The 57,671-nt window shown below is 48.7% G+C and carries 39 protein-coding genes, 2 tRNA genes and 2 rRNA genes (1 of these 43 running past the window's edge); 18 read left to right on the top strand and 25 right to left on the bottom strand.

What is annotated here, in order from left to right; translation table 11 throughout:
- Positions 1–460, top strand: partial view of a DUF4870 domain-containing protein gene (locus tag F1593_RS01875; RefSeq protein WP_149399777.1) — the 3' portion only. 176 nt of this gene lie to the left of the window's left edge; 460 of the gene's 636 nt are visible here — the last part of the coding sequence; the start codon falls outside the window, past its left edge; it ends in the stop codon at positions 458–460.
- 207 nt (positions 461–667) lie between these two features.
- Here F1593_RS01875 and F1593_RS01870 read toward each other — a convergent pair whose 3' ends face one another.
- Complete coding sequence (locus tag F1593_RS01870; RefSeq protein ID WP_149399775.1) at positions 668–1,654, bottom strand: alpha/beta hydrolase; 987 nt, start codon at positions 1,652–1,654, stop codon at positions 668–670.
- Positions 1,655–1,938: 284 nt separating this feature from the next.
- Between F1593_RS01870 and F1593_RS01865 the strand changes: the two genes are divergently transcribed.
- Positions 1,939–2,637, top strand: coding sequence for a TetR/AcrR family transcriptional regulator (locus F1593_RS01865; protein ID WP_149399773.1), 699 nt, complete (start codon positions 1,939–1,941; stop codon positions 2,635–2,637).
- Between the two features lie 287 nt (positions 2,638–2,924).
- Here F1593_RS01865 and rrf (F1593_RS01860) read toward each other — a convergent pair.
- The 6 genes from rrf (F1593_RS01860) to F1593_RS01835 all read right to left on the bottom strand — a co-directional run bounded on the left by rrf (F1593_RS01860) (position 2,925) and on the right by F1593_RS01835 (position 6,365).
- Positions 2,925–3,041: ribosomal RNA gene (gene rrf / locus F1593_RS01860) — 5S ribosomal RNA — on the bottom strand.
- A 212-nt stretch (positions 3,042–3,253) separates the two neighbouring features.
- Positions 3,254–3,799, bottom strand: a complete 546-nt coding sequence (locus tag F1593_RS01855) for a DUF1326 domain-containing protein (RefSeq protein WP_149399771.1) — start codon at positions 3,797–3,799, stop codon at positions 3,254–3,256.
- A 359-nt stretch (positions 3,800–4,158) separates the two neighbouring features.
- Complete coding sequence (gene larC, locus F1593_RS01850) at positions 4,159–4,962, bottom strand: nickel pincer cofactor biosynthesis protein LarC (RefSeq protein ID WP_149399769.1); 804 nt, start codon at positions 4,960–4,962, stop codon at positions 4,159–4,161.
- 200 nt (positions 4,963–5,162) lie between these two features.
- Entirely contained in the window at positions 5,163–5,417 is a 255-nt protein-coding gene (locus F1593_RS01845) for a YtxH domain-containing protein (RefSeq protein ID WP_149399766.1), read from the bottom strand.
- 120 nt (positions 5,418–5,537) lie between these two features.
- On the bottom strand, positions 5,538–5,933 hold the full coding sequence (locus F1593_RS01840) for a response regulator (protein WP_268906995.1): 396 nt from the start codon (positions 5,931–5,933) through the stop codon (positions 5,538–5,540).
- A gap of 357 nt (positions 5,934–6,290) precedes the next feature.
- Positions 6,291–6,365 (bottom strand) — tRNA-Lys (locus F1593_RS01835).
- Between the two features lie 543 nt (positions 6,366–6,908).
- Here F1593_RS01835 and rrf (F1593_RS01830) point away from each other — a divergent pair.
- The 3 genes from rrf (F1593_RS01830) to F1593_RS01820 all read left to right on the top strand — a co-directional run bounded on the left by rrf (F1593_RS01830) (position 6,909) and on the right by F1593_RS01820 (position 12,300).
- Positions 6,909–7,025: ribosomal RNA gene (rrf, locus tag F1593_RS01830) — 5S ribosomal RNA — on the top strand.
- A 25-nt stretch (positions 7,026–7,050) separates the two neighbouring features.
- Positions 7,051–7,125 (top strand) — tRNA-Gly (locus F1593_RS01825).
- Positions 7,126–7,728: 603 nt separating this feature from the next.
- Positions 7,729–12,300 (top strand): GAP1-N2 domain-containing protein, encoded by a 4,572-nt coding sequence (locus tag F1593_RS01820; RefSeq protein WP_149399761.1) that lies wholly within the window; start codon positions 7,729–7,731, stop codon positions 12,298–12,300.
- Between the two features lie 343 nt (positions 12,301–12,643).
- On the opposite strand, the gene F1593_RS01815 is transcribed toward F1593_RS01820, so the two are convergent.
- The 10 genes from F1593_RS01815 to F1593_RS01770 all read right to left on the bottom strand — a co-directional run bounded on the left by F1593_RS01815 (position 12,644) and on the right by F1593_RS01770 (position 27,187).
- Entirely contained in the window at positions 12,644–13,618 is a 975-nt protein-coding gene (locus F1593_RS01815; RefSeq protein WP_149399759.1) for a hypothetical protein, read from the bottom strand.
- Complete coding sequence (locus F1593_RS01810) at positions 13,619–16,273, bottom strand: VirB4 family type IV secretion system protein (protein WP_149399757.1); 2,655 nt, start codon at positions 16,271–16,273, stop codon at positions 13,619–13,621.
- 18 nt (positions 16,274–16,291) lie between these two features.
- Entirely contained in the window at positions 16,292–16,684 is a 393-nt protein-coding gene (locus F1593_RS01805) for a DUF3487 family protein (protein ID WP_149399755.1), read from the bottom strand.
- Positions 16,685–16,789: 105 nt separating this feature from the next.
- Entirely contained in the window at positions 16,790–17,143 is a 354-nt protein-coding gene (locus tag F1593_RS01800) for a hypothetical protein (RefSeq protein ID WP_149399752.1), read from the bottom strand.
- Between the two features lie 74 nt (positions 17,144–17,217).
- Positions 17,218–18,105, bottom strand: coding sequence for a CHAP domain-containing protein (locus F1593_RS01795; protein ID WP_149399750.1), 888 nt, complete (start codon positions 18,103–18,105; stop codon positions 17,218–17,220).
- A gap of 43 nt (positions 18,106–18,148) precedes the next feature.
- On the bottom strand, positions 18,149–19,642 hold the full coding sequence (locus F1593_RS01790; protein WP_149399748.1) for a hypothetical protein: 1,494 nt from the start codon (positions 19,640–19,642) through the stop codon (positions 18,149–18,151).
- A gap of 205 nt (positions 19,643–19,847) precedes the next feature.
- Complete coding sequence (locus F1593_RS01785) at positions 19,848–21,629, bottom strand: hypothetical protein (RefSeq protein WP_149399746.1); 1,782 nt, start codon at positions 21,627–21,629, stop codon at positions 19,848–19,850.
- Positions 21,630–23,435 carry a hypothetical protein gene (locus F1593_RS01780; RefSeq protein WP_149399744.1) on the bottom strand — a complete coding sequence of 602 codons (1,806 nt, stop codon included), beginning with the start codon at positions 23,433–23,435 and terminating at the stop codon, positions 21,630–21,632.
- A gap of 200 nt (positions 23,436–23,635) precedes the next feature.
- Complete coding sequence (locus tag F1593_RS01775) at positions 23,636–25,414, bottom strand: hypothetical protein (protein ID WP_149399741.1); 1,779 nt, start codon at positions 25,412–25,414, stop codon at positions 23,636–23,638.
- A gap of 207 nt (positions 25,415–25,621) precedes the next feature.
- Complete coding sequence (locus tag F1593_RS01770; protein WP_149399739.1) at positions 25,622–27,187, bottom strand: hypothetical protein; 1,566 nt, start codon at positions 27,185–27,187, stop codon at positions 25,622–25,624.
- A gap of 329 nt (positions 27,188–27,516) precedes the next feature.
- Between F1593_RS01770 and F1593_RS01765 the strand changes: the two genes are divergently transcribed.
- Entirely contained in the window at positions 27,517–30,747 is a 3,231-nt protein-coding gene (locus F1593_RS01765) for an ATP-binding protein (protein WP_149399737.1), read from the top strand.
- A gap of 269 nt (positions 30,748–31,016) precedes the next feature.
- Here the strand turns inward: F1593_RS01765 and F1593_RS01760 are convergent, their stop codons facing one another.
- From F1593_RS01760 to F1593_RS01750, 3 genes are read right to left on the bottom strand one after another with little or no spacing between them, the layout of a single operon-like run.
- Positions 31,017–31,451, bottom strand: coding sequence for a hypothetical protein (locus tag F1593_RS01760; RefSeq protein ID WP_149399735.1), 435 nt, complete (start codon positions 31,449–31,451; stop codon positions 31,017–31,019).
- A complete protein-coding gene (locus F1593_RS01755; protein ID WP_149399733.1) occupies positions 31,448–31,663 on the bottom strand; it encodes a hypothetical protein in 216 nt (71 codons plus the stop codon). Before F1593_RS01755 ends, F1593_RS01760 begins: the two co-directional genes overlap by 4 nt.
- A 7-nt stretch (positions 31,664–31,670) precedes the next feature.
- Complete coding sequence (locus F1593_RS01750; RefSeq protein WP_149399731.1) at positions 31,671–32,093, bottom strand: hypothetical protein; 423 nt, start codon at positions 32,091–32,093, stop codon at positions 31,671–31,673.
- A gap of 581 nt (positions 32,094–32,674) precedes the next feature.
- Between F1593_RS01750 and F1593_RS01745 the strand changes: the two genes are divergently transcribed.
- The 3 genes from F1593_RS01745 to F1593_RS01735 all read left to right on the top strand — a co-directional run bounded on the left by F1593_RS01745 (position 32,675) and on the right by F1593_RS01735 (position 37,337).
- Positions 32,675–35,065: a hypothetical protein gene (locus F1593_RS01745; RefSeq protein WP_149399729.1), complete on the top strand. Its 2,391-nt coding sequence runs from the start codon at positions 32,675–32,677 to the stop codon at positions 35,063–35,065.
- Positions 35,066–35,120: 55 nt separating this feature from the next.
- Complete coding sequence (locus F1593_RS01740; protein WP_149399727.1) at positions 35,121–36,203, top strand: hypothetical protein; 1,083 nt, start codon at positions 35,121–35,123, stop codon at positions 36,201–36,203.
- 69 nt (positions 36,204–36,272) lie between these two features.
- Positions 36,273–37,337: a zinc ribbon domain-containing protein gene (locus F1593_RS01735; protein ID WP_149399725.1), complete on the top strand. Its 1,065-nt coding sequence runs from the start codon at positions 36,273–36,275 to the stop codon at positions 37,335–37,337.
- Positions 37,338–37,389: 52 nt separating this feature from the next.
- On the opposite strand, the gene F1593_RS01730 is transcribed toward F1593_RS01735, so the two are convergent.
- Entirely contained in the window at positions 37,390–37,725 is a 336-nt protein-coding gene (locus F1593_RS01730; RefSeq protein WP_149399722.1) for a winged helix-turn-helix domain-containing protein, read from the bottom strand.
- Between the two features lie 701 nt (positions 37,726–38,426).
- On the opposite strand from F1593_RS01730, the gene F1593_RS01725 reads away from it, so the two are divergent.
- Genes F1593_RS01725 through F1593_RS01715 form a run of 3 tightly spaced genes read left to right on the top strand, consistent with a single transcriptional unit; the run spans position 38,427 to position 42,126 of the window.
- The gene (locus F1593_RS01725) at positions 38,427–40,190 is read left to right on the top strand and encodes a serine/threonine protein kinase (RefSeq protein WP_149399720.1); all 1,764 of its coding nucleotides are present in this window, start codon (positions 38,427–38,429) and stop codon (positions 40,188–40,190) included.
- A 13-nt stretch (positions 40,191–40,203) separates the two neighbouring features.
- Positions 40,204–41,373 carry a methyl-accepting chemotaxis protein gene (locus F1593_RS01720; protein ID WP_149399718.1) on the top strand — a complete coding sequence of 390 codons (1,170 nt, stop codon included), beginning with the start codon at positions 40,204–40,206 and terminating at the stop codon, positions 41,371–41,373.
- An 18-nt stretch (positions 41,374–41,391) separates the two neighbouring features.
- Positions 41,392–42,126 carry a hypothetical protein gene (locus F1593_RS01715; RefSeq protein ID WP_149399716.1) on the top strand — a complete coding sequence of 245 codons (735 nt, stop codon included), beginning with the start codon at positions 41,392–41,394 and terminating at the stop codon, positions 42,124–42,126.
- Positions 42,127–42,236: 110 nt separating this feature from the next.
- Here F1593_RS01715 and F1593_RS01710 read toward each other — a convergent pair whose 3' ends face one another.
- The gene (locus F1593_RS01710; protein WP_149399714.1) at positions 42,237–43,880 is read right to left on the bottom strand and encodes a hypothetical protein; all 1,644 of its coding nucleotides are present in this window, start codon (positions 43,878–43,880) and stop codon (positions 42,237–42,239) included.
- 514 nt (positions 43,881–44,394) lie between these two features.
- On the opposite strand from F1593_RS01710, the gene F1593_RS01705 reads away from it, so the two are divergent.
- From F1593_RS01705 to F1593_RS01690, 4 genes are all read left to right on the top strand, one after another.
- On the top strand, positions 44,395–46,269 hold the full coding sequence (locus F1593_RS01705) for a pilus assembly protein (protein WP_149399711.1): 1,875 nt from the start codon (positions 44,395–44,397) through the stop codon (positions 46,267–46,269).
- 552 nt (positions 46,270–46,821) lie between these two features.
- Positions 46,822–48,807, top strand: a complete 1,986-nt coding sequence (locus F1593_RS01700) for a tetratricopeptide repeat protein (RefSeq protein ID WP_149399709.1) — start codon at positions 46,822–46,824, stop codon at positions 48,805–48,807.
- Positions 48,808–49,276: 469 nt separating this feature from the next.
- Positions 49,277–50,953 (top strand): APC family permease, encoded by a 1,677-nt coding sequence (locus tag F1593_RS01695; RefSeq protein WP_149399707.1) that lies wholly within the window; start codon positions 49,277–49,279, stop codon positions 50,951–50,953.
- Between the two features lie 22 nt (positions 50,954–50,975).
- Entirely contained in the window at positions 50,976–52,928 is a 1,953-nt protein-coding gene (locus tag F1593_RS01690) for a primary-amine oxidase (protein WP_149399705.1), read from the top strand.
- An 80-nt stretch (positions 52,929–53,008) separates the two neighbouring features.
- Here F1593_RS01690 and F1593_RS01685 read toward each other — a convergent pair whose 3' ends face one another.
- Positions 53,009–53,920: a DUF2785 domain-containing protein gene (locus F1593_RS01685; protein ID WP_172631786.1), complete on the bottom strand. Its 912-nt coding sequence runs from the start codon at positions 53,918–53,920 to the stop codon at positions 53,009–53,011.
- Positions 53,921–54,171: 251 nt separating this feature from the next.
- Here F1593_RS01685 and F1593_RS01680 point away from each other — a divergent pair, with 251 nt between their 5' ends.
- Together F1593_RS01680 and F1593_RS01675 are read left to right on the top strand one after the other, a co-directional pair.
- Entirely contained in the window at positions 54,172–55,098 is a 927-nt protein-coding gene (locus F1593_RS01680) for a serine hydrolase (RefSeq protein ID WP_149399701.1), read from the top strand.
- Positions 55,099–55,283: 185 nt separating this feature from the next.
- Positions 55,284–55,904, top strand: a complete 621-nt coding sequence (locus tag F1593_RS01675) for a Chromate resistance protein ChrB (protein ID WP_149399699.1) — start codon at positions 55,284–55,286, stop codon at positions 55,902–55,904.
- Between the two features lie 363 nt (positions 55,905–56,267).
- On the opposite strand, the gene F1593_RS01670 is transcribed toward F1593_RS01675, so the two are convergent.
- Positions 56,268–56,480 carry a hypothetical protein gene (locus F1593_RS01670; protein ID WP_149399697.1) on the bottom strand — a complete coding sequence of 71 codons (213 nt, stop codon included), beginning with the start codon at positions 56,478–56,480 and terminating at the stop codon, positions 56,268–56,270.
- A 38-nt stretch (positions 56,481–56,518) separates the two neighbouring features.
- Positions 56,519–57,307 carry a COG4280 domain-containing protein gene (locus F1593_RS01665; protein ID WP_149399695.1) on the bottom strand — a complete coding sequence of 263 codons (789 nt, stop codon included), beginning with the start codon at positions 57,305–57,307 and terminating at the stop codon, positions 56,519–56,521.
- Between the last annotated feature and the right edge of the window lie 364 nt (positions 57,308–57,671).

The raw sequence follows: 57,671 nt of genomic DNA, 5'->3' as shown, positions 1-57,671 counted from the left end.
ACCAGGCTATCAGCAACCCAACTACAATCAGGGCCCTTATAGTCAGCAGCAGGCTCCTTATGGTCAACAGAATCCTTTTAACCAGTTCGGAAGCAATCAGGAGACCTCAATTGGTATGAGCTCCAATGTTGCCAGCGGCCTCAGTTATCTCTTCAGTTGGATTTCAGGGCTCATCATTTTCTTGATGGAAAAGAAAAATCGTATGGTGCGCTTCCACGCTATGCAATCAATCTTATATGCTGTAGCGGTGATCGTAATAGACGGCCTATTGCGTATTCTGAGCGGCATGCCAGGGTTTCTCGGAACGACATTCGGCTGCTTGCTTGGACTGGTGGGCCTGGCTTCCTTTATCGTCTGGATCGTATTGGTCGTGAATGGTTTCCAGGGCAAGTACTTCAAGCTCCCCTTTATCGGTAATCTGGCAGAGAAATATGCCAACCAGGGGCCCACAACGTTATAGTTCTGGCCGCTAAATTCCATCGGTAGAGATACACTATCGCATATAAAACAAGTAGACAGGCGCTAATATGCCTGTCTACTTGTTTTATATGCGATAGTGTTGCGGGAAACTCAACGAGCGCTAGCAAGCAGTGAATCCTGCCCTTGCGTCTGGGCCAGGGCTGTCTGGATAAACAACTTCGCACTTCGTGACGCCAATTTTTGGGTTTCAGGAATGAGAGGTCTGAGGGTGCTCGTTTGAGCGGAAGGATAGATCAAACGCGCGTTTTAAAGCAGCCAACAGATCTCGCTCGGCAACCTGTGTCACCTGGGCGTCGGCAACCATACGGAAGCCGTGGTAGGCACCAGGATAGACGTGCAACTCCGTTGGCACGCCTGCTCGCATCAGGCAGCGAGCATACTCCAGATCTTCCTCCAGAAATAGATCGAGAGCACCCACATAGAGAAAGGTGGCAGGTAAGCCCTCCAGATGCTCAGCACGTGCCGCCGCAGCATAGGGCGAAACATCGGGCCCCCCGGGTTCCTGGCCCAACAAAGAGGTCCAACCAAAACGGTTGGCCTCTGGCGTCCAGATGAATTCCCCCGTGTATGGATGCGGTTTCGCCAGCGCACACGTGCGGTCATCGAGCATGGGAGCGAGCAGGAATTGGAACGCCAGGGAGACTTCCCCACAATCGCGCGTCAAGAGCGCTAATGCAGCAGCCAGCCCCCCTCCGGCGCTGCTACCCCCAACCGCGATCCGCTTCGGATCAATGCCCAGCTCGTCGGCATGAGTAGAGAGCCATTTCAAGGCCGCGTAACAATCCTCGATCGGACCAGGATAGGGCGTCTCAGGGGCCAGACGGTAGTCCACCGAAACGGCAGCACACCCGAGAGCTGACACGATACTTTTGACTGTGAGATCTTCTGCGTCAGCCGAACCCATAATATACCCGCCCCCGTGAATCCAGAGCAGGGCTGGGACCGCTCCCTGCACCGAGGTCGGCAGGTAGACCAGCACCCGTACATCGGGTGCCCCTTCTGGGCCGGGGATGAAGCTCTCGCTCACGGAAAGAACAGAAAACTGGGGCAAGTCCGCAGATGCCCGGGAACTCATGGCGCGTATCTGCCTCAGAGTTTCTGCGGTTAATACTGGGGCAGGAATCTGGTCAAGGATAGCAGCAAGCTCAGGATCAACAAGATGTCTGGTCGTCAATGTATCTTCCTTCCTTCATTCGTATTCCTCGTGCTTAATGACGGAAAGACGGAAAACAGGGCATGTGGCAGCCGTCTTCAGTATGAGCACGAGCGTGCTATACCGTGTCCCGGACCTTCAAGACAAATACATGCGCTGTTTTGCACCATGCATCAAACTTCATCTGCGCTTGACGAGGGTCGCGGGAGGTCTTATACTCCATAGAAGGACAACTGTCCTCAATAGGTAGATTGTAAAGGACAACTGTCCCCTTGTCAAGAGGAGATCATATAAAGAGGGGTGCTATGGAAACAGGGAGACGACAGGAACGAGTCGTCAAAAAAGAAGCAGGGATGCGCAGGAGGCCAGAACGGCGTCAGGCAGCCGATTTTGACCAGCGAATCTTGCGGGTGGCTCGGCAGTTGTTTGCCGAGCGAGGCATTGAGGATGTCAGTATGCATCAGATTGCCCGGGAAGCAGGCGTTGGTCAGGGAACGCTCTATCGCCGCTACGCCCATAAGGGTGAATTGATTCTGGATCTGCTTAATGAGAGCGCCCAGCGATTCGTAGAGGAGATCCAGGCTTATGCCCAGGATGGAGAAGTATGGTCAGCATTACAGCGCTTGGACAGCGTCCTCCACAAATGCATTGCCTTCATCGAGGAGGAAGGATTATTTTTGGTGGCAATCATGGATACATCGTCTGCTGAGAAGCGAGAGATGAAGTTTAGCACGCAGTACTATCGTGCCTCCCATAGCCTCATCGCGCATTTGCTTGAGGAAGCCATTACCCAGCAGGAACTTGCGCCGCTGGACACCATCTACACCGCCGATGCGCTCATTGCAACCTCCGATCCTGCCCTCTATCTCTTTCAACGGCAGAAGCGAGGGTATACGCCAGAACAGATCTTAGAAGGAATACGAGGTATCTATATCAAGGGCGTGTCTGTTCGCTCTCCCCGCAACCAGGCTCACGACGATCAGCCGGAGCCTCCTCTGGCTTGAAGGCTCTTGCGCAACTGGTAAATACCCTGAAGAGTAAACAACTCAACTCGTGCTTGTAGCAGCATGGTTCTACAAGCATGTTCACACATTGGGATATGGCAAGGATTCTTAGTTCATTCTTTCGCTCTTTATAACGACCATTTTCTGACGCTCTTGGCTCTGCTTTTCCTGCGAGAGAACGCACCACCTCGGCGAGCGTGATGCAGAAAGACGATCAATTCAAAGTAGAAACACCAGAGGAAATAGGGAGATATTTGAGCTACAAAAAACACCCGTGTGGGCGGGTGAAACGGCGATGTCCTATTTTCCCACGCAGTTGCCCACGTAGTATCATCGGGGCGGAAGAGCTTAACTACCGTGTTCGGGATGGGAACGGGTGTACCCTCTTCGCTAAAATCACCGGCTCACCTGCACAAACAGGTGTTTGTCTTGACGACATAAATAATAATACCTGAAGTAGAGCCAAAAGTCAAGCTTTTTTGAGACCAATATTTCCAATAGCAAAAAATCATTCTCTCCAATAATCATTTCTTGCGTAGAGGAAGGAAACGCTATAAGCAGGATCGTGCTGCTCCACATTCATTGTATGCCGAAGCGGAGCAGCGTATGGCCTCGGTTAACGTTGGGTATCGAATTGACCACGAATGGCCATTGGCCCTGTATATGTCCAGGGCTGCCAGGAGATAATGCCGTCACCGGCACGCACCATTTTCGCATTACGAAAGGTAAAATCTACCTGGAGCGTGGCTGCATCCCCATGCGATGTATATACCAGATGGGTTTGATACACTGTACGATGCGCTGACGGCGGCGCGACTACTTCGGCTGGCATACTATGCAGCACACGCTCAAAGGCAGCGAGTATGGTGTTGATTTGCTGTGGGGTGGCAGTATCAGATATCAGGATAATCTCCTGCCAGGTGGCGTGTTGATTGGGATTTACAGGTCGTGAAAGACCAAGAATCACGAGCTGCGAGACATCAACGGTATCGATGACACCATTGGAGATAACAAAACCACTGACACGCCAGTCTGGATAGCTGGGTAGCTGGCTGGAACCACACTGGCAGGGATTACAATCACAGGGACTACAGCTACAGGAGGAACAACCACGCGCGCCAAAGGCCTCACCACTGATAGGATACTGAACGATTGTCTTCATGGTCCCCGGTCTCCTTGTTTACAAGCTGAACACAAATGTGAACTGGCTCTGACCTCCCTGGACACACAACAAAGACGAACTAAGATTCTCTTTAAGCAGGTTATCAGCTTGCTTTCTTGAGACTTATGCAGGATGCTTTAGAGCATTTTACTATTACATTCATGCATTACAAGCATACCCTAACAGCTGGGGGATTGTCAAATCCCCGTAGCAACCACACGTGAAGGGCAATATCGCTCAAATAAAAGGAATAATGAACAAAGACGTAGGTGTGTGCCAGGGCCGCAGCCGAGGTACGGCCCTGGCACACACCTACGTCTTCCATCCTCTCTCTCAATCACAGGGAAATAAATTCGGGGCTAATGTGTATGCGGATGCTCATGATGCTCATGTTCGTGCTCGGCGTCGTGGCTGTGCTCAAAATGATGCGTTGAGAGGCCATAAGCGGTGCCCAGACAGGCCCTCAGGCAGTTAGGCCAGATCATATGTTTGCGTCCATAACCATAGCCGACCTGCTCAATGGAGATAGCAGGCATATCAAAATGGGCGAGTGTGGCGAGGATAGCGGCCCCTGTAGGCGTAACCAGTTCACCTTCGATGGGTGTTGGTACCCAGGGGGCTTTGACGGCGCTGAGAATCTCTAATGTGGCCGGTGCGGGCACGGGCATCAGTCCATGGGCCATACGCAAATGACCGCGTGTCAGGGGCAAGGGTGAAGCATAGAGTTGGGTGATACCCAGCGACTCGATAGCAATAGTATTGCCGACGATATCGACCAGCGCATCGACCGCACCCACTTCATGGAAATGGATTTCATCCAGCACAACTCCATGGACCGCCGCTTCAGCCTCACCCAGGGTACGAAAAATAGCCGTTGCAGTCTCTTTTACATAGGCAGAGAGATGAGAATCAGCTAACAACGCAGCAATCTCTGTAAAGCTTCGCGTCGGCTGTTCCTGATCGGTAAGCACAACCTCAAAACGTGATCCCGTAATGCCTTGATCGATGTAGGGATGGAGATGAAGCTTATAACCCCTCACTGGCAACGCCTGGAGCTCTTCCTGTAAGAGCTCAAAGGAAAGACCGGCATCCAGAAACGCTCCCAACAACATATCGCCACTCACACCCGAATGACAATCCAGATAGGCTATTTTTTCTGACATGGTACCGTCAATTCTTTCTATTAATCTTTAACGATGATTGACCCATGAATAGTGGGCTCCACCGCCTATTTTACACCATATCATAGACCACACCCTCGCGGGATATACATTCCATAATCACATTCTTCAATACACACAAAAAAGGCCCGCTACTCAGGGTCGAGTAACAGGCCACCGGGATATTAGATTGGGGAATATGTCTAGAGTTCGCCACCGGATTTGGCACGAGTATAACGATCATTCAATTCCGTTTTGGTTCGTGCATAGAGATCACGCCCCTGAACTAATGCCTCCTGAGCACGAGTACGGATATCATCATTAAAAGCACTGGCACGTAATTGAATTCCCTGCTCGCTCAATTGTGTACGTGTCTCCTCACCGGTTTGAGGAGCAACCAATAAACCAGCAGCAACACCCAGGCCAAAGCCCAGAGCCAAGCCCCATATAAATTTCATAGCTCGATTCCTTTCTTTTTCATTCAGTATAGCCTATAACCGAAGTAAAAGACCTTGAGGGTTTGTATATAATGAGCTTCCCTCAACTCTATGTACGTACCAGGTAGCACTTGTGCATCATTAATAGCCCGAATTATCCAGCAGTTCCTCGACCTTATCTAATAAAGCCGTCAGTTCAAATGGCTTACGCAATAAATGAACAGAATTATAGAACTGAGGCTCGCTCTCAATGGAACGTGATACCTCTTCAGCCTCCAGAACCGCTGCGGTATAGACAATCACAGGAATGTCGGCAATGGCGGAATCACTTTTTATCTGTTTGAGGACGTCTTGTCCGGACATATCGCCCAGTTTCAGATCCAAGATCAACAGGTCTGGTATCATGCTTTTGACTGTACTAAAAGCGTCTTTTCCTTCTTGCAAAATAGAAACCTGATACTGCTCATCTTCCAATACACGACGCATCAGGTGAAGGAGCTCATTTCTGTCATCGACAACAAGTATGCGTTTTGTCACATCCAATCAGCACCAGATTCCGCGCAACTGCCCGGTGGCACCGCCTCCTGTTATTGCTATTACAACACTCTACCAGCCAGCACTCGCCGTGAACTATTCTCTCGTGTGCTGTCAGTAAGTGTATCACGGTACAAGGCATTGAAACAAGGGCATGAGCAAGCTCTACCTGTTACTTGAATCTCTCTAGTAGAGAGATTCGATAGGTGGTCGCAAGTAGTGTCACTCTTTAATACGTTACAAAAATTGTCAGGAATACAAATAAAAAAAACTACACCGGGCTTTCAACGCTTGCGCTTGCAAGACTAACCTGCTTTTTAAACAATGGAGACAGGTGAAAGACCAATGTAGTTACAAAAATGGTGAGCGTGGTGGGATTCGAACCCACGGCAACCCGATTAAAAGTCGGATACTCTACCACTGAGTTACACGCTCATGTGTGTTTGACGTTGCCTATTATAGTGCATCTACCACTGCAATGCAAGAGGGTTTGGGGCTAATTTTGAGCTTTTTTGATCCATTTTTGAAAATTCGTAAAAAAATCGTGGCGTAGATCCGCCTCTCAAGCGCCTTCTCATCCAAGCTCAACCTTGCTCTAAGGCTTTGCCCTGCGATATCCACGTTTACAAAAGATGTCTTTTTATCCAAAGAAAAGCGTGTCATACCGTCATTTGTAACAATCACAAGTAGACAGTAATTTTAGATTAGAATGTTCAATAATGTAGGCACAGCACGAAACGCAGCGCAGGCCCGTGCTCTGTAACCCGTACGATTCCTAACCTCTGAAGCTTCGCAACCGTACCCGAACAGGAGAGAATGGGGATCAGATAGGGCGGTAGGGCGAGATGCCTGTACGAGGAACGGGGCATTTATGAATTTTGGAGATGATCAAAAATTGCTGGCTAAAAGTGTTGACAGAATTCATAGGGTCTGCTATTATAAACCACGTCGAAACGAAACGCTTGTATGTGCAGGCGAACCGGTGATTCTAGCGAAGAAGGCACACCCGTTCCCATCCCGAACACGGTAGTTAAGCTCTTCCGCCCCGATGATACTACGTGGGCAACTGCGTGGGAAAATAGGACATCGCCGTTTCACCTGCCCACACGGGCAATCATTCGCGGGAGTGGCTCAGTGGTAGAGCACTTCCTTGCCAAGGAAGATGTCGCGGGTTCGAATCCCGTCTCCCGCTCCAAACGCCATCTAATAAGATGGCGTTTTTTTATGCCCACAATAAGAGAAATATGCCCTGCCTTCTCATAAACTCAGCAGGAGTAACGCGTAGTAGCGAATTTATATAGGACTTATAGGTGATAAAGGCAAAAGAGCAATCAATCAAAAGCGTCTATGTCATAATAGACCAGATATTTGCAAGGCGTTCCTTGGTTACTCTATTCGTCTGTCCCCGCCTTAAAAATCGATCGTTGTCAACTTGTAATATATTTCTATCTATATTATACTTGATCAAGATTTCCAGCCTGGCTACGGTCATAATTCTTATCTATCTTGCTAATACACTGACCACCCTCATGTGAAAACTTGCCCGCTACGCGAGCAGGTGAGGGGAGAGATCAGGGCACTGCCCTGGACCCGGTCAGGGGATTGCATTCCCTGCAATTCACTTGATCACGAGGTACCCCTGCTTTTCACATCAAGGATGATAATTAGCCGCATTGCTGTATAAATCCACTTCTATAGATTCTGCGTGTATAGGATATTATTTTACTCCTTGAATTCATATAAGAGCGACAATAAATAGAGCCTATTCCACTATCAGGGAGGCAAAGGCGGTAGGACAATGAGGACGGAGAGTGAACAACTCTGGTATACCTGGTCAACGCGAGGATTTGGGGATGCGGGTTTCCAGATCCGTGCGGCGTCACCAGGTCTGATGGAGGAGGTCAACTCGGTCAATGTTCATAGTGATCGTATACAGACACTCCTCAAATATGTTACCTATGTGCTGCCACAAAATCAGAAGGATTCATCCGAGTTACCACCCCAGCAGGCGCCTGTTTCGCTGGCCTTTCGGCAAGCGGACCAGGAGCGTATTCTCGTTCATAAGAGTTATCTCCCCCCGGATGATGAGAGTACGTCAGGATCATTCTTTACCCACTTGCTGACGGACTTGCCAGCCATTTCAACGCTCAATACCTCCCTCCCTTTTACGGCCCGTGAGGCAATTAGCCTCTGGGGGGCCAGTTATTGGAAGACCTCAGATCAACTGGCTCCTGAAGAACGCACGTTGCCGCGTGTCGCATTCCCAACGCTCCAGGAACCAGAGACAGTCCCTGTTGAGAGCGAACGGATGCGTACAGGCAGTCTGAGCCGTCAAGATCTCAATCAGCTACCACGCGAGCAATTAGAGTTTATGCTACGCGCTTTCCTGATGCGTCAGCCTGGACAACGTATCTACATTGCGGCTGAGCCAAAAATCGTGGCAGGCTTGATCTGGGGACTGACACATAGCCTGCCTCGCACATTGGAGAGTATGCAGGAATTAACGTTCAGTACCTATGAACGTGTCGATAGCGCCCGTCCAGCCTCGATCTATGGCTATCCAGGGGATACCAATATCCTGCCTACCATTACGGGCACCTGCTGGCTGACCTCTCAGACAGGTGAATTGCCCGCTGCCTACTATCAGGATCAGGGTGTTAACGGCTACGCCTTGAATTGCTATAATGGTCGCGTTACCCCATTGATGCCGGAGACGGTTCTGGCCCGCTTTGTCCTCTTTGCGGTCGATTGTTTGCTAGAAGAGAATGAGCATAGCTATCGTGACCTCACAGACCTGCTCAAACAGGCTGAGACAGAACAGTGCAGCGATCTCGCACATTTTATGCGCATCTATATTTCGCGCCAGGATGCCCCGACACAAAATGATGTACAAGAACTGATCAACATCGTCAAGCAACGTCTGGACAATATTGTAGAGGAAGAGACACCACTGCTCGCGGATCTGGAGCGTCTCCGGCGTCCCAATGTCCAACAGACCATCGTTAAATGGATCGCCAGAAATCGTAGCTGGTGGGAACAAACCTGCCGCCAGGATTTAGTGGCCTGTTTCGCCTGTCTGGAGAAATATACCAATTATCCTCTGCCCTCAAATATCCAGCTGGTTATCGATACGCTCCAGAGCGCGATGAATGAAATAGGATTACTGGTTGCGACGCAGGTCAATGATGCTATCAATGCCAACAATATTGATAGCATGTACTTCTGGGTGGATATGCTAGAGCTTTCTGCACCACTACGACAATTTGCGCCGGTCTGGCTGCATCTGGTACAAGCGCTCAGTGCCGAAGATCTGGCCCGACGGGTCTTTCAACGCTGGTGGCAAATCAAAGGGGAAAACATCTTCCTGACCATCCATCATACCCTCAAGCTACAAAGTAGTGAGAGTCTGGTTACTGCCCTGACCCCCTTCGGCAAAAAGGTGGTAGATAAGATCCTCTCAGCACTCCAGGAAAAGGACCGCTGGGCAATCGATGACTGGCACGAAAAGCTCAGCAAGATCGCAACGCCACAGCAGGAGCCAGTGGTCTGGATCTATCTTTTTCAGCTCATTGCAACACAACCATATAGCGAACTACACTGGGAATGGTGGAATGCGTATGGCAAACAGCGCGCCTCTGAACTCAATCAGCTCGCTCAACACAATCCCTTCATCGCAGAACATCTCTATCAGATTGGAGATCTGCTCGTCAAAAACGCCGTTGCCATCATTCAACAGACGGATAGTCAGAAGGGGCTACACTCTTCAGCAGATTGGCCTGTCTGGTCGATCTGGAATGAGATGCTCTCTACTCTGACCGCCTTACGGGCCACGGATATCGGGGCCTGCCAGATCTGGCTTAATCTCTGGGGACATCTCTGGCCGTACATCTTCACATCCACCTACGAGCAATGGTGGCAGCGCCAGGGTTCAGAATGTTCTATTATTATTCGGCAATGCACAGAAGCTGCTCCCGATAGCGAAGTAGCCCAGAACCTGGAAATCTTTATTTTTGAATCGATGCTCCCTTTAATCTACAGCCAGATTGATCGGATGCTCAGTCAGGAAGAGCACGCTGTCCGCGAAGTTTCAAAGCACAATCTCTTTATACTCTTACGTGTCCTGGTCCACGCCTTGCCACAGCACTATCTGGAAGCGGTATGGATTGACGAAGGTTCTGGCTTATTGGACTATCTTACCGAGACCCTGCAAAACGACAAAGTGGATTTGATTTATCCCTGGGAAATTCAGCGTGGCTTGCTGGAAACCTGGGCACAACTGGAGACACTCCATAACCATAGCGCGCTTCATCCCTGGCTCGACGTTTCATGGGATACGGTTGGGCGGCTGATCGCTAATGAAAATCTTCCCACGAGCTGGCATAACCGCGCGGTGGAACAGGTATTGCGCACTCCCGTCACCCTGGAAGCATCCAGGCTCACGAGCTTGCTAACCAGTCCACAAGGCGGGCAAACATTTGAGACTGTCCTGCAGAGGTTGATTATCAATGAGGAGACCGCTCCGAACACGTTGCACTTCTTCCAGCATCTCATCGAGATCGCCTATCCAAATAAAACACAGATGCTGGGTAACTTACTGCTTGCGGCACGGGAACAGCCCGCCCTGGTGGAAGAATTACTACAATTAGCCTGCTTGACCCCGGAGGAAACAATCACCTTCATTGAGAACGATTGTCTGGCCTTGATTCAACAGGATAACTGGCCTGAAGCCTTTGCACCACTACTCACCCATTATCTGACGACTTTCGACGCCAGTCACCTCACGCAGGAGAGCACCCGGACATTTTTACAACTCTTGCACACACGCTCCCAGAGCGCCGCCCTTAAGCTGACTCCTGAGTTGATCGACTATATCCAGGGCTGGCTTTCAATTGGTGAGTTGCTCCAGCAACCGGAACTGAGTAAACGCTGGGTACGCCTGGCGAAACCTCCAACACAGCCACAGATTCAAAAGATGCAGCAGTTGCAACTGGAAGCTCGCACACATCTGGCCGCCAGCATCTATCCCATTCTCGTTGAGCATATAGATACAGAAATGGATCTTACGCGGCTGATCGACAACCTGGGACCCATCCTGACAGGACAGAACGCCGAGGTGGCTGAGACAACGATCAGCACCACCGTCCTGCTCGATATCGCTCCACATGTCAATGACCGCTACCAGCGACAACCGGAGATTGTACGGCTGATGCCCTATCTTAAAATCGCGCTGGAACAGGCACAAGAGCTCCTCGATCCCTATAAAGAAACCTTCCTGGATGCCTTCTGCCAGGCACTCTTTGCGGATATCGATATCACAGTTCACACCCGCATTACGGGCCAGAGCGCCCTCTGGCAGCCTGCGCTTCAGACGCTCTGGCATGACTATCTCCAGCGCCGGCATCAGGTCTACGCTGATGCTGTCTTACAACAATTCAAGTATGCTATCCAGAATGGAGATGTTGAAGCGATCGCGCAAGCCTATCAAAATGTTCTTAAAGAGGTACAATATCCAGGTACCCATGTCAGCCATGAGGAAAGGGATATCGCACTGCTGGCCGGGGACGTGGTAAGTTCCTACAAACTGCAAGATTTCGCAGCGCTCCAACAGGCACACCAGGAGGTACAACAATCAATCCATCGAGAACGCATCATCTATACGCCCGAGATAGAGCAGGCCATCACAAACTTGCCAGAAGAACTGGCAGCACAAAGTCGCGCCACACGCCCACTGCGCAAGCCCCGCGAATCGCGTGTACTCTCTAAACTCATCGCGCAACCCAACGCGGAAATCCTCAAAGCCCTTGAGCAATCCATCCAGGAAACGCAGGCGCGTACCAGCATTGGTACCGTGCAATCCAAATCTATCATGCTGGATCAGCTCAATAAAGTCCATACCTTCAAGCGCCTCTATATCAGCTATCGCTTGAGCATCATCGATCCCTTGATCAAAAATGCCCCCTGGAATAGTAAAGACCGCTCATACTATAAGAAAGAGAAGAAAGATCTGCAGGAATGGCAGCAACACAATGAACAATTCCTGCGCAAGAAAGCACTTGAGGATCTTATTGATAACGTCTTTATTAACTCGGGTATCGAATCCCGTATCAAGCAGGGACAGTGCGGCATTGAAGAGTTCTTACTGGAACAACGGGTACTGGATCATTTTCAAGCCTATCAACCAGATACCTATCGGGTACTTGTCGAGGATCATGCCTTTACCGAGACGGACGTTAAACAGGTATTGCGTATCTTCCGCCGCCGTGAACGCTTCGCCGAACGACTCTTGAAAGAGCGCAATGATCTGGATAGCTGGCTGGAAGAGCGCAAGAAACGCTATAAAGATCAGATCAACATCGATACTGGTTGGTAAACCGCTCATAACGAAGCGTCAGCGTCTCATGGTCCACACCTGTAAATGAATGAGATGCCTTTCTTTGAAAGTTGATTAAGGGAGAATGCATTATAGGTGTATTCCTGTTCAATGAAAGAGGGGTGACTAACATCCCCTCAGAGAGTGTCAGCCCCCCGTGGTCTCCACGGTCTCTGTGCATGAGTTTTCGCACCTGCGGTGCTCAAACATCTTTTTATTGTGTGGTGCAGGAAAGGTGCTGCGCACCTTTCCTGCACCACACAATAAAAAGGGCGCAGGCGCGCAAGCGCCTGCCAGTCAGTGAGCAGCAAGATCCCGATGGTACTGGGAGGCTAACACATTCTTATGCGTCTGGATCTACAGCAGTTTTTTTGGTTGAGGCAATCTTTTTGCTGTCCTTATCTTTACTGGCAGCAAGCTTTTCAGCGGCCTTAGCATCCCGCTCCGTGTTCATATCATCAACTGATCGCTTGAGGTCTGCATCGTACTCAAAAACTTCAGGGAGCGGTCCTTCAAAAGGATTTCCATACACGAATTCTGCTGGCTCTTCTTGCTCTGGCTCCTCTACAATTGTTTGTTCCTCTGCAATATCCACCTTGTCATGTGAGAAAGGATCATCTTCTGATTGCTGCGCCTGATCAAATAGATCCAGCACATCCAATTGCACATCAAAAGGATCACGGGGGGTATAAGCTTTACTGGCAGGCTCGGGGACTTTAGTGGTGCGTGAATTGCTTGCATCTGACGATTTTTTAGCCGTCGTCTGCTTGCGAGTTCCCGCCTTTACCACCGTGGGTTGGGTATCTATCTCAAATGGATTACGTAGGCTGCCGGTATTTTCCGTTGCATCCGGTGCAGGTGCACGCTTCCGCGTAGCTGTTGGGGTTGGTGGTAGCATCTGAGTCGCCTGTCGAGCCGTTTTGCTACGACTAACCACATTCTCCACTGCGGCTGGCTCAGGCGTCTGAACAGCCTGAACAGCCGGCACAGGCTCAATGGGAGAGCTATAATCCTCAGGGGATAAAAAGCCTCTGATTTCACGTACCACACTCACAATTAACAAGATCCAGGCAACCAGCAGCAGCAGTGACTGGATAATTAAGATAATCAGGGGTACGCCCAATCCATTGTGTTTGGTGGACCAATAGACATTCCAGTACAGGAAAATCTTTATTAACAGGGTCCAGACAGTGGGTGGAAAACCGCCAGAGAGCCAGATGATCAATACGGCCGCCAGGAAAATAATTCCTAAGCGGACCGCAAGTTGTTCGCGTGTAGAAGCTGGTTCAGCGGCTTCCTCATTTCCAAATAGCTTCATTTACAGCCTTTCTCCCCCATCTGCGAAGGCACCCTGAAACAGCATATTCTCATCAAACTCCGCCAGATTGTTTAACTCAGCCTCCTGTTCCGCCACAGTATGAGATAACGAAGAAGCAATGGTGGTATTTGCCATCTCTGCCTCTTTCGGCGAGGCAACGACCTCCATGGGAGTCCAGTTGCGAGTGGCGAAGAGACCTTCACCACGGCGGGCACCCAACAACATACTACGCTGGCGAGGGCTTAGACGGAAGGTTTTGGTAACCGAATCAATGGTGCTGCTATCCTGCTTCATCAAAAACTTCATCGTTGCCATCGCCAGGATCGTCTTTCCTTCATCCGAGCTCAAGAAGTCATCCGAATTCTGTGTGGTACACCAGAGGCCACCACCATATTTACGAATTCTGCGGGCAAATTCCTCAAGAAACTTGGCTCCTTGCTGGAATTGCATCAACAACCATGCTTCGTCAATCAGCACAATTGTATTTTTTGCCTCACCCTCCAGAGCCTGGCGAGCCTGACGCATCTTCGTCCACAGGAACTCGGTGATCAAAAAGAGTCCCACTGGCTTCAGCGTATTATTCAACTCGCGAATATTAAAATCAATGAAACGATTATCCAGCACAACTTTGGTGCGGGATGGGAAAAGGTGCAGGTAACGTTCCAGACGCTCGCTCAATCCATAGGTATCATCGCCAACCCCGAAACGTTTGTCGCCCCGCAGCGAGCTCGACATGATCACATAGAACTCCTGCATATTGGGTGGCACGCGTCCATGAGTGGAACTCTCCATCGTAATACCACGGTTCTGGTAGGTCTTGATCAGACAGCGATAGAGAAAAGCCTTCTCTTTCTGGGTCAGAACACCTTCATCCGACAGCAGCAATTCCAGTAAGGTGATCAGATTGAGCAATTTCTCACGGAAGAAATTCCCTTCTTCCACTGCATCATCCTCATTCTCAGGATCAGGAGCCTTGCCGGTATTCCCATACAATTCAAAGGGATTGATCTCTAAGGATTCAGATGAGAGGCGCACATACTGTCCATTCACCTGCTCACACAGATGGTTATATTCAGCCTCTGGATCGATGACAAAGACGTTGGCTGTAGGCAGCAGGCGGCAGGTGACCGTTTTCAGGAAGAAGCTTTTACCGGCACCCGATTTAGCAAAGACAACCATATTGGCATTTTCCAATATTTCGCTATTAAAGGGGTCCAGGATAATCAAACCACCATTGGGATCGACTCCAAACATCACGCCAGTGTCCATACTGATATTGCTACCGGTGAAGGGGTAGAAGGTGGCGGCGGAATTAGTACCAAAGAGGCGTCCACGCATGATCTGATTATTGAGATCGGGCAAACAACTGAGCAAGCCCATATGGTGTTGCCAGCGCACTGGCAGGGCGCGGAAGTCCATACTACGGATAACCGCGATCAGACGATCACTCCGCTCGCTCAATTCGCGGCGATCACGGCCACGTACCAGCACAAAAGTAGAGATATTAAAGACGCGCTCATCACCACGGGCAAGGTTCTCGCGTAACTTCTCGACGTCATTCAACGCAATCGTCGAAGTAGGATTAGCCGTCCGTCCCTGGCGCTCAGAAAAAATCACCGAGCCACGGAACTCGACCGCCTTACGTGCCAGGCGTGCATTTACTTCTTCAGGAGGCAAGGGTTGAATATGAATGCTGAAATCCACGTTCGGCTCATCAACCTGAATGATACTCTCAAACCATCCCGGATAAGCGCTACGGGGATAACTTACCAGGGCCAGGGTTCGTGTATATTCATGATCGTTCTCGCCATCAATCCGCAGGTAGGAAGGCGTAATTTCAATTGAGCTGGGAGAGATCAATTCCGCCACCTGGGTAAGGCCAGGAATCTTCTTTTTCTGCTTCTGCGGCTTCTTCTTGGGCTGTTTTTTACCCGCCTGTGCGGCAGCCTGCTTGTTCTCAGAGCGTGCCATCTGCGAGAGGGCTGAGGAGGGACGAGATTCAGGCTCCCAGGCAGAGCGCATCAAGCTATTGGTACCGTCCAGCATCGTTTTCGTCGTGGGACGGCTCCATCCCTCGGTGGACACAAAGCAACCCTGATAGAGCCGTACAATCTCCAGGCTGGTCAGACGCTGTCCATTCAAGCCAACGCGTTCCAATTGGCGTAACAGCTCATCGACACGCAATTTAAGCTGCATCTGCGCATTCATAGCCGACTCAGCCGAATTTTTGCTTGGTTGCTGATCGGCGGGCAAGATAATATAGAACTCGCGCTTCACCAGCGCGCGTCGTGAGGAAAGCTGGCGTACAAACTTCGCATGGTCGTGCGCCATCTCTTCCAGATCCCCTTCCACCGATTCCATCACATGCAAATAGCTATTCAAGTTATGGGGCAGATTGCGAATCAGCACCTGAATCGGAAAGGAAATACCATTCAGAAATTCTTTAAAGCCCTCGATAACACCTTCTTGCTCATCCTCAGAAAGCAGTGCAAAGTTCATTGGAAAGACTTTGACAATAGCACGGTAATCGAGACTTTTCCGGCCAAGATTGACGCACGCCACATCGTTGGTCACATCACGCAGCTTCACAAAGGTGTTCAAAACATTCAGTGGCGTATTTACCAACATACCTGGAGGTTTTGGAGCAGTTGACATAGATACCTTCCTCCTTTATTAATTGTAGCGATCATCATCATCAGGATTGATTGGTCTATTTAAACCAGAATACGCATCAGTAAGATCATCATCGTCATCGTTTTCTTCAAGCGGCATATAGAGATAGACCTTTGGAAGAGCGATATATAACAGTAATACCACAGCCCAATCTTCCAGCGGTCGAGACGAAACTTTGACAAAAGCCACAATCAGGCACAGGATCATAGGGATAACCGCCAGAATAGCCTTCAACACAATGACACCGACGCCTGTAGCCGGTAAACGCAGGTCTGTCCAGATCATAAAACCCAGACCCAGCCCAATACAAAAAATCAACAGTTCCCGTCCGGTACGTCCAAAAACGACCGTCGGTTGCTGATTTAAAAAAGTTGGAAACTCTTCTTTCTTCATCCCTTGCGACTCTTTCCAGGGGAACACTTATTGACGATGTCAAATAAGACTGCACGGCAGCACATATCTTAAACAACCAGATATGGCTGCACGGCAACACATATCTTAACAAAACATACCACCAAGCCAGGTGCCCAGTGTCTGAGCCAGCAAGACTGTACCCAGGCCAATCACAGCACAGGTAATCGCCATATTGGATTCTGAGACGCGACGCTCGTTACCAAAGGAAGTTGCACGCATCAATCCGCCTACTGCAATACCCAGGGCGCAAACAACAGCTCCGAGGGAGGACATAAAGTTCACAATATTAGTAATCGCGCTTTCTATTTGTGTCGGGGCATTAGGAGAATTGACAGGACAGACGGTAGCAATATGGTGCGTCATCTGATAATATGAGGTCAGTGAAACATGGATAGCACTAAAAGGTATGTTTAATGCAATTGTAGCTATTGTAGACATCTGATGAATTCCTTTCTGTATCTTATGCATTTCGCATAAAAAATCAAAAAATGAAGCGTGACAAAATAATACGCTTACTGATCCAGCTGGCGAATAAATCCTTGCACATGGAAGCGCGGCCATGAAACAAGGGCCTCAGGCGGATGTTTGTCAGCCCGATGAACCTTAAGATAGGCTGGCCCATGCCACTGTAACAGATAAAAGTTGCCAGTATGTCCACTGCCTGGATAGAGCGAGCCCGGCGCATTCGCCTGCGCGATCTTGATAGAGCCATCACGCAGTCCAACCGGGGCCTGCACTGCCACGACCAATGCCAGATGTCCATAGACCTCTTGCGTTGGATTCAAAGGATCAGGGTCCTCACTCCAGGTCACGATATCGCCCGGCTGGGGCATACCACCGGCAGGAATCTCCTGCCAACCGGCACGCCGCTGATAGAGTTGCCAGAACTGATTGGCCTGACCAATACCACTGACCGGGAGTGGATCACCAACCGCAGCAAAGACACCAGTGACAAATTCGACGCATTGCAGTGAGCCACTCTTTGCCTCATCGCAAAACGAACCATCAGGATTATGGCAGGTGCTCTTCCAATAATGTAAAGCACTCTGTAACACAACATCATGCGCGTCATATTGATTGGCAAGCGGACCATAAAGATGTCCTTGCATGGCGCTTGCTATAGCTGCCAGCCGTGCTCCCAATGGTCCTGTTCGCAGAGGAAGCGCCGCTGACGTATTATCGGTTATCGTTGGAGCAGGCGTAGCCACGGTAGTGCTTGCCCACACAGCCGGTGTCATGCGACTGGCCTGAGCGTGCACAGGTTGCGATGGAGCAATGTCTGTAGCGCTCTCTCCTACATTCCAGGTTGCAACGATAAAAATGCTTACGATTCCTACCACAATCAGACCAAGCCGCAAACGTCTGCGCGCCCTGCGCGTTCTCAGCCAGCGTCTCAGCATTGGACTGACTCCCCATTGATTGTGCAGGAATGAATCAGCATCCTTAGAAACCTCGAATGATCAAAACAATACCCGTCATAGAACCACTGATCGATGAGGCAATCTGTGCAATCATCGAGGTAGCTGACGAGTTAAGTAATCTGGGTACATTCAGTACCAGCATGACACTGACAATCGGAATCATCGTTCCCACCAGACTTGATGCCCATGGATCATTGGCAAAGTCGGCCTGCGCGGTGGTAAACAATAGCATGCTGGCAACGGCCGCAAATAGCTGCACGAATTGCACTGCTAACAAACCCATAAAACCTCGCAACCATCCCCGCATAATGCTTGGACCAATCTCTTCCGCCCCCGGCAATGCTCCTACCACAATCATCAAAGGACTGATAATGATGTAGGCATTGACAAATACCAGTCGCACTGTCAGTTGAATTGCCAGTACAATCGTCAACAATGTCAGGATATAGTTGGGCAAGTTGCTGATCAGGTGCGCGGTAGCAACATATATCTTTTGAGCTTGTGAGGCGGAATCGATTTGCTGATTTGCCGCCTCTAAGTTATAGACCGAGAGATTGAAGATATTCCCCAAAAATTGGTGTACATTGCATTGCCAGGCTCCTGATGGCATACCAATCGCAACCGTCCGATGAACATTAGACAGGCCTGCGAGAAATGGGAAAAATTTCGCCAGAATTGCAATCACCTGGGGATCGATGGTACCAAACGAGATGGTAGAAATGGTTGCGCCCAGTCCATTCAAGAAGTCGATAGCCAGGCCAATAAAGTATAAACTAACAGCGGCGGCAGCGGCGGTAATAATAATACGACCAACCAGCTCAACGCCATTGGCATAGCGCGCACTAAAAGGGCTCAGCATAATCTGATAACCAGCCAGGGCGAAGGGAATCACCAGCAGAGCCAGCGCAATGCCTAGCATAGACTTTTCAGCCGTGACGATCTCACCTGATGAATAGGTAGATGCAGCCGGTGTTGAGTTCAGCAAACCATTGGTTCCCACCAATGCATCATCAGCCCCAAGAGTGCTAGTACAGGTGGCATCCACGGGCACTTCACAAATCGGTGCCTGCTGTCCATTTAATTGGTCCTTCTCGTTGGTTGTGGCAGTGGCAGTGCCAGTGGCCTTAATTTGCGGCAAGTTCGTAATTGGATCAGGGGTACTCGTATTGCCAGTATTTCCATTCCCATTCGTATAACAAATGGTGACCGGATCAGCTGCATTCATGGACGCGCTGGTAACGCCACCTTTACCAGGCACATACGCGTGAATGGTAGAGCTAGAATTCCCTTTCGCCACAGCGTGCATGACAATCTTTTGAGAATGGTTGGAAGAGGCAAACAGAGAGATGGGATGGGCCAGGGATAAAAAAAACAATCCAATTACAAAGCATAGCACAGTCGCACCTGCACGATAAAGAAAGCCCCTGGGCTTGTTTTCGTGTGAGGCAAAATGTTTGAGCCATGCATACATGGCACGCATCATAATTGTAATAGAGCGGAGAAGCTTTTTTTTCATCTCCCTATGCTCCTGACATGCAAAATGGTATCCATCATGTATAAAACGATTCTCAGCACATGTAATACAGAGAGAAAATAAATATTTTTTGATGATTCATAGGTAAGGTACTGTATGCCGCTGACATCGTGATTGCCGATGCTACGGCTTCCACTATAGTAAGAAATTCTCGTACAAATAGCGAGTAGGAAAGAGGGACAAAATATCAAAGGCCACGAATGATCAGGGTAATGCCTGTGATTGATCCCGATATTGAGGATGTAATCGATGACAGCAGGGTCGTTGCCGACGAATTGAGCAGTCTGGGTATATTTAAAATGATCATCATGCTAATGATCGGCAGGAAACGGGCAATAAGCTGGCCTGGCCATGAAGTACCAAAAGCAGCCTGGGCACCATCAAATAATAAAATTATAACTACTGCCGCGAATAACTGAATAAACTGGACTGCTAGCAGGGCCAGAAAATCATGGAGCCAGCGCCGCAAAATACCGCTACTCAACGCGCCTGGTAGCGCAGAACAAAAGATAATTAATGGGCTGATCACAATATAGCCATTGACAAATACCAGACGCAACATCAGTTGGATTGCCAGCAAAATTGTCATCAAGGTCAGTAGATAATCAGGTATATGATTGATCAAATTGGCGGAAGCAGTAAATATCAGCGATGCATGCTGGGTAGCATTGATATCCTTCCGGGCGGCCTGTAAATTATAGACTGACATGTTGAACACATTGCCGAAGAACTGCTGCACATTACAGCCCCAGCGCGATGAGGGGACACCCACTGACGATAAACTATTGCCTGAAAATGAGGCAAAGGCGGTAGAAAAATCACCGCTGAGGCCATTGTTAAAGGTAAACGTCTTTACAACGGCACTGAACGCGTTCAGGATACTGATCAACTCACCAATGAAGAACAGACTCACAATGGCAGCCACACCAGCAATCACTACCCGGCCAATGGTCTCAGCAGAAGTGGCATAGCGTGTGCTGAAAGGACTTAGCATCACTCGATAGCCAGCGATTGTCAGGGCAAAAGCAACCAATCCACCCACTACCAGCAAGACCGATTGCCATGCTGTTGTGACCTGGGCAGAGTTATAGGTTGAGGTATCGGGTGTCGTGCTTAATAAGCCAGTCGTCCCTCCAATCACATCATTTCCCCCCGCTGCAATGGTCGTGCAATCCTCCTTCACAGGTAAGGGACAAACATCCAAGGTATCAGTAGACTCCGGTGAAGCCGTTCCACTGGTCACCGTTGGAGTTGCGACGATAGGCAATCCAGTGATAGCATCTGTCTTCCCTGTATTGATGCATGGCCCGTTGATAGGACAGTTTGTAATGTTACAGGTATGACCATTGCCATCTCGGCAGGTCAGGGTACTGAGCGCGGCATTATCATCTGTTATCGGACATTCATAAAAAACACCGTTAATCGTGCAGGAGGCGAAGGTGTCACCATTCCCATTGGCCGAGCCCAGCGGATCATACGAACAGCTATAATTGGCTGTGGAGAACGCACAACCGCCATTGGGATTATTCGGAGCCTCCTTCGTACTATCACTGGTGTTATTGGGGAAATAATAAGATGCGGGCTCATTGAGATTACATTGCAAGGTGTTCGTGTCGTTGACCGCACCCTTGCCTGGTTGATAGCTCGGAAGTTTTATCCCCTGTGCTGAAGCTGCGCGTGTGTTTGCACTCGTGGTAGAGCTTGCCTGCCAGGCAACAGGATGAGTATTGAGTAAGAGCAAAAAACCAATCGCAAAGCAAGCCAGCGTGACAAGCAGACGAGACCAGATACTTTTCTTCGGAGCTGGCTCTGAAGCCTGTTGCCAATCCTTGATAGCATTTCTCACCATATGTCTTAAGTGAGGCCGCCTGTGCCCTGCTTCAGGCTGTTCTGTTCCAAAAAGAGGATCAAGATAGGAAGAGGATTTCTCGGTCCATAGGGCATGCCAGTGCTGCAATCGCTCTTTCATCTAGAGACCTCGCACAATCAAGATAATACCGCTGACCGAGCCAGTGATTGAAGAACTGATCGATGAGAGTACTGACGTCGCGGTAGAATTCAACAATTTAGGCACACGCAAGACAATCATCAAGCCAACTACGGGTGCCATCTTGCCAATCATAGCCTGAGACCAGGGATCATTGCCGAAAGCAGTTTGTGCCGCGGCAAAGAACATTCCCAGCGCTACCACGGCGAAGAGTTGCAAGACCTGTACAAATAAGAGCGCCAGAAAATCTTTGAGCCAGTGTCGCATCAAGCTAGCACCAGTATCACCCGGTAACGCATTGCAGAAAATCATCAGAGGGCTGATAATAATATAACCATTGAGAAAGACCAGACGGATCATCAGCTGAATTGCCAGTACTACCGTTAATAGAGTCATAATATAGTCGGTCAGATGATTCACAATGGTAGAGATGTCTCCATATACCAGGACTGACTGCTGATCAGCCGTGATTTGCTTATTCGCTGCTTGCAGATTATAGATTGAGAGATTAAAAATATTTCCCAGGAACTGTTGCACATTGCATCCCCACTGCCCCGAAGGAGTTCCTACTCTCACCGTTTGAATACCGAAAAATTGTAAGATAGAGGCAATCACACTCCCCCCATTACCTCCGCCAAATTGCAATCCTTCAACAAACACACTCAAACCATTGGTAAGCGCGATTAGCAGCCCGATGACATATAAGCTGGCAACAGCTGCGATTCCGGCAATAATCACACGTCCCGCAGCCTCTGATAGATTGACATAACGTGAGCTAAAAGGTCCCAACAACACCTGATACCCGGCTACTACCAGGGCGAAGGTAAACAATGCACCCACAATTGTCAACATAGACTGCCAGGCATTCGCCACCGCAGGTGCCTGGAAAGTTGATGCGGCAGGCGTCTCTCCCAACAATCCATGCGCGCCCGTTAGCACATCGCTGCCAGTTGATTGCACGATAGAACAATCCTGATTCACCTGCACAGGACACACTTCTTGCAGAGTATTGGTAGTAGTAGTAGTGGTGGTGGGAGCAGGCTCCGGTAAGCCCGTAATCGGATTTTTCGGATCTGCATTGTAACAGGTAATACCTTTCAGTACACAGTCCGCCAATCGACAAGTTGAAGCAAAGCCATAACTACAGGTCAGGTTATAAATCGGAACGGTGTAATCCGCAATTCTGCAGCTATAGGTATTGCCATTGGCTGTGCAATGGAATGACGCATAATCATTGGCAGATGCTGGATGACTTCCAGCCTTATCTGATCCGCCCGTATCGGGGGCTGCATTATAGGTGCATTGATAGTTACTGTCTGAAAAATCACAACCGGCCTGATAATAAGACATCGGATTGGTCGGATCACAGGTTACACCGGTCGCCGCTAGCTGATTGGTCTGAGTAGTAGTATGGGTATTCTGGGTCTGTGCCACACCACCTTTACCGGGTGCATACAAAGAGCCGGTCGAGGCGGTAATCTTTGCGATACTGCTAGTGGCTGCAGGGGTTGCGACAGCGCTAGCAACAGTAGAGTTGCCATTAAAAGAGATAGGATGGGTGCTGATCAATAGATACAGGCCGAGCAGGAAACAGAGCAGTGTGACACCAAAACGATAGAGAAAGCCGCGCTTTGGAGCTGGCGCGCTGCCACGTTGTAGACGCTGAGTGGCTTTATCTGCGACCCGCTCGAACACAGCCTGCCATGTATCGCCAATAGTGGCTGGCACGATATATAATTTTGCTTTATCATTTGCCCGCCGATAAAGGTGGCGCAAGGTCTCCTTCATCGTCCATGATTCCTAATATTCAAGCTCATCAACCCCATATATAAAATAGCGCGGCAGTTAAAAATACTGTTCCATAGTTCAAAATATAATGCTAAAGTCTGTATATGTATTTTTCAAGTCACCATCAGCCTGATCATGATAGCTCTTGTTATAGTAGAGAAAGATATCCCTAAAGGCGAGTAGAAAAGAGGGACAAAATGCTAGAGCCCGCGTACAATCAGGATAATGCCAGTCATCGCCCCCGACATAGATGAACTCATGGTGGACAGCAAGTTCGTCGCAGACGAATTCAAGAGTCTGGGTACGCCCAATATGACAATCATACACAGGATTGGCGCGATTTTAGCAAAGAGTTGTCCTGGATAGGTACTCGACCCAAGCGCTGGCTGCGCCGCCTCAAACAGAAATGCCAGTATCCCGGTCGCAAACAGTTGGAAGAACTGAACCGCTATCAGAGCCAGAAACTCTTTGATCCAGGCCCGCATAATCCCTGATCCCACATTACCAGGTAAGGCCCCACAAAAGAACATCAGAGGGGTCATAATGATATAGCCATTGAGAAAGATCAACCGGATCATCAGTTGCAGCGCCAGCACAACGGTCAGGATAGTCAGGATATAGTCGCTGATATGATTAATCAGGCCAGCCATATCCATGAAGACCAGTTTGGAATGCTGATCCGCCGTAATTTGTTGATTAGTAACCTGCAAGTTGTAAATCGAGAGATTGTAGATGTTGCCAAAGAGCTGCTTGACATTACAACCCCAGCGGGCCGAAGGCACGCCAATTGGCGTTCCTGTTCCAAAGATAAATCCTTTGAAAAACGTGCTCAGCCCATTCATGACCTCGATCAGGAGTCCAGTCATCCACAGACTGGCGACGGCAGCAACCAGGATCATAATCACGCGACCAAGCGCCTCTGAAGAGGTCACGTAGCGGGCACTGTAGGGTCCCAGCAATACTTGATAGCCAGCCAGCACCAGCATAAATGCCAGTAGCGCCCCCACAATGGACAGCATCGTGGTCCAGGAGTTTGTAACGGCAGCGGATTGATAGGTAGCAGCCGCAGGCGTAGAGGTGAGCAAGCCAGTATTACCTTGCAGAACATCGGTCGCGCCCACGGCAATAGTCGTACAATCGATGGGAACCGGCACCGCACACAGCTTATTGTCTGGCGCGGCAGTCGTACCATTCGTTGAGGAAGCAGGAGGTGTGGGTTGAGGCAAACCAGTCACCGGATTGGCATTGTCTACCGTCGCACACGTCTGCCCGACCAGCGGACACTCAGCAATAGTACAGTGCTCGCCGCCGCTATAGTTACAAGTAATATTACCAATAATGATACTGAAATTAGAAAAAGGGCAGTCATACAGCTTGCCGTTAAAAGTACAATCAAACTTATAAGTTGGAGGAGTTCCCGGTGGAGCGGTTGCTATTTGTGCATCCATAATCGGACTATAATTACAATCATACTGATCCGTTTTGATGTGACAGCCACCAAGCGTATTGCCAGGGCTGCCGAGAGCATAGTCATTGGGAGTTTTATTGATATCACAGGTAACATCCGCATACGCTTTTTGAGCTTGTTGAGCTGATTTTATCGTTGTTGCCTGCTCAACCCCACCTTTACCTGGTCGATAGGAAGGAGAGGTGGAAGCTGCTGTGCTCGCTTTGTGAGTGGGAGTAGCAAGCGCTGCTATAGCCGTCACAGTGCCCGTCTTTGTGCTAGAAAAGCTGGAGAATTGATGGGTGGTAAGGAGCAAATAAAAGCCAAGCAGGCCACACATGAGTAACACAAAAATGCGCACGACGAGCCGTGGCTTTTGCGCCGCCTCTGGACCTTGCCGCAAACGTATCAGAGCTGTATCCATAGCTTGCTCAAGCCTGGCACGCCAGACATCTTTTTTCGCAGCCGGGGTTACATAGAGCGAAACCTTATCAATAGCCCTGAGATAGTAGCGATGTAGTAATTCCTTCATCGCCTACGGCTCCAGATATCCAAAATCATATCCCCAAATTTATCATGCATATATCAGATATCATCATATATATATTGCGAACACAGTAATAACACAGAGAGTTCCTCTGTATAGTAGAGAAAAACGCGCTGAATAACGAGAGAGAAAGAGGGACAAATTCTCTTCACGACCAGCAGGCATAAGCTTGATGTAAAATACGCAGTATAGCTAGTTTCTACTGCTATTTTGCATTACTTCCATGATTCCCTGCGCAAATAGTTGCTCATTCGACTCTACTGCCTGCCTGAGCACATCTTCATCATGTTGCTTTGTCTGCTCATTATATTTTTTCTGGCTATCGACCATTTGATAAGTCATTATAGGAATTTGAGCAATACCGAAAACAGCCATAAATATATTGAATCCGTTCTTCATAAACGTCTTCCACTTAGACTCAGGGGTTTGCTCTCCATCAGTGGTTTGCTCTCCCTCAGAACTTGCTCTAGATTCGCTATCAGACGATGCCCTACTGAAGATCGACTCGCTATCAGACGATGCCCTACTGAAGATCGATTCGCTATCACTGATCGATTCCCTACTGAAGGTCGATTCGCTATCAGACGATGCCCTACTGAAGATCGATTCGCTATCAGACGATGCCCTGCTGAAGGTCGATTCGCTATCACTGATCGATTCCCTACTTGAGATCGACGCCTCTTCGCTTATTGGTGATACCTCTTCGCTTATTGGCGCTACCTCTTCACTAAAGGTCGACGCCTCTTCGCTTATTGGCGCTACCTCTTCACTAAAGGTCGACGCCTCTTCACTTATTGGCGCTACCTCTTCACTAAAGGTCGACGCCTCTTCACTTATTGGCGCTACCTCTTCACTAAAGGTCGACGCCTCTTCGCTTATTGGCGCTACCTCTTCACTAAAGGTCGACGCCTCTTCACTTATTGGCGCTACCTCTTCACTGATGCCTTTTTCCAGGACCTGGAACATTTCATTACCAGCACCTTTGAGATCGCCGCCCTTGTTAGCAAAATTCATGAAGCGCGCAAAATAGTTTATTGACTGTTCGCCCTCCTTTGCGGCGTTACCAGTAAACTTGAGGTCTGAGAAAGCATTACGGAACACGCTAGCGTCAAGACGTATTTCAGTTTGAGCAATATTAACAAAGCGTGTATTATTGACCAATCCTCTGGGGATTTCAAAAGATAATTTTTCTGGAGCGGTTTCGCCTGCCGTCTCAGTCAAAGAGGATCCTTCGTCAAGGACATTGAGGCTCTCATACTCGGGGGGCTTCATGATTGTATCAAAATAAGATGGGGGTTGCCCTTTTCCAAATGCTTGTTCGTAGGTTGGCAGTTCTTCTGCAATCCCCTTTTCGCCTGCCGTCTCAGTCAAAGAGGATTCTTCCTCAATTCCCTCTTCCCCAAATTGCCCTAATCTGGAAAAGGAGAAATCAACTTTACTCTCGATCCTGGAGCCCAGCCTAAAGGCTGAGCGTAAAAATTCAGGTATCTCGCGTGAGATGCCTTCCCCGCCCTCTCCCGCTAATCGTTCCCCCGCTTCAACACCAAATCTGGTACCGTTGGCAGCAGCACTCTCGCCTGCTTCTAACCCTAACTCGGTCGCTATTTCCGCGCCTATCTCTGCACCTACCTCCGCTCCAGCCTCCGCGCCTGCTTCTATTCCAATTTCAGCTATAGGAGCGATTATCTCTGGAATTGCTGTAGTGGCTGCTTCCACCGCACCAACAATTCCCTCTATGAGGGCCGGTATAAAAGCCATGGTTACCTCCTTTTTAGCTGATCATTGAGCGCACTTTGAAAAGAGTACTGCTAATTTTTACTATACTATTCTTTATGTAGACTATGCATGTATAAAAACAATGGTACTATTTAAATATATATAACAAGAAGTATAAAGGGAACGCTGGTTAAATACTAGTCAGAAGTAGGGAATATTTGTCTCGCTGCGGCTCAATTGGCAAACTTTCCCTATTTCCGACTAGCAAATAAAGCTTAGCTATAGTACTCTAAAGCGAATAGTCACTATTATTTCTATGTACACACCGTTCCCCTATACGATATATCATAAGGCTGGATGAAGGAGCACGTATGGTCCCCTCGATGGATGTTGAATTACTCAATGTGCTGGGCAAGATGATTAGCAGACTCGAACGTTTCCATCTGGAAGGCGCGATTCCCGAAGCCTATGATACAGATGATCTGTTTGAGGATGAGGAACAGGCTTTCTTTCATATCGAAGGTCTGGCGAATTTCTGGCAGCGCGACAATCAAGCTGATTTTGGTCAATATATGAGTGACCTTGTGATCGGAGTCCATAATCAGCATCAGGCCGATCTGACATTAGTACTACAGGGCATGTCGAGCAAACTCTCGGTCTATATTTCATTGGGAAGTGCCGAGTCTACAGAAACGATTCTGGAAGCAATTTTCCCAGGTATCAAACTCACGCCCATCGATACCCAGGTGTTAAATCAGCAGTTGCGCCCCCATAGCGTGATGAAAGGCGTCATCACAGGCATTCCCAGCCAGAAGGGCTATGCCCAATATGCCCAATCCAACAATCAACCAGGACAACCTCCCCGTCCCTCAACGCCAACGGGACAAACACCTACCAAGCTTGAACGCATTGTACGCGGTATGTATGGTACCCAGTGGTGCTATATCGTGCAGGCGCATCCACGACCACGCAGCAAAGTGGTTGAAGAGCGTATGAAGACCATCGATCTGCTCACCCAGGTCACCAATCGCTCACGCCGTCAGTGGTCCTCCTCGCGCTCCGATAACCAGCAGACGACGACCAGTCAATCTGGCGGCTCATCCCAATCCTTCAGCGGTGAGACGATCAATTATCGTGCGCAATATTTAATTCAATCCCTGCAACGCGAACTGGAGCGTCTGGATCAGGCGATGGCGGCTGGTCAATGGATCGTCAAGACGTATTTTGGGGCCGATACAAGCGACAATGTGCAACGCCTGGGTTCGCTGTTAATCGGCACGCTGGCGGGCGCTGATTCACGTCCAGAGCCGGTACGGGTCGCCTTATGTGAGCCGCGCGGTCATGCACTGGATGCCTTTCAAACCTTCCTGACTTCGCAGGAATTGAGTACGCTGGTTCAGCTACCACGCGAAGAGACACCCGGCTATGCGCTGAGCGACTATGTGCGCTTCGACGTTGACTTCCATACCACTGATCCCCATGCTCTTCCATTGGGAGCCATCCAGCACAATGGCAAAAATACGACCGAAACCTTTGATATCTCGCTGGATGCTCTCGCCAAGCACGCCGTCGTAATTGGCGTCACTGGTAGTGGTAAGACGACGACGGTGATGAATCTGATTGATCGAGTGGTGCAGGAGGATCGGCCATTTCTGGTGATTGAGCCAGCAAAAACGGAATACCGCTCCTTGCACTCAGCGATTGCACCCAAACCGCTGCATGTCTATACCCTGGGCAACGAAACTATCGCGCCTTTCAGGCTGAATCCTTTTGAGTTTGAGATGGAGGATGAACCGGGCAACGCACCCGTTTTGACCCATATCGACTTCCTGAAAGCTGTCTTCAATGCGGCCTTCCCCCTCTACGCTCCGATGCCACAGGTGTTGGAAGAAGCATTACATGAGGTCTATGAGGATAAAGGCTGGGATCTCACAAATGGTATCAATAGACGATTGGTAGATTGGTCGCAACGTCATCACCATCCGATCTTCCCCACCCTCTCAGATCTCTATAATAAGGTCGAAGAGGTTACGACACGCCTGGGCTATGATAAAGAGGTGGAATCCAATGTGAAGGCGGCCTTGAAGTCCCGCATTGGTTCGCTGCGTATCGGTTCCAAAGGATTGATGCTGGATACACCTCGCGGCATTCCCATGCATGATCTGCTTTCGGTACCAACGATTCTGGAATTGGAGAGTATCGGTAACGACGACGAGAAGACCTTTATTATGGGACTCTTCCTGGCACGCCTGTATGAATATCGCCGCTTGCAGTTCCAGAGCGGGAAGTTACCACAGGGACTGCAACATATGATCGTCTTTGAAGAGGCTCATCGCCTGCTCAAAAACACCTCAGTCGATGTCGCAGCTGACTCTTCAAATCCCCGTGCGCAGGCCATCGAAGTCTTTACGAATATGCTCTCTGAGGTTCGCGCCTATGGACAGGGCGTACTGGTCGCGGAACAGATCCCCAGTAAGTTAGCACCCGATGTGCTTAAAAACACCAACTTGAAGATCTGCCATCGTTTGATCGCGAAAGATGATCGCGAGAGCATTGGACAGACGATGAATCTGACCGAGGATCAGCAGATGCATCTGGGGACACTGCTACCAGGTATGGCCGCCGTCTATGCAGAAGGTGCCGACCACGCCTATCTGCTACGCCTTGAGAACTATAAACGCAAGATCTCTCCTCTGCCTGAAGCGCAGTTGCGCAAAAAGAGTAGCGTCTATGCCTCCGTCAGACCATTTCAAAGTATCCTGGATATCGACCAATACGAGATTCCACTCGCCCTCTCAGGCGGACCCGATCCCGCTATCTTCCAGGCTACAACCAAAATACTGGACTCCGCCAAGAACAAACAACTCTGGTCCCATATGCTGTTACGGCTGATTGCAAAACCAGCTAACATCTTCGATACATTGTCACATTTTTCAGAGTTCCTGGAAAATCTGATGCCACATTTTTCTCCGGGCGAGCATGATGCCACTCTGCGTATGATCCTGGTTAGAGGTAGCGCGGAATTACTGCATAAACGCGGCGCACGCAATGGCTGGACCTATGAGCAAGTTGAAGAACTCCGCGTCCTGCTCACACGTGGCATGCTCAACTTCTTCCATATGTATACAATGACCTCTGCCGCCGCTAATATCACCACGCCTGAAGAGTTAGAAACGCTGGAAACACAATTCAACAAGGAAATGGAGGAGGCCAGTCAGGTACTCTCCACCTTCGCCGAACAGTTCTTAGCATTGACAAAACGGCGCCAGGGACCCTTTGTCGGTTGCATCAATTGTCCCGCCAAATGCAATTTCCGATCCGATGTCCAGCTCTTACTCACCCAGCAGAACCGCGAATGGATTCATGCCGAACTGACAAAGGGACAAAAGGGTGATGAGGAACGCTTCTCAAGCGCATCACAGATGTCAATTGCCATTGCACAAAGCTGGCTGGGAGATGATCCAGGCACGGAACCCGATAAAGATACTATGGCGATCAGCTATTGTAGCGCCGTCCATGTCCTGGTTCGCTCAGGCTTTAACGATTTTGAGCATGCCCATCTCGCGAACAATCTCAAATCCTATTTCTTCGGTGCCTCTTAAAAGGAATCTCGACGAATACTGTAGGTGCGTGCCGAGGTCGCAACCGAGGTGCGCTTTCCCGTTCCTCGTACCACCATTGCCCTCGTAGGCTCATCCGTACCCCAACAGCGGGGCCAGTGGACATTCCAGAGCGTTGGGGGGAGAGAGTCGTACGAGCAAACCTGGCACCGAAGACGCGCTGGAGGCACGTATGAAGGCTTCGCATCACAAAGTCGGGCCTGGCACGGATCACGGTGATCGTACGGGTCCGTGGCAGCTACTGGATACGGCTAAACAGTTACTGTAATATGATTTGTTATAGTTGGGAACAGTTCGATTAACTTTTTGTTACCCAATGCTGACGGCCAGGTAGTTAATAAATCAACGGCTGCCTTAGTAAGGGCTTTGGAGATCACATTGAGCGGAGTGCCAATAGCTTCGCCGGTTCGCGTGGCTTGCGCTACAAACTGCTCAAGATCAAGGCTGGCCAGATGGGTATCAAAGGCGAGTTGATCGCTATTCATAGCTCGAAAGACTTGAACTTGAACAGCACTTGCCTTATCCAAATAATCACTAGTTTTCGCCTCTAATTTAGCCTTTAAACGTTGAATCTTTCTCAATTCCAGTGTAAGTTTGTGCTCCACCGGCAATGCATTGCTATCGTTCACATCTAATTCACCAAGACTACCAAATTTGCCCCCTACCTCATTCAGGACCTGTGTCAATTCATGATTTGAGCCTCTGCAACATCTATTAAAATATCGTCCCGGTCTGGTCCCTCTAATTCATCATTCGGCATCTCTATCACTATGTGATCAGGACGTTCCTCAGTATTATCATTATTCACCTGCTCACCGTGACTAGAGTTGGTTTCATTTGAGGCAGGAGCAACCGATTCATTTGAGTCGAACTCGACCGTTTCATTTGAGGCAGGCACAACCGATTCATTTGAGTCGAACCTCGACCGATTCATTTGAGGCAGGCACAACCGATTTATTGACATGAGTTTGATCTTCATTAAAATTTAGAGGAGCTTCGAAAATGTTTTTAAAAGAGGGCCATCTACTACTCGTAGCAATCGGGGTTGGCTCTTTCAGATCTGCGACGAATTCATCGCTCCCATCTTTTACAGTGTCGAGCCATTGGAAGACAGTCCGTTGAAGGTCAGTAGCATTTCTAGCAGTGTCATTAGGCCGCATTGAATCTTTGTCATTCGTTACTTTGTCTTTTTCTCTATCAGCTTCTTTCTCACTGCCATCTATTGAAACTAGTTCAACAATGGATGAACGATCGTCTACAGACGCACGGGATAAATTTGTATCACTTCCCCGAATCATCTCCGATACTTCAATCTTGCTGCTTGACATGTCTTTATCTCCTGCTAGTACTGCCTCGTACAGCAAATGGGTAAAAAGGGTAGGAAAGCACATAGGGGCTATCTGCGGGCAACACGCATTGTGCATAATTCATCAGGAAAGAGCAACTATCAACGTAGAGGCATCATATTCAATCGAAAAGCTTCGGTTGATTGGCTATATTATCTATATCTTAATGAGTGCATATAAACATAAAGAGCATAAACGGAAATAGCACAGATATAAATAACCATCCTGATAAGAACACTACCCCAATATAAATATCATACCTGATAAATGTGACAAAAATAAGTCGGAATTAGGGTCAATTTAATGCTAAATTAACATTGTTAAATCTTAGTAAAAGATGCTGCTTAACAGGCAAAATACTCCCATTTTTCCCTCTTTCCGACTAGTTTTTCTATCTGCATTCTCCTACACTTTTTCACAGGAGCACTCTCGTCCTGGCAGCAGATACGGAGACAATGGAAATAGCTTGCACAGCGCGGGACAGATCGATAGCAGCAAGCTTGAATAGGGAGGAACCCATTTATGCACGCCGACACTGTGCGCGCGGCAATAATGAGGTATTTATGGCAATAAAAGAATTTGGCAACACAGCTTCGGAAGTAGTACATGTTACGCCTGAGCAGGCATTGCTGGAGCAGCAAAAAGAAATCATGGCGTATGGTCTACAGACGATTACGGAAAAAATAGAAAAAAAGAAAAGCCCTTTTCTGGAAAGACATGCCTGGGGCTGGCGCTATGAGCAACTTGCAACCCACCTCAAAGGCGAGATCAGGACCATCAAAGGCGAGATACGCGACAATCGCCAGCTCAAAGAAACTGTTTATGACGATATCCAGAAAATTAAAGACCTCATCTCACGTCCCGATGTTCCGCGTGACGACAAGGCGACCGCACGCGCTCTGGAAACGTATTATCAGAATGTCAACACCGAAAAGATAACCAGGGCAGAGGTTGATACGAGAAGAGTAGCGTTTCTGGAAGTATATGACCGCTGTATCATGACGCCTGATAAAATCGCAGCATTGCGCAACGACCCAATCAATGGGCAACTTACTCCTGCTCAACGCACGCTAGCCAACACATTACATACACGCTATACGACTGATGGACGTCTGGATCACATCAATCACAATCAATTAGAGACGCTCCATCAGCAGTATGTTGAACATCCCCGTTGGCTTACAGATCTGCGCCAGCTAGATGCGCTCCCAACCACTCAACACCAGCAACTAGATAGAATCACCAATAACTTTGAAAATAATCAACAGCTTGACATGGCTGATCGAGCGCGTCTACAAGAACTCACCAATAATTACTCGGGCACGATAGCTAAACTTCATGAATTAAGTCAAAATCCGGCGATCATCGAGGGCGACCGCCAGAGATTCAAAAATACACTTGAGCGCAAAGAATATTTACAGTTCGATCAAAATGATCGGGATTCCCTTGATCTCTACTATGATCATGAAATAACACAACGCAACATGCTTCAGGAGCTCAGCGAGATTGGACATCTCCCAGCAGATAATCGGCAGGAAGTTGAAGCATTGAGGGATGCATATATTGCAGATGAAGCCAATAGGCTGGGCGATATCAACGACCCACAGCGCATGCAGCTACAAAATCTCTATGACCATTTCGCCATACCCAAAAAACAGCTTGAGGCACTCGAAAGTAAACAACACCGTCTCCTGATCACTGATAGCCTGGCATTAGAGGCATGTAAAGCTGAGTTTGAGCTCAATGGCAACATCGCTGAATTAGATGAACTGCATGAACGAAATGTACTCATTCTTGATCAACTCGAAACTCTGCATAAAATCATTCCACAGAAAAGTCCGCAAGCGGGCGAGGTGAGCACACTATCGAAGACCTTTTGGAATACCAGCGATCTTTCTCCAGCCGAGCGTACCCGACTCCAGGAAATCTATGACAACCATATTACCATTCCTGAGCAGTTAGAAGCATTAAACAAACTCAGTAGCATGACCTATGCGGATACCCAAAAGCTTACGCACTTTGAACAACTGCAACAGCTCACAATCCAGGAGCATACAGAGTTTACAGCCCTGCATCAGAAATATGTGGCAGAGCAGAGACCAAATGTTCCCCTGGCAGAGCAGGCAGCGATAGAGAGGATGAACATCCTCCAAAAACTTGCTCTGCAAATCAAAGGTGCCGAAACAACGCTAGGAGCAAAGGAGAACGACTTACGGGAAAAGCAAAACAAGCTCGTACATGGATCGCCATGGGTTGCCCGCAAATTTTATGAATGGCGTACCCGTGATGTGAGGTCTACCCTGGAAAGTGAACTTGCAACCATCGTCAATGGAGAGAGAAGAAACCAGACCTTGCCAGAGGCCATCAAAATAGTGCTTCTCCAGCTCACCAGTGATACGAACAAAAATAAGCTGAAAGAAATTGCAACCGCTGAAGCAAAAGTTATTGAACATATGACAAATGCTCAAAAAAATCTTGAAATCATAAGACAGCAAAAACAACAAAGGGACGACGCACAAATAGCTTTGACCAGCGCCATTCGAGCTGAAGTACCGGAAGCGCATGAGGATCTTATGAGACGCGTTGAAACCATAAAACAAATAGAAACCAATATTAATTACGCACGCAAAGGATATTTCAGAGAACTCAATGATCCTATGCTTATCCATGATTTCCAAAACTACCAAAAGGCGCTCTACAAAAATATCTATGGGCCCGCGAAAAACGCCATTCTCACTATGTATAAAATCAATGGACTGATTAATATCATGGGTGCAACTGAAGCATATCTAGCAACGTTAGGACAGGTAGCCGATGCCCGTAACTCTCTTCTGAGCAAAATGGTACATCTAACTGGCCGTGGCATTGAAAATATTCCCGCAGGTTTTAGTGGTGGTGTTGGCGCTAATATAGTGAAAGGGGTTTTTACACCTTATACAACACCCACACGCTAAGTAAGCGTAAGAACCGTTACAGTCTGCTAGAAGAGAGGAAGGAAAAGAGGATTTAATGAAAAACTATTCAGAAATGAGCACTTCAACGCGAGAAATGCAATCGCTTGAGCCGAAATCTTTTTTTGTCGGTTTGATGGATCTTGATACGAATGAAGCCAGAAAAACGCTCCTCGATCTCAAAGACCAGGTGAGCCAAACCATCAACCATGAAGAAGAACTGCCAGAAGTCAGGCGCTTCCTGGATCAATCGGCAAGAGAAGCAGGCCCCTCGCATGGTGAACTCTGGCGCCGTCCACAAGAGTATATTCAGTCAGCGACTGAAAAAACCGCGTTCCCATCAATAGTAGCATCACCGTCAAAATGGAATTTTAAGCTCAAAATCCAAAAGGATACACGTACCCCTCCAGAAGTGAGGAATCAACTCCTTACAGCGGCTGTCGAGAGCGTCCAAACACAGAAATATCGCAGTGAGTCCTTTCGCGCTGCCTTCCGAGGATGGAAGAATATGCAACCGGAAACAGATATCTATACCATTCAAGACACAGAAGAGCAAAAAAAAGCCCGCGCAACAAAGGTTATAGAAGGATTGCCAGGATTAGTCAGAGGAGAAAAAACACAGTCAGCTATAAATACTAATATCAGGCTCCACGATGTGATTCTCAGCCAGGATGCAGAGGAACATCGTGTTTATAAACAGCTCGATCAAAGAATAACAGAAGCATTGCAGGAACGTACAAGTAACGCGATAAGCACTGAGCGAAACGCGTGGGCCGCAGGAAGCACTATTGACGATTTGGAAACTATGCGTAAAATTGTATGGGACCAATGTAAAATACTTCAAGGACAAATAGATGAAATGATTGGCGGTCGGCTGGACAAATTTGCGAAAGTTTCAGCCATGCAAGACGATGCCCAGAAAGAACTTTATGCTATTCAGACAGTGATTGACGAGCAAATTACTAAATTGAACCTTAATAATAGTATTGATACAAGATTACAAAATTTTGTGCAAGAAAGAACCAGTATTAAGGAACGCGTGATAGATATCTTCACGGGCGGCAATGACAGGGCAGTCAATGGCATTACGTCATTGCGCCAAAAGTTTGTCGAAGAAGCTGCTAAAAAAGTAAATGGATAAAAAAGCAAATTGATGGTATTATCTAAAAAATATACCTCTAACTGAACAAGTGAAGGGAAGCAAGTTTCTATGGCACAGATTAAATGTTCGGAATGTGGACATCGTAATTCACAAGCCGCGAGGATATGCGCCAATTGCGATGCTAAACTTATCCCTCTAGCACGGTCTTATCGTGCTCAACCAACTAACGAGCAGGTAGTACCGGCTTTTCCAGATGAGGAAATCATACCACCTCTGGCTCAGGCTGCACTAAAACCTCAACCGCGAAAAGTACCAGTACAGCAGCAGCAACAACAGCGTAACGCACCTGCTCAAAAGGCTCCGGTGCAAATCCCTCGCAATGCACCTGCAAAAAAGGCTCCAGTGCAGTTACAAAAAAGCTCCACTGTAAGCAATGTTCCAGCACTGCGTCCTTCCTCCCGCTCACTCACAACCCGGGCGATGCACAATCGGGATGAAGAGGATTCACCGTACGCGACACGCGTACCTGCCAGTGCGCTTGAGATCTATCAAATTCCTGATTTCGCCAGCGCTGCCTCCATCGCCAATAACACGGTTGAGACTGCCTCCCAGGCCGCAGAAGCAGGAAAATTACCTTTTTTGTTCGCCCTGACGAAGCCGAAGGTCCACGGAAACGTCATCCATATGGAGAGCCGGGAAATGCCCAATGACTATCCTGGCATCATGGCAGTGATCTTCTCGCTTCTAGCTGAACTTATCTGGGTCTTACCCAATATCCAGACCAACAAAGAAACTGATCGCATCATGGTGAATAGAGTACGCGTCCGCACCGAGTCCGGCAGGACCCGCGACGTCATTGTGCGCGGCAATATGCGTGGAGCTGATATTGAGCAGGGTGATCTGGTCTCATTCTGGGGAAGAAAGCGCAAGGGTATCTTAATAGCGCGCAAAGGCTATGATCACACAACCCATAGCGTTGTCAGTACCGCCGCTCCCAATATCCTGTTACCAGCCATTGTATTAATGTTTATCTTTATGATCACCTTGTTCTATATCCAGACAAAAACACTGCTCCCATTTCACTTCAGTCTGCCCAGGATCACGATTCAAGGTATACAACAAGGAGTAGCCACTATACTGAATGCCCTCAGCAAGCCCTTATTCTCAAAGTAAGTACTCAACCAGGGCTAGCATATGCACAGGTATGTACCCAGATAAATAAATATCAAAATTCTTCTTGCACGACTTCAGGCAGAAGTAAATACCCGTAACCGAGCACACAATACACGTAGATCCCGGTACCGCGTAGCTTGCCACGAATGCGATCGATGTGCTTATCCATCATGGTACGCACCTTATCATCGACATGGCAGCCATAGACACTAAAGGCGAGATCGGTATAGGTAACAGGGACACCATAACGAAGTGGGAAGAGCAGACGATATTCTGTCTTTGTTAACTCAATAGTCGTATTTTTGATGATTATCTTATGACGTTCATTGCACCATTGAATATTTTTGATGAGGATAGGAGCTTCGTAGTGATCAAGCAAGATAGTCATTGATAGTGTTTCTCCTTCCGAAATGTACGAAAGACACAGAAATCAAAAAGATTTCTTCAAGCGATAAACACATTCAAGTACGATATACAATTAACTACGAAACAGATTATTGTTTCTCCTAAGAAACATACAAGATTTTGGGAAATAAAAGGTATCAAGTATGTATCATTTTTTGTATCATTTTCTCGAAGATACAAAATTTTGTCCCTCTCTTCCCCTTGGCAGGGCTTTTGATGGCCCGCATACTAATCTTGAATGCCTGGAAATAGCAGCCTGTCTATGTTTTCAGCAGGATTGCAAAGAGCTCTCCGCCTGCGGCGGCGAGAGGGAGGTAAGAGACCGGGGCTCAGCCCCGAGCCCCAGGTTAAGGGTGCAACCCTTAACAATCCCGCTCCCGCACAAACTTAAGCGGGATTGCAAAGAGCTCTCCGCCTGCGGCGGCGAGAAGGAGATAAGAGGCCGGGGCTCAGCCCCGGACCCCAGGTTAAGGGTTGCACCCTTAACAATCCCGCTTAAGTTCACACTTATGGGGATGTCCTCCATAGGCGCGAACGTAAGGCTTTTCAAGCGGGATTGCAAAGGGCGGCCAGCCCTTTGCCGGGGTTTGGGGTGTCCCCAAATACCCTTTTTTCTTCTTTTCTTTGCCGCCGCAGGCGGCGAGAGGGAAGCATAGAACACAGGAGAAAGGACCGGTATTATTGGTGTCATTGGTAGGGTCTACTGTTAATCCCTATAAAGGACGGATGATCCGTGGATACTGCCTGGAAGAACTGTTGGAAGATGGAACGGTTACTCTGCTGTATCGCGCACGTACCGAAGAGCTCTGGCTACCGTCAGAAGTATTCATCTTATTGTTACCTGCGGTCCAGACGTTAACGGAACAGGAAAAAGCTCGTTTTGATGAACGCTTTACGACACTTGCCAGGCGTTTGATGCGACTACGCCATCCTTCGCTATCTCCGCTCTATGGGTATGGAGAGGAGGGTGGTTTGCCATATCTTATTTTGCCACCGCAGACAGGAGAAACATTGGCAGAGCGCCTCAGTAGCGAGCAACAACCCTGGGAACTCGAACAGGTCTATTCCATACTGGCTCCGCTGGCCCATGGACTCTCCTATTTGCATAGCCAAAAAGTCATTCATCAATTTCTCAATCCAGCAAATATTATCCTGAGGGGTAGCAGGAATCCACCGGCGATGATGCGAGTGGGGCTGGCACAGATGCTAGGCCTGAAAGGCGTGCATACCGAAAAACAATCCTTGCTCACCCGTCCATACCTGAAGGATATCAGTGGCAGCTATCTGGGAGCCCCGGAGTATCTGGCCCCCGAAGTTGTTAAAGGGGCGGAAGCGGATACACGTTCCGATATCTACACGCTGGGCGTCATACTCTTTGCATTATTAAGTGGTCAGGTGCCCTTTGCCGGTGAAGGCTATCTGGAGGTGGTACAAAAGCATATCCATGAATCCTTGCCTTCCCTGCATAAACTCGCGCCCGCAGTACCAGCCGCGCTCGAGATGGTCGTCAATCGCGCGCTGCAACGAGATCCCAGGCGGCGCTTCCAGACAACAGCAGAATTCATGCAAGCGCTCCGCCAGTTCCTTACGGAGAAACCGCTCGATATCAGCAGTGTATCGCCCATCGCGCAGATTCAGGCGATCACGCATTCCACCTTATCAATAGTGCCGAGCGTCCATGCGACACCGCTGGCCCTGAGGGAGGGAACGATAGAAGCGGTTGCGGATGCCGCCACATCCAATGAAAATGGAGTAACCAGCCTCACAGAAGAGCCAGCAGCATCCCTTGAGATGGAAGTGGTTGTAGTCGCATCCTCGCCTGAAGATCTACAAAAAGAAGACTGGCTCAATTCGCCTCAGACCGATACGACTGAGGATGAGTGGCTTACCGCACAAGATCCCAAAACGTTACATGAGGATGAAAAAGAGGATTTCTTTGCTGCGCTACGCGATGATCTGGCCACAATGTCAGAATATGCCAGCGCCGCTGCCGACGATCCAACCACCAGTTTCCCGGTTAATCCTTTTGCAGAGGACGAGGAGGACGAGGACGAGGATACTGCATGGCTCTCGCAAGCAGACAGGGATGAAATAGTACCACTTGATCTATTCGATAATCCATTTGAAGAGGAGGTTGCGGAACAAGATAAGCAACTGGCCACCTTTGTAGACGAAAATAGCAGCGCCGAGGATGCCTGGCTCGATACCCATACATCAGATATGTTATCTCATCTCAACGCTTCAGATGAGGTAGACGAGCTGACTGAAGCGGAAGAAGAAGAAGAGCTGGATGAGCCGCAACTCGCATTGAAGCTCGACACCCTGAGCGATGAACTATTTTCAATGATAGAAAGTGAAATCCCAACCTTCACAACCCCAGCAGCGTCTGAGGATACAACGCAACTCCAATCAACCCAAAGAAGGACGAAACGCCATATAGCTCTTTAAGGGACTCTATTTTATGACGCAAACAGAACTAAAAACAACTGAATCCACATCCATCATTCCGCACTCATTATTACAATTTGAATTATTGTTAGCGCCAGCGATTCCCATGCTTGCTATTCTTATTTTAGGACTGCTGGGAACGTTGCATATGCAAACCAACCTGTTTATTATCTCATTTGTCTCCTGTGCCATTGCCGTATTTTATATGGAGCGAATGATCATTTCGCATGTACAAAAGACAAACGAAGAACAACTTACTCATATCGAAGCTATCTGTGTCGAGTTTTTGTCCGGGCACAAAGAGGCCCGCATCCCCGTTGTAGCCGAGGATAATACGAAATCCCTGGCGACAACGCTCAATATCCTGTTAGATAGCTATCAAACAGGCTTTGAAAAAAGCTATCTTGCACCGCAGGAGGAGATCAACCAACTCAGCGGACAATTAAGACAACTGGCCTATGAGCTCAGCCCTATTATGGATGGCAATCTGACAGTCAGAAGTACCATCACCGCTGGCAGCCCTGGCATCATCGCCAAATTATGTAATGGTTTGATCGAGGATCTGGCCGCCCTGGTGCAATGGACACAATATATGGCGGAACAGATTATTCAAACGTCGCATAGCCTGCTGGATACGTCAGAAGAATGGGCACATATCACCGAACAGCTTACACAGAGAATCGTCACGGTCACTGAGGCGGTCGAAAAAATCGTGACCTGTCTGCAACGCATCGATAGCACCCTGCAATCCAGCGTCGAACTGGCCCAGGAAACGCAAACCTATATCCAGGAGGAACAGGACCAATCTTTGCCCGCAGACGGCGCACCAGCAATCGAGGAGCCCACGCTGGTCGGACAGATTAAACACAACATGGAACAACAAATTCGGCTTCTGGAAACTATGCTTGAGGATATCCATGAAACCAGCGATATGGCCGAGCCCATGATGGCAGAACTCTATAGTTTCGCGCAACAATTCCAACAAGCTAACGCCATTGTAATTACAGCCGCCAAAGTTATCAGCGATCAGGCCATCACGGCTGATGAGTGGCGTCAATCTGCACAGGCATTTTCCGTACCTGACAATGAGGATATGGCAGAATATGCCCCCATTGAAGAGGCAGAGAGAGATGACGAGATGACCATTCAACGACCAAAAGAACAGCTCATCAATAAAAATTAATGGAAAGGCTCGCAGAGTATGAGCAGTATCGCAGATCTCATTGTGGGAGAATTCACCAAAAAATTTCTCTATCCATTGCTGCTGATTGTTTGCCTGGCAGGCATAGGAGCAATTCCAATCGCCAGTTTCTTGCTTCCCACCGTGAGTATCACTGGGCAGGGAAACTCGGCATCCCAGCCAACTGTGCATTATCCAGAAGGACAATGCACGGCTGATCCCAAAGATATTACCTATTTAAAGGCAGCCAATCTACCAAATACCGCAACACAGGATACCACCACTCTTCCTGCGGAATGGAATAAAGCCAACCGTACCCAACAAGATCTGGCGAACGCCCAGGCCTGTGCTGGAGCCTTCGTTGAGAATTATAACTCCTTCGATTATCGCAATCTTCAGACACTCGAAGCTGCGATACCGATGCTCTCAAGCGCGGCCAAGTATCGTTTCTATAAGGGCAGCAGCAATGTAGGCGCAAGTATCCGTACCGATGCATCCTGGCAGACCAAAATTCAGCAGCGTAAGCTCATTGAAGTAGCACAGATACAAAACCGTCCCGCATTATCTAATTCAGAGTTTGACAATAATACGCTCTATATTACGATGGTCGTTCCCTATAAGCTCGTGCAACAGATCGATGGGCAGACAACAGTACAGGATAGCAGTGAGACTGTATTACTCAAGTCAATCGCCCCTGATTCACAGAACAAGGGCACCGGCTGGCAAATCACAGATTATCGTGAAAGCCAGCAGTAATCAGCAAACATAGGCAATAATATCCAATTACAGCGACTCACAACAATAAGCAAGCCCTGGCCGTTGACCAGGGCTTGCTTATTGCTCTTGCTAAGCCGGCTCACCAAACGCTATTGCAGGGATACATTCTGCACATCAACCTCGGGCTGGGCATAGCCAGCCATGATCGAGATCGTGACGCTGGTGGATGCATGGGTCGAAAATTGGACGCGTAAGAGTGTATAATCAGTACTAAAGGCCGAATTTACCTGTCCGTTGGCCTGTAAATACGCGTAACTGCCTTTGACATACGCCTGCAAGGTGTAGGTATGGTTGGTCTGCAAGCCTGTGATAACCTGCGAGCAACTCCCATTGGTGCTCGAACTTGGGATGATGCGCAGGGTATTGTTTTGAGCCACATCATGAGAATCGCATGCCCACCCTGTCAAACCATTAAAAGTAGGATTGGCGACGAAATTGCCCCGCCGTGGTGGGGTTGTCGGGGTTGGCACTGGTAGAGTAGGTACGACAGGCGGCGGCAACGGTGCGGACGCCGTTGGGGTTGGTCGGGGAGTAGGCTTTGGCTTTGGCTTTGGCGTCGGTGATGGTGTCGGGGTTGGCGTTACTGCTGGCGCCACCGTGGAATCGCTCGTAAAAGTATTCAATAAGCGGTTGAAGGCATAGGATGGCTGGGTCAAACCACTGCAGGTATCATGTACATCCGAGGGGCCATCTGTCGTACAGGGTTGATCACGCTGCAATGACCAGAGCGAGAGACGGGTAATCTCTTGCTTATGCAGCTCAGAAAAGATAAGCAACTGCTGGGCATCATCCAGCGTGAAACGTTCTGTCGGATCTGTATTTTGTCCCAGCATTGGAGTAATGCCAATGCCCGCCGGGAGCATGACATTGGTATCTTGCTGCAGTTTCTCAAGCTGGCTGAAGACCCTGGCTACCGCTTTGATAATGTTCGCCCCCATCTTATGCGCGGAGATATCGTTGTTATACAAATTCATTGTCAGCAGATTGACGGTACTGATGGTAACATGGTTCTTCATAGCATTCGCTAAGAGATTATAGCCAGCAGGGCTCAGGCCAACGGCAGGCGTGGCTGGCAGAGTATAGGATATTGAGAGAGGCTTGCCCTTTACACCGGAGTGTAAGAGGGCCAGGGCTTGATTGCGCATATCAATGGATAGATCATCTTGCAAGGATGCTGCTTCAATATCAAAATCGATATGAGTCAAGCGATATTGATCAATGACCATTTGATATTGTTGGCGTAAACTGGCTACATCATGACAGGACAACGCAAGATCCTGCTGCTCTACCCCCGCACCCGCAACTGGTCCACCAAACGAAACAATCGCATCCCCACCGCTGGCTTGCAGCGTTTTTATCTCATTCTGATAAGGCGCACTTTTAGCGGTAATCGCCTGTGCACCCTCCCATGTCGCCTGACAATTGGTCGTAGCAGTCACAAATGCCAGCGTAAAAAAGCGTGTTCCGCCGTTGTCCTGTTGCTGAGCAGCATTGATCAAAGTAAAAAGATTTTTGGTGGCCGTGACATCGACATAGGGAGCAAAAGAATATTTAGGATACGCAATTCCCTGATAAGCAGCCGGAGCAGTGCTCTTAGTATGAGAAGCGGAAGAAGAGGGAGCAGAAGGACTAAAAAGTGGAATAATGAAGACCACGATGACAGCGACCAGCATGGCGACACCAAAGATGCCAACAACCAGCATAAAGCGCCTGTTACTACCAAAAGAATACATACAATAAATCCATCCTTCAAGTGTCCATTTTCAATAAAAGAAGCAAAAATATTGCTGATCTAGCATTCGTTGCCCGCCAGAGCGGGGAGGTTTAAGTTGAGGATGGAGCCGACCGTGCCTGGCTCCATCCTCAACAAGAAAAGGGTTTGTCCCATAGCAGACGAGGTTATAAGTGATAGCGGTCAGTGCACACTAGAATTTTATAAATAACTGCCTACTATAGTAGGCCCAGTTGAGTCGAAATAGCGAGAGGAACAGAGGGACAAATTCAACAAAACAAGGGTAAAACGTCCCTCTTTTCGACTTGTATTTATCTATAAAAACCCATACAGTATAGTTGGTATGGTATTTATAATCCCATGGCTAAACATATGCTTTTGAGGTAGCTTCATTCTCAATCGAAAGTAAGGACTGACATGGATCTGCTATCAATAGCGAGAATTTTCAAAAAAAGCAGTATATTTAGAATTATTCATTGACGCGCCCATAAGTAGAGTATAAATAGGATAGTTATATGCAGCAACCATTTCATCCACCGGAGTTTCCACTGCCGCGCTCGCGGAGAAACCAATCCAAACGGGCTCTGCTTGAGGAGATGGATAAGCAGACCGGGAATATTCCCACCGGAATACTCAAAGGTACGCAGACAGCAACAATCCCCGCCGCGTCCGAGGATCCTACCACGGATGAGATCAGCAAGCAACAAAAGGAACAGGCGCTTGCCGTCACACAGGGACAGGAGGCTGCTCCTGCCGCTACGCAACGCAATACGGATGCTTTGTTATCCTTGTTCACCTCGCAGGCCACACAACGCCCTATCACAGGCCCGCTGACTGCACCCATTGCACAGGATGTCTCAGACACACACAATGGGACGATACAGGCGACAATAACCAGGGAGGCACAGAGCACCCCGGCAACCGAGCAATATGCGACAGCGGAAGCACTGGCAGATGCACCTATCACTGACGAGCATCCTGCTGAGATTCTCGCTGGCGATCCTATCACTGACGAGCATCCTGCTGAGATTCTCGCTGGCGATCCTATCACTGACGAGCATCCTGCTGAGATTCTCGCTGGCGATCCTATCACTGACGAGCAGCCAGATGAAACAGCAACTGAGCAGAAACAGGATGTCAGTGAGCAGAAAGAATCCGAGTCGCCCTTAGCACTTGAAGAGACTACGATTGAGGCGTTACAGCAACAGCCGGACCTGACAAAAAAGCGGTTCTCCGGTATCAAGAATCTAACCGCCAGTGTTGCTCCGGCGCAGGGACCAATCACCCCGGTCAGTAACATGGAAAGTCTTGTCAGTACTGAGACCACTGGTGGCGTAGCATTTCTACCGATGCGCAAGAAACGTTTTACTCTGACAGTCCAGGTAGCAGTAGCAGCGGCAGTGATTGGCTCGCTTATTTCCTACTCTTTACTGCCATTCAACAGCCCGCTGCAAAGCGTCTCGCTACGCGGTGTGCCAGCATCAGCACCTGTAGCATTCTGGGATCTGGCCACGGGTCATCCAATCACCAATCTCAGCACGTCAACCACTACTGGCGGTCACAAGTCTCAGACAACAAACCATAACAGCCATCAATCTGGTAAACAAATCCAGGCCTCCACCAACCAGCAATCTCCGAACCAACAAAGCGGAAACACACCAACTGGTTCATCCTCCAATACTACCCATAGCGGAGGTGGCAATGGATCGGGTGGCACTTCGAACAATCCTGGCTCAAATACAGGCGGTTCAACAACACCAGCAACGACAAGCGGTGGAACGACATCAGCAGCACCGCCGCCAACTCCCGTGCCACTGATTTCCGACCTGAGTAGCTCTTATCAGGAATACAATATTTTTACAAACCTGAGCAACTATGGCAATCTCGACTGGATACATTGGGGGCTGAATGGTGTTAACACCGCAGTTGACCGCAAAGCTGGCGTGACCCCATTGATCAGTAACTTCTCAGAGGCAATTGGGTCACATATCTATCCAGACCAAAAATGGCCCATCGATTTTGGATGGAATGATGGCAATCCTGATGGTGCGGTCGGAACAACAACATCCGCAATCTATTGTCATACCCTGGGCAACAGTTGGACGATTACTGTGCCAGCCAGTACCTCCTGGCGTACGCTGCGCTTCTACGTCGGCGCATATGAAGGTCATGGGCAGATGACAGCCTCCATGCAGGGCGCATCGACCTATGTCGACAGTTCGCTCAACACGATAGGTTCTTCCTATCTGTCGGATAACGCAGTCTATACCTTCACCTTCCGCTCAAATCATCCAGGTACCCTGCTGGTGCTCAACTGGAAATTGATTGGAGAGAATACCTCAATCGCAAGGGGGGGCCTCGAAATCGAATCCGCCTCCCTGCAAGGCTAACCCACCATCCAGTCCAAAAGGGATCAGTATCATTACAATGGTGCTGATCCCTTTTTAAACATCTATTCGCCCTATGATTCATTTTTTGCTTTCACTTATCCCTCTAGCATGATTGACTCTCTCGATATCATTTTTACAGAGGCCTACTCTATTTCAGGCATACTGCCTGGCGTCTCAACGCTGCAGTAGCGTAAATGCCAGCCGTAAATGCCGATTTTGATCCGCAGATAAGAAGATGCAAATACGGCTACTATGCCACCCCACTATCTGGAATAAACACTTCAACCTGAAATATGGACAGCGTTATTGCCGGATAAGTTCATGAAAAAACCCTTTATCTACTATTGATTTTTCATCTCCACTTATCCATTCAGCATGCTTGACCTCTTAAGTATCATAACAGTAAAGTAGTTACAGTATTTTTGGATGATATAGGTATCATATTTTTATTTTTTAATGTATCATTTATAGTAATTAGTGTCACAGGAGCACTAAGAATCTAGCCTTCTACAAAAACCAGATTCTGCCTTTCCGGTAGAGGGAGCAGTTAGCATGAAGCCAAATAATGCATTGCGTAAAGCGCGTAAGAAACAAAATTGGAGCCAGCAGATGCTCGCACATGAACTGAGCACGACGCGTCTCACCATCAATCGCTGGGAACAGGGAAAGTCCTTCCCTGGACCTCACTTTCGTGCGCGCTTGTGTGAGCTGTTTGGATTATCTGAACTGGAACTGGGTTTAACACCAGAGCAACAGAACAGGAATGATGATTTATTCTGGTCTTTACCATTCGCACGTAATCTCTTCTTCACCGGGCAAGAGGAACTGCTGCAAAGATTGCATCATGCACTGTTACAGTCCACACAAGAGGCAGCCAGCGCACAGGTACAAATTATTAGTGGCCTGGCCGGTATGGGTAAATCGCAGGTCGCGCTTGAATATGCCTATCGATTTCGCGATCACTATTCTGCTATCTTCTGGCTACAAGCAGAAACGCCCACCACGCTTACGGCAGATATACTCAATCACGCCTCTCTGCTCGATCTACCAGAACAACCCACACAAACCTCTCAACAGGTGCATATGGCTTTTACGCATTGGATGCGTGACAACAATAACTGGCTACTCATTCTCGACCATGTGGAAGATCTAACTCTGGTACGTGAGCTATTACCCTTTGATTTTTCTGGTCATGTCATCATTACGACAAGACAACAGATTACTGGTCCATTTGCCTCCCGTATCGACATCACAGAAATGTCGGATGAAGAAGGCGCGCACTTATTGTTACGGCGCGCTAAATTGCTGGATTATCGTCAAACCCTTGCCCATGCGGAAGAAAAGCAGCAAGCATTAGCATTACAGATCAGCGGCGATCTGACAGGCTATCCCCTGGCGATTGAGCAGGCCGGAGCATTTATTGAAGAGACTGGATGCAGCCTGGCGGATTATATTAAATATATGCAACACCATGGCATAGCCTTACTGAAACAGGAACAACATGCACAATCTTCCGTTCACCATACGATTACCCATATACTGGGGAAAATAGAGCAGCGCTCGGCGATTGCGATGAATCTGTTACGTCTCTGTGCCTTCCTGGATGCGACTGCCATCCCCGAGGAACTCTTCTATCAAGATACCTCTCTGGCTGAACGCATCACCCCTGATAGGCATGACAAGATGTGGCAATTAGATACGGCTATTGCAACCTTGCGTACTACATCGCTCATCTACCGCAACACGGATACCCGTAATTTTCAAATGCACCGACTGGTACAGATGATCATACGTGAACAATTGAATAAAGAAGAACAACTGTACTGGCTAAAAGGTATCTTGCAATCGTTACAGCAGTTGTTTCCAACCAGCCATTATCGGGAACCTACCGTTGCAGCGCTCAGTGAACGCCTGCTCCCGCATGTGCTGGCAGCACTGGACCATCTGGAACGGCTCTCATCCGAGCCACCAGGTGTGGATTATGCTGAAATATGCGCGGAACTACTGTATACGGCGGCATGCTATCTCCGGTCTCAAGGCAACCACAAAAAAGCTGAACAATTATTACAGCGATGCCTCACTATCCGTATACAGTTGGTGGGACCAGAGCATCTCGAAATTGTTGCTCCACGCTTACAACTGGGACATATCATGCGGGAGCAGAAGAAACAACAAGAAGCTGAAGAATATTATCTCCTCTGCATTCAGATATGCAAAAATATCTATGGTACCAAGCATCCAGAGCTCATGCAGCCACTGTATGGCCTGGCGCACCTCTACTATGAGCAGCACAAATACAGGCAGGCAGCCCCACTTTATGCCCAGATACGCGCACTCTATGAACAGTCTCCACGCGCGCACCATCCCAATATGCAACAACTGCAAAGGGAATATCTCATGCTGCTGGACGATATCCGCAAGGAAGACGAAACAAATAAACGGCTCACGGATAGCGAGAATAACCAGGCAGCGCGGGAACATCCAGCCGATCAGAGCAATCAAAAATATTCTTCGCGATCCCCAGCCAAGCGCATTTAAGCTCGGCATAGTCAAATAATACATTTGATCAAGACAAGGGCAGCCATACACGATAAAGCGCTTCAAGCAGCCTCAATACTGCGTTCATAGCGTCAGGAACTTATGTAGTGTTTACCATAAAGAGCAAGAAAGCAGCCTGTAAAGGGCTTGATAGCTGACAATTCAAGCCTCATTTATATTAAATATATACATTTATTATAGCTTGTGTTGACTTCTATCCAGCTAAATGGTATATCTTGATTATATCCATTTTTCTTACGTTGTCCCACTCTTCTTCACAACTCTACAAATTCGCAATGTTGCAAATGGAACACGAAATACGTGCCAGAGCCGCCTCGATTCTATAGATAAGCCTAGAAAAGTTCCATAGGGATAGTGTAACAAGAAGGGTGCAACAAAGGAAAATTGCACTGCGCACTGACACCCTGATTCCCTGGTCTCTTGATGATTCGTACCCAAGGAGGCAAATGTGGCACTTAAACAAGAACCGATCCAGGCAAGTACACTCCCCGGAGGAATCGATGTCGATCAAGCAAATGTCGATAAGTTGCACAAAAACGCGATAGGATTGCCCGGTGTCCTCTATTTCTGTCTCGCTGGCTCCGCCCCCGTTTCAGCCATGCTCTTTAATGTCCCCACGATGGCATCACAGGCTGGAGCAGCTACCCCGCTGGTATTTTTACTTTCAGGCATCGCGCTCCTCTTGTTAGGAGCCTCAATCGTCTATTTTTCACGGCGTCTGACCTCGGCTGGTGGCTTCTATACCTGGGTCCGGCATGGGCTGGGCAAAGGGATGGCATTTCAATCGGGCTGGCTGATGATGGGAGGCTATGCCCTGTTTGAGGCGTCGATGCTGGGCGGCTTTGGTTCTTATACAAATAGCTCACTTGCAACCTATCTCCATTTTCAAATGCCAGGCGGATGGGTGACCTATGCGTTGATCGGTGCCGCCTTGATCTTTTTCCTTTCCTATTTCGACGTCAAGTGGTCGGTCTATGCGATGGCCCCCTTTATGATCCTTGAAATGGGCGTGCTGATTGTGCTGGATATCGCTATTAATATTCATGGTGGCGCATCCGGTCATGATGTCGTGCATACCTTTACAGCGGCTGGCGCGAACTTAAAGAATGCGGCGCCGGGCGGCATACTGGGCATTGGCGTGGCGATGGCGCTGGGTGTCTGGTCCTGGGTTGGTTTTGAAGCCGGAGCGGTCTATGGTGAAGAGGCACGCAATCCACGGAAGGCAGTCCCTTTTGCCGTCTTCGCAGTGATCCTCATCCTGACATTGCTCTATACCTGGACCTCATACTCGGCCACGATTGGCTTCGGCTGGCTCCATTCCATCGATCAACTGGGCAATCTGACCGCTACCACGCCTGCTTTCTATCAGTTAGCCAATACCTATACCGGAGGTCTGCTGGAAGCATTGATGATTATCGCGATCAGCACCAGTTCTCTGGCCTGTGCACTGGCCTTCCACAATGGCATGGCCCATTATCTCTATGCGATGGGACGAGAAGGAATTCTGGGACAGGTCTTTGGCAAGACGCATCCCAAATATCACAGTCCCAATATCGCCATCATTACACAAACCATCTTTACGCTGCTGGTAATCCTGTTCTCAGCCTTTATCCTACAATCGACCAGGCCGAACACCAGCGGGGCCTATAGCTATTCATTCGGTATCGGAGATGGCAAGAACTTTACGCAGATTGATGGCTTAGCCATGTATGGCTGGCTGGCAATTATCGGGACTATCGCCTTCGTGGTGGTCTACATTACGATTAATATCGCGGCGCCCACGTTTGCTATCCGCCATGACAGGCAGAACTTCCGTGTTTTCACCCATATCATCGCCCCCATACTCAGTAGCCTGGTCTTATTGATCCCGCTGGTCTCCTTTATCATGCCAGCCATCCCTGGACCGATTGGCTCTTACTTTACAGGGCTGGGCTTCGCGTCCACGCCCTTTCCGCTCAATATCCTGCCCATCTTCGTAGTCGTCTGGCTGATCATCGGGATTGTCTACGCCAACTATGTAGCTCGTCGAGCCCCCGAACGCTATTCAGCCATTGGACTGATGATACGTACCGATGTCCATCCTGAAGCGCTAGAAACTGTAGTATTGGCATCTGAAACCGTATGATCGAAAAATAGGGAGCACCATTATGACCGATCTTCATCAAGCGCTACCAGTCCTGGCAACAGCACAGGTTGCGGCACATCCTTTGGATCAACTTTCGGGAGCAGAGGTTGCGCTGGCGGTCCAGATTATACGCCAGCAACGCCAACTCGATCAACGCGTCAGATTTGTTTCCGTCAATCTACATGAACCAGCCAAAGAGGTTGTTTTACAATTCACAGCAGGCTCGCCCATTGCACGTGAAGCGCTGATCGTACTGCTTGATAATCTGGATGGCGCAACCTATGAGGCTATTGTCTCGCTTAGCGAGGGTCACGTATCATCCTGGAAACATATTCCTGATGTGCAACCACCGTTTCTGCTCGACGAATTTTTTGAATGCGAACAGGCCGTCAAAACAGATGCCAATTATCAAGAGGCGTTGCGTAAACGTGGCATCACCGATTTGGATTTATTGATGGTCGATCCCTGGTCGGCTGGTTACTATGGGGATAAAGATGAGAAGCGACGGCTTGCGCAAGCGTTGACGTGGGTGCGTTCCACGCCCGGTGACAATGGTTATGCTCATCCGGTACAGGGTTTGATTGCCTTTGTCGATCTCAATACGATGGAGGTTGTGAGCATTGTGGACAATGAAATCGTGCCGCTCCCACCAGCACCAGGAAACTATACCCCGGAAGCGGTGGGACCGCTGCGCACAAGTATTAAAACGATTGATATTCAACAGCCGGATGGTCCCAGCTTTAGCGTCGATGGCTATGCCGTTCAATGGGAGAAATGGCATTTGCGCATCGGCTTTACGACCCGCGAAGGGCTGGTATTGCATACCGTAAACTATGAAGATCAGGGAAAGCTACGCCCGATTATCTACCGCGCCGCCCTGGGCGAGATGGTGGTGCCATATGGCGATCCAGGCAGCGAACATAACCGTAAAAACGCCTTCGACATCGGGGAATATGGCCTGGGTATGCTTACCAACTCGCTGGAACTGGGCTGTGATTGTCTGGGTCATATCCACTATTTTGATGCCAATATGACCAATAGCCACGGCAATCTATTCACCATTAAAAACGCTGTCTGCATGCATGAGGAGGATCATGGCATTCTCTGGAAACATGTTGACTGGCGTACCAATCAAACCGAAGTCAGGCGCTCACGCCGCCTGGTGATCTCCTTTATTGCTACGGTCGGCAACTACGAATATGGCTACTTCTGGTATCTCTATCAGGACGGCACGATTGAATTTGAGATCAAATTGACGGGTATCATGAATACGGGAGCCCTGCCTCCAGGGGTAAAGTCTAAATACGGTCAATTGATTGCTCCACAACTGTATGCGCCAATCCACCAGCATATCTTTAATGTGCGCCTGGACATGATGGTGGATGGCCTGAACAATTCTGTTTATGAGGTAAATACCGTCAGCGAACCCGGCGGACCAGCCAATCCACATGGCAATGCCTACTATGCTGAGGCGACCCTGCTGGAGCATGAGCTGGCAGCACAGCGCACCATCGAACCACATAGCGCCCGCTACTGGAAAATCACCAATCCAGAGAGTCGCAACGCCCTGGGAGATCCTGTGGCGTACAAACTCATGCCAGGTAGCAATACTTTTCCCTTCGTCCAACCGGACTCGTATGTCGCACAACGTGCTGGTTTCATCCAAAAGCATCTCTGGGTCACACCTTACCAGCCCGAAGAACGCTTCCCGGCCGGAGAATATCCCAATCAGCATAAAGGAGGGGCAGGACTACCCAGCTGGACACAGGCAGACCGCTCGGTTGAGAACACCGACATCGTCGTATGGTATACCATGAACATCCATCATATCCCCAGTCCCGAAGACTGGCCGGTCATGCCTGCCCACTACATCAACTTCATGCTCAAACCCGTCGGCTTCTTTGATCACAATCCAGCCCTTGACATACCGCCATCCGAGCCCAAACAAGGCCACTGCTGCGCACACACTGCCTGACGAAAATGATCGAAACCCTCCTCCAACGTGGATGTTGGCTAATAGGTGAGCATGGTGAGAGGGATCATATGATCGATAATTTATGGGCGGAGTTGGTCGGTGTCGATGTCTGGATCGACAACTTTGAGGACCTCTACGGAGTAGAAGCCAGCGTCCAGGCGATGAATGGCGTTAGTGACGGCGGCCAGGAGTTCTGCCGCTCCAGCCAGTTGATAGCCTGCCAGCGTCAGTTGAAAGTAGAGCGCATGCAAGAACAGGCGTGTATTGTGATAGGCACAGATGTCAGCCTGACGGGCAAAACGCGCAATATTTTCCCAATTTAAGGATTCCTCGACTACGGATAACTGGCGACACCACCAGCGCCAGAATGAGGACTGAATGTGATTACGGGTCAGGGCTGCAATCACAGCCAGCGCGAGGCGCTCGTCCTCAACAGTAATATAGACATGCTCAACTGGAGTTGTGATCTTTTCAGCAATGGCGCTGAGGATCTTTTCCAGTTCATTGGTATCTACATAACGGTTGCGGGCCAGGACACCCAGCAGATCGCTGGCATGGGCCACTGCGTGTATCCAACCTTTTCCCGCCACATAACCGCGCAGATCCTGTTCTTTGATCAGATAGTTGATGCTCTGCTCTACTAATTGCCGCACTTCAGATTCTGTTAAGAAAGGATGCGCGTTATCATATTTAATTACTTCAGATAGGGTTAAGGCGGAGAATGAACGCAACAGGACCGTATCGTCGCCCTGCTCTCCCAACTTCAGCTTGATATTCGCCAACAGTTGCACAATCATAGCTCGCAGTTGCTCAGGCGTATAAAGCCCCTGCTTGATCCAATTCTCCAGAGTGGTGTAGATATAGTAGTCGCGCCGCTCGGGATCGCTAGCACCCAGTGTGTGCAATAGCTCGTCGGTCAGCGGTTCAAGCTGATAACCGGCGGGAACGCGATAGTGATCAATAGCGATAGAACGCCAGAAAGCTTTGTCCATATTCATCCTCGTGGGCATGTTTTAGTATCAGCTTATCATATTCAGCCAGCCAGCAACCGCATCCTCTTCACAACCAGTCAATACCGACGCATCTCTTCCATTGAGAGATTAATGTGATCCATTCCGCCCCCAGAATAAACCCGAGCACGCTATAATACTCGCAAATTGCTTAGCATTTCTTACCAATTTTTTGAGCATCTTACTGCAAACTGGTAAGCAAGGACCGGCCAGATGTGAGATTGAGGGGGGTTATGAAACAGGATACACACCATTCTAGCAGTACATCCGTAGATGTAGTTACAACAACGCAGTCAGCCAACCGGGCACAGGCAAGCACACCTCGCTTTTTCTATACCACAAAAGTAGTTATTAGCATGCTACTCGCCGTGATGGTCGGGATTGGATCGCTCTCGATGAGCGTGATCGCTCATGCGAACAGCCGTCAAATCAGTGCTACCAATGCATCAACGGGCTTCGATGCTCTGGCACCAGATATCGCAAGCAATCTTGCCAGCCATGGTGGAAACGTCGGTGCCGTAGTCTATGATATCAACCGTCAGCAATACTATTCATATAATGGTTCCAATGCATATATCATGGCAAGCTCGATGAAAGTGCCGATTATGTTGACATTTCTGCATTCAATGGAACAACAGGGCCGCGAGCCAAATGCGAATGAACTCTCACTATTAACCACCATGATTGAAAATTCAAATAATGATTCCGCAACAGCACTTTATAATGAAATTGGACACGGCGCAGCAATCGCTAATTATTTGCAGAGCATTGGAGTAGCAGGCTTTACTCCAAATGACAATGCCTGGGGCTATAGCACCATGACACCACAAGGCATGGTAGACCTGCTGACACGTTTACAGAATGGGAGCGCCGTAAACGCCAACCATCGCACCCTGGCACTGAATTTGATGAGCAGTGTTGAATCCGATCAGCGCTTCGGCGTTGGAGATACCACGCCCGCCGGAACCAGTGTTGCCATGAAAAATGGCTGGGTACCCGGACCAGACAATCTGTGGGCCGTCAACACATCAGGTATTGTCAACCGTGGCAACCAAAGCTATATCGTTTCTGTCTATACACAGGAAAACCCAAGCATGGCGGCAGGACAATCCATTCTCGAACAGGTCTGTCAAAATATAGCCACCCATCTTCTGGCCTAGACCACACATCGTAGGATAGATCGATAAAGACGATCTCACTATAAGGACATAGTCATTCATAAAGGGATAACCCCACCGCAAGGATGGGGTTATCCCTTTGTGGTAAAATACAATGGATATCTGTTAAATTTATATACAATGCCTATTCTCCTTACACTATCATGCAGATTGATTGGAAGAGCTAAATGATCCCACATAAATATCTACTTTTGATTTATCAGGTGCCGAGCCAACCTTCAGCGGCCCGCGTGGGTATCTGGCGTGAGCTGAAGCGCCTGGGGGGCCTCTACCTGCAACAAAGCGTCTGTGTCTTTCCCCATACCGAAGCCCTGCTGGCCGCGCTACAAAAGATCACTGAGCGCATCGATGAACTCAACGGAACCTATCATCTCCTGCCGCTTACCACGCTCTCCGAGGAGGAAGAGACCAAGATTATCGATGGCTTTATCGCCCAGGCTAATCTGCAATATGATGAGATCATCGAAAATTGTGAGGTCAATTTCAAAAAAGAGATCGAGTTTGAGACGTTCCGCGAAAACTTCACCTATGCCGAAGCCGAAGAGATTCATCAGGAGCTGGATAAAATCCAACGCTGGTACGAGCGCGTCTTTGAACGCGACTGGTTTGGCGCTGGACAGAGTGACGACGCAAAGAAGAGTATCGAGGCCTGTGAAAAGCTGCTAGAAACATTTGAAGAGAAAGTCTTCTTAACGCAGGAGGCCGATGAATCCTCTACCAGTCCAGAGAGCAGCGAAAAGAAGAACCACCTGCATCCCCGCAGATTAGAGCGCCGCCACTCCTCATAATCCACCACACACTTTCATAGCTCGACTTTGTACATTTTTGAAAACGTGAGCTCGAAAATGCGTCACACTCACCCTTTTTCGCAAGCTCAAAAGCCTAAAAATGTACAAAGTCGAGCATAGAGAGTGTTTGATTCCCATCACCATCGGGATACCTGCTGGCAGGCGCAGGCGCGCCTGCGCCCTTTTTATTATGTGATGTAGAAAAGGTTCGAAGAACCTTTTCTACATCACATAATAAAAATCTGTTTGAGCACCATTGGTGCGAAAACTCATGCGCCAGGATGGCGAAGACAATGGGAATCAAACACTTTGATAGAGCGCTCTGCCAACCTTCATGTTGATGATTGCCAGAGCCAGCACTGTTTAATGGCGTTTGCTGCTATAGGCCTCTCGTGCCAATGTGGCAACCAGGCTAATGACCGTGATTATCACAAAGAGAGGCGCGGATATACTGCGTAAAGAAGTGAGCGCCCCTACATTATCAATCAGGAGCAAAAGCACCACAGCGATCAAGATACCGATGAGGATAATCATATCGCCAACAATAAAGTAATAGACAGCCTTAATAGGTTTCATAGCTTATCCTGTTCCTTTCCAATTCCTGAACTTACTGATTAAGAACGAGGTGCCGTCGCGGCCGATGAGGTGGTACGCTGCTTTGTCGATTTCAGCCAGAGCACGATCAAAACGTTGATAAGCAGATAGATCGCAGCCAGGATAGGCAGGAAGCCATCTGACAGCGGCCACGAACCGCCAAATCCCTCGACAGCCCAGAAAGTGCCAAAGGTTGTCAGCATAATACCAACCACAAACTTTAAACTATTTTCGGGAACTTTGGTCAGAGGAGCACGCACCAGAAAACCAAGCAGAATAACCAGTAGCCCTGCCACTACCGCGCCCACCGTAGCGGAACCGATGCCGCCCAGACCAGTCGTCGATTTTACCGCCGAGCTACTACCGAAAGTGATCACAATAAAGGCCACTTCCAGTCCTTCCAATAACACTGACTTAAACGACATCGCCACCGCAGCCGGTTGCAGCTTCTTAGAAAAAGAGACATCCCCACTCGCCTTCAACTGCGCCATCGTCTCCTCATAAATTGCCTCTTCATCGTGCAGAGACTTCAGGCCACTATAGCGCAACAAAGCTTTCTTAAGCCATTTCAAGCCAAAGAGCACCAGGATTACGCCAACCACAATGCGTAATAGCTCCAGAGGAACATATTGGACAATTGCTACACCAAACACAGCTACAATAACAGCCAGGCAGGCCGCAGCGGCCAACGCACCGACAATAGAACTTCGCCAATTAATCGTCACCCCAACCACCAGCACAATTGTAAAAGCCTCAACAAACTCCACAGCCGAAGCCATAAAAGAAGAGAGCGTAACGGCCCATTCCATAAAAAAAACTCCTTCACAATCCGCGCTAAAGCTATTATTCCATTCCCATATTGTAACACATACACAATGTAACAAGTGTGACTTTTAACAAGCACGCAATTTTTTAACAAAAATATAAGGCTCCGATAATCTTTATCCATACATTGCAGAACGAAGAAGGATGCAGACGCATCAGCGCCTGCATCCTTCTTCGTTCTGCAATAATATACTACACGGGTCACCCCGAATTGTTCGAACCGATGTTCGAACAATTCGGGGTGGTAGAAAAAGCAAGAGAAAAGAATGGATGATGCTCAATCCAGAGCCGGCTCAAGGCCCAACGAAGTCGATATAATGGTACGATGGTTTCTTTTAGCTTCTTTCC

It is taken from the genome of Dictyobacter arantiisoli, assembly GCF_008326305.1.
GTDB classification, from domain to species: Bacteria; Chloroflexota; Ktedonobacteria; order Ktedonobacterales; family Ktedonobacteraceae; genus Dictyobacter; species Dictyobacter arantiisoli.
Note: the sequence above shows the minus strand (reverse complement) of the source record. Positions and strands in the feature narration are given on the sequence as shown.

Bases quoted from the DNA above. Each gene is read 5' to 3' on its own strand.
- F1593_RS01865 (WP_149399773.1), top strand. From the start codon at position 1,939: ATGGAAACAGGGAGACGACAGGAACGAGTCGTCAAAAAAGAAGCAGGG.
- F1593_RS01855 (WP_149399771.1), bottom strand. From the start codon at position 3,799: ATGAAGACAATCGTTCAGTATCCTATCAGTGGTGAGGCCTTTGGCGCG.
- larC (WP_149399769.1), bottom strand. From the start codon at position 4,962: ATGTCAGAAAAAATAGCCTATCTGGATTGTCATTCGGGTGTGAGTGGC.
- F1593_RS01845 (WP_149399766.1), bottom strand. From the start codon at position 5,417: ATGAAATTTATATGGGGCTTGGCTCTGGGCTTTGGCCTGGGTGTTGCT.
- F1593_RS01820 (WP_149399761.1), top strand. From the start codon at position 7,729: ATGAGGACGGAGAGTGAACAACTCTGGTATACCTGGTCAACGCGAGGA.
- F1593_RS01815 (WP_149399759.1), bottom strand. From the start codon at position 13,618: ATGAAGCTATTTGGAAATGAGGAAGCCGCTGAACCAGCTTCTACACGC.
- F1593_RS01810 (WP_149399757.1), bottom strand. From the start codon at position 16,273: ATGTCAACTGCTCCAAAACCTCCAGGTATGTTGGTAAATACGCCACTG.
- F1593_RS01805 (WP_149399755.1), bottom strand. From the start codon at position 16,684: ATGAAGAAAGAAGAGTTTCCAACTTTTTTAAATCAGCAACCGACGGTC.
- F1593_RS01800 (WP_149399752.1), bottom strand. From the start codon at position 17,143: ATGTCTACAATAGCTACAATTGCATTAAACATACCTTTTAGTGCTATC.
- F1593_RS01795 (WP_149399750.1), bottom strand. From the start codon at position 18,105: ATGCTGAGACGCTGGCTGAGAACGCGCAGGGCGCGCAGACGTTTGCGG.
- F1593_RS01790 (WP_149399748.1), bottom strand. From the start codon at position 19,642: ATGAAAAAAAAGCTTCTCCGCTCTATTACAATTATGATGCGTGCCATG.
- F1593_RS01785 (WP_149399746.1), bottom strand. From the start codon at position 21,629: ATGAAAGAGCGATTGCAGCACTGGCATGCCCTATGGACCGAGAAATCC.
- F1593_RS01780 (WP_149399744.1), bottom strand. From the start codon at position 23,435: ATGAAGGAGACCTTGCGCCACCTTTATCGGCGGGCAAATGATAAAGCA.
- F1593_RS01775 (WP_149399741.1), bottom strand. From the start codon at position 25,414: ATGAAGGAATTACTACATCGCTACTATCTCAGGGCTATTGATAAGGTT.
- F1593_RS01770 (WP_149399739.1), bottom strand. From the start codon at position 27,187: ATGGCTTTTATACCGGCCCTCATAGAGGGAATTGTTGGTGCGGTGGAA.
- F1593_RS01765 (WP_149399737.1), top strand. From the start codon at position 27,517: ATGGTCCCCTCGATGGATGTTGAATTACTCAATGTGCTGGGCAAGATG.
- F1593_RS01750 (WP_149399731.1), bottom strand. From the start codon at position 32,093: ATGTCAAGCAGCAAGATTGAAGTATCGGAGATGATTCGGGGAAGTGAT.
- F1593_RS01745 (WP_149399729.1), top strand. From the start codon at position 32,675: ATGGCAATAAAAGAATTTGGCAACACAGCTTCGGAAGTAGTACATGTT.
- F1593_RS01740 (WP_149399727.1), top strand. From the start codon at position 35,121: ATGAAAAACTATTCAGAAATGAGCACTTCAACGCGAGAAATGCAATCG.
- F1593_RS01735 (WP_149399725.1), top strand. From the start codon at position 36,273: ATGGCACAGATTAAATGTTCGGAATGTGGACATCGTAATTCACAAGCC.
- F1593_RS01730 (WP_149399722.1), bottom strand. From the start codon at position 37,725: ATGACTATCTTGCTTGATCACTACGAAGCTCCTATCCTCATCAAAAAT.
- F1593_RS01720 (WP_149399718.1), top strand. From the start codon at position 40,204: ATGACGCAAACAGAACTAAAAACAACTGAATCCACATCCATCATTCCG.
- F1593_RS01715 (WP_149399716.1), top strand. From the start codon at position 41,392: ATGAGCAGTATCGCAGATCTCATTGTGGGAGAATTCACCAAAAAATTT.
- F1593_RS01710 (WP_149399714.1), bottom strand. From the start codon at position 43,880: ATGTATTCTTTTGGTAGTAACAGGCGCTTTATGCTGGTTGTTGGCATC.
- F1593_RS01705 (WP_149399711.1), top strand. From the start codon at position 44,395: ATGCAGCAACCATTTCATCCACCGGAGTTTCCACTGCCGCGCTCGCGG.
- F1593_RS01700 (WP_149399709.1), top strand. From the start codon at position 46,822: ATGAAGCCAAATAATGCATTGCGTAAAGCGCGTAAGAAACAAAATTGG.
- F1593_RS01690 (WP_149399705.1), top strand. From the start codon at position 50,976: ATGACCGATCTTCATCAAGCGCTACCAGTCCTGGCAACAGCACAGGTT.
- F1593_RS01685 (WP_172631786.1), bottom strand. From the start codon at position 53,920: ATGGACAAAGCTTTCTGGCGTTCTATCGCTATTGATCACTATCGCGTT.
- F1593_RS01680 (WP_149399701.1), top strand. From the start codon at position 54,172: ATGAAACAGGATACACACCATTCTAGCAGTACATCCGTAGATGTAGTT.
- F1593_RS01675 (WP_149399699.1), top strand. From the start codon at position 55,284: ATGATCCCACATAAATATCTACTTTTGATTTATCAGGTGCCGAGCCAA.
- F1593_RS01670 (WP_149399697.1), bottom strand. From the start codon at position 56,480: ATGAAACCTATTAAGGCTGTCTATTACTTTATTGTTGGCGATATGATT.
- F1593_RS01665 (WP_149399695.1), bottom strand. From the start codon at position 57,307: ATGGAATGGGCCGTTACGCTCTCTTCTTTTATGGCTTCGGCTGTGGAG.